Below are 56027 nucleotides of genomic sequence, written 5' to 3'. Positions count from 1 at the left end.
GTTTAATGATCAGCCTCAGTTGATTTTTCAGGGCGGAAGCCATTTCTTTCGGCATATCGCTTTGCATCAGGCGGTTTGTTTCCACCGTATAGGCGTTGGTCAGCGGCGTCGTCAGGGGGATTTTCACCACGTCAATCGGGTACCGGCTTTTCCCCGAGCGCTGGAGAACGTGCCAGCGTCCGTTGGCAAGCTGCTGAATAAAGGCGTCGCGGAACGTGAAGCGCCCGATTTTCAGCACGCTGCCCTGCCCGCGCACGTTGCCCTTACGACGGGAGATACGCATTTGCGCGGCCCCGAGCTTGATGGCGGGCAAGTTGCCCCGGTTGATTTTTAACGTGGCGACCGGTCGGTTCATCGTGGCCTTTTTCAGCTTTGCGCGCTGCATGACCAGCTTTCTCGGCACCTTCGTTTCCTTCGATACCGACGAACTGCTCCGGCTGATGGCCCGCCCCGCCACCCGGTTCACGGCCTGCGCCGAGGCGCGGGGAACGGCGGTCTTACTGATGTTGTTCAGATTACTGATCGCCTGTTCAAGCCCTTTGATGGTCATGTGCTCCCCTTTATTCCAGCCAGATTTGCGGCTTTCCGTTAAACACCTGATGGCGGGTGACGATGTAACTTTCGCCCTGATACATCACCTGATCGTTACGGTGAGGCCGGTAAGCGGCAGAAAAAATCACCACGGACAGGCCATCACCGCTGACCGGCCCCATTTCGGGCAAAAAGTGGCTTTCAACGCCGGTAAGCGCGGCGCCGTTAATCACCACGTCTCGCCCAAAGCGCGCGACGGTGGTGGCATCCATCCGCGCCGCCAGCGCATCGAACGGGTTAGGCATTGATTTTGACTTCAACGACGGTCGAGCCTGCACCGGCCTGTTCCCACGCGATCCCCGCCGCCACGGCATCCGCCGCCGCCAGCTGGATTTCCCCGTCCGCGATATACACTTTTGTCCCCGCCGGAATGGCGTCGGCGGAGACTTTCGGCAGCAGGAATACCCCTTCCGCCATGCCCGTACCGGTTTCATTCGGGGCAATATCCACCAGTGAGACAACGAGCAGGGAACCCAGCACCACGGGGGCGCCGCTCTCAATCACCGCCTGACCGGTATTGGTAATGGAAATGGTCTGCCCTTCCTGCACAAAATTCTTAGCCATAACAAAGCTCCATACGCCCCGCGAAGGGGCGAATTTTAGGTATAAAAAAAGCCCTTACGGGCGTGAAGGTAACGCGGGGAAATGTTACTGGCCGCTGGACTTGACCAGGCCGCGGTAATCCAGCGGCGCCACGCCGGCGTCGATGCGCACTTTCGTCGCGATGCCGTCGGTATTGAAGCCTTCCTGCTGGTCGATGTACGGCAGCTCGACCCCGTTCAGGTAAGCCACCTCGATGGTGTCCATGCCCTGCGCCGCCGCCAGATACCAGGCTTTCGCGCTGTTATCATCGAGGCGTGGCTCACCGATAACCGTCGCAAAGTTCTGGATCGGGTTGATGATGCCGGCGTTCACGTCAGCCCCTTTCACGCTGGCTGATTTGATCGTCTGGTTGGCGACCGTCTCAAGCGCGGTCGGCACCAGCAGGAAGGCTGGGCGAATGTTCAGGGTGCGCCCGGTGGTCGGCTCTTTCTGCACGCGCATCAGCTGGCGAGCCGCATCCAGAGTTGTGACGTCAATGGTGCCGGTTGCCAGGTTTTTGTGATCGCTGCTGAACAACGCCTTGCCGTCGGATAACTTCGGGTTGCCGGTGAGCACGGCGTAGACCAGATCGCCGATGGTGGCCTTCGCCGCGCGCCCCATTTTCATCGGCACGTCGGTCAGCTGGTTCAGATCGTCATTGATGATGGCCTGACGGGTAATGGAGAAGATTTCACCGTAGGTGGCCAGCGCAATGGTTTCGCTATTATCTGCGGTGGTCACGTATTTGTACTCCGCCCCTTCGCGCACCTTACGCAACGACGGGAAGCCGCCCATGCCGACGCGGTGTGCCGTTTTAAAGTCGGAGAGCTGCCCTTTCTTCGTCCAGGCTTCGAAGGTCTCTTCCGACTCTTCCCAGCCCTGCAGCAGGGACTTATTCGCCACGTCCAGCAGGATATTGCCGAAGTCAGAGGTGCTGTGGGTCAGGGAAAGGCCGACCATCTGCATCGGGTTGAACGCCCCCACGCTGACGCCGCGTTCGGTCAGCGACATGCGCGCATATTCGCGCAGCGTCATGCCATTGTAGACGTTGTCGTTTTGGCGGTCCTCATAGCCCGCGCGCGCCATCAGCGCCTGACGGATACCGTCGCCGGTAAAGTTACCGTTCCCTGCGTAGATGTGCGCATTGCCGCCGTTTTTATTCGACGGACTGGCGTCTTTGCCCAGCATGACCAGCAGCTTGTCCTTGGCCTGCTCGACCGTGCAGTCGATGTCTTCGATGCACGTCGCCTGCAATTCCTGATGGCGGCCGCCGAACATCGCGAACAGGTCTTTGATCCCCGTGACGCGCTGTTTCTGTGCCGCAATCACCTGATTACGAATGGTATTTTCATCCAGCGCGGCGGGGGCAGGAACAACCGGGGCAGCGGGCGGACTCTGCGGCGCCGGCGGGTTCTGGGTGGTCGCTTTCGGCTTAGTGATCATGTTTTTCAGTGCGTTTGGCATAGCGTCGAATTCCTCGATACGTTTTGAATTAATGCGGGCCATTGCCTGCACCGCGGTAGAGATCTGGTCGGCAAAACCGTGCTCAAGGCATTCCTGAGCGGTCATCCACGTTTCCTCACCCAGCATCAGGGAAAGTTCGTCGGAGGTTTTACCGGTTTTTTTGGCATAGGACGGGATCAGCACGGCCTCGACCTTATCCAGCAGGTCGGCGTAGTCGCGCATGTCGTTGGCGTCGCCGCCGGTGATCCCCCAGGGTTTGTGGATCATCATCATGGCATTTTCAGGCATGATGATGGGGTTGCCCACCATCGCAATCACCGATGCCATCGAGGCGGCAAGGCCGTCGATATACACGGTTTTGCTGGCCGTATGGCTGTTCAGCAGGTTGTAAATGGCAATGCCGTCAAAGACGTCGCCCCCCGGTGAATGGATATGCAGGTTGATATGGTCGAGGTCGCCCAGCGCTTTCATGCTGCTGGCAAACTGGCGGGCCGTCACGCCCCAGTAACCAATCTCGTCGTAAATATAAATATCGGCGGTCTTATCACCGCTGGCCTTCATGCGGAACCAGCTTTTATCGCCCGCCGAGGCTTTGGGTGACACACTCAGTTTATTTCTTGGATTCTTGCGCACTGGCTTCCCCTTTATCGTTTGCCGGATCCGTGTCGAAGACCAGATCTAACGCTTTATTTTCGTCGACTTCCGCCTTGCGGCGGCGTTTTACATCGCCCGGATTAGCGCCGCGCGCCCGGATCCAGTCACCTTCCGTTGCCGCCCCGCCGCGCAAAAGCACGCGCCACGAATTGGCCTCTTTCATTGGGTCAATCCACGGCATGACCGGTCCGCTGTACACGGCGTTAAACAGCGTCGCCGTGTCCACGTCGGGGGGCACGTTGATCACGCCCGCGGTGATGGCCATCTGCAACCAGCTGCGGTACATCGGGCGGGTCACGGCGGCGATAAACGCATCCTGAAGAATGCCGTACCCTTCAAAGGACTCGACCAGCTCCTGACGCTGGGAGCTGTAGGTACCGTTATAGTTGCGGGAGATGCTGGAAAAGCTGCTGCGGCTGCCGGCGGCCACAGCCCTGAGCTGACCGTTGCGGAACGTCTCAAGGTTAGGATTGGGACGGTCTGATTTAATCATCCCGATCTCTTCACCCGGCGCCAGCTCATCGAAAAGCATGCCGGGTTCGATGTTGAGCTCACGGGGACCTTTGTCATTACCTTCGTCGCCGTATGTCTGGCCGTCGCCTTTTTTCACGTACATGCCCAGCGCGGCGGCAATGCGGGCGGCGGTCAGCTCAGAATCTTCGTACTCCTTCAGCGCACTCAGGCGGATAAGGATGCCGGAGAGCAGGCTATTGCCGCGCACCTGATGAAGACGGCGCATGAATTTCAGGTGCATCATGCCGTCTGCGGCGATTTCTTTGGTGTTACCCAGCGCCACGCCGGAGGTCACCAGATTCTTATACACGACGTACTTTGTCGGGCATCCCCAGCTGTTGAGATAAATACCCTGGCAAATCCCCCTGCCGGTATCGCTCATCTCAAGCGGAATGTAATCCGGCTCCAGCGCCTCGACCCAGAAGGGGATGTTGGCCGTGGGCGTCAGTCCGGGTGCGGTCCCCCGAACCATTTGCCCGAAAACCTCGCCGTCGCGCAGCCAGGTTCGCGCCATCAGACGCTCAAGGACCGGGCGGGTAAACTGCCCGGTAACGTCGGGAGAAATAGACCACTCCGCCCACGCAGCACGTATTTGTTTGGACAGGTCATCGGCCACCAGCCCAGTTTTCAGGATAGGCTGAGGATCAACAACGATGCCCCGCGCGCCGACGATGCGCTCTTCCAGCTTATCCAGCAGGCCGATCACCAGATCGTGATTATTGTCTAGCCAGCGCGCCTGCTCGCGGATCGAACGTCCGGCGAACTGGGTAAGCTGGTTGGCATTGCGGTTTTCGCGCTTCGCCCGGTGCGTGCGCGTCGGTAATGCCGCCTCGTAGGCGTTTATTGCCACGCGTGAACGCAGGCGGGATGCCTTCCAGCCGGGTGAAAAAAGGCCAATTGCGTCATCAATCAGGCTCATCGCGGGAACCTCGCCAGCCGGTACTGCGGTCGCCCGCGCTGTGACGCCAGCAGCGTGCTGAGTCGTCGCTCCCAGACGTTTCGCCCCTTCTGGATTTCGCTCAGGTTCTCCATCGTCATGGACTGCCCGTTGAACGTGATGGATTTCCCCTGCAGAACGGCGCGCTCGGCGGTCATATACTGCTGGATCATGTCTTCAATATCGGCCTGATTCATACCCAGCCTCCTGATGTCGATGGCGCCCAGGCAGAAGGTTTATCCTCTGTCTTGGCGCGGGTTGGTTTCGGTTTTGGATGGTTACTGCGGGCTGGCAGGGCTGGCGGTTCTGACTGCGTGCTCGGTGTGGATTGTTCAATAGGCTGCGCCCACGAAGGCGGTTTTCCCCAGTTTATCCGCTCATATCCTCGCAAAATCACCAGTGCATGGGCATAAACCATCAGGTCGAACGCTTCATTGGCCCCCTTGCCCGGCTTAGTCCACTTCCCGTCAGCGCCCCGTTCTTCATAGGTCAGTTCGTCATAAAACCACTCCCCCAACCAGTCAGGAAAGTGGACGTAGTTAGCCCCCGGCGTATCGCGCTGAAGGGCGTTACTGATCCGGTCTTTGAGCATGTTGGTCTGCAGAAGGTAAAGCGGCACGTCACCGCGGGCCTCCGCCCGGCGGTTTGGTCGGTCGGTATTGTCCGGCAGTGACTTGGTGATCAGCTTGCTGCGGGTGGTGCTGTCCCCTTTGAAGAGATAAACGCGCTTGTGCACGCCATCGCGGCGGCATTGGCGCCAGAACTCATATGCATTGCCGGTGACACCGTCTTCACCGCCGGAGTCGACCGCCATCGCCAGCACGGGCAGAGAAACGTCCGGATTGCTGTTGAGTGGCCACTGCTTATCCAGCACGTCCGTGCGCAGCAAATCCCAGTCTTCCAGATAGCCAGCCGGGTCAATCGGCAAGCTTTCGCCGTTCGGCCCCGTGCGCATCGACTGTTTAATGTTGTATCGGTCAACGACCCAGCGCTCACCGTGGGCGCCATAGCCGATCACCTGCACAACGAACCGCCGGTTGCGTCCGCCCTGTACGTCAACGGTCGCCACCAGAAAACGCACCCCGTCAGGCACGGTGCGCTTGGTCACGGTCGAGGCGCGCGCCATCAGGGTTTCGGATTTGCGCTGCTCAACGCTGGACTGAGGGATATAAGGCAGACCCCAGTCAGTATTGATCACCGCTTTAAGGGTTTCTTCACTTCCGTTCGCCTCGTAGTCCTGCTGAGCGGACAGCAATTTGTAGACCAGCTGCGAAAGCGTTTGGTACGCCGCGGCGGGTCCCTCCATCCAGAATGACGCAATGCGCGATCGTCTGGCCGTTCCCGTGACAGTGCCATGACGGTCAATCTGTTCACCGTCGCGAAGCCAGACACCTTTCTGATTAAGTGCGCGCTTCTGCCCTGCTGTAATTTTTCCCCGGCAATGCGGACACTCTATGAATGCCGCCTCGCTGGCGACCACAGGGTCGGCAATATTCTGATAACCCTGCACTACGTCTTTCGCGGGCTGGAAGTGTTCGCCGCAGTGCGGACAAGGCCAGTACCAGCGTCGGCGATCGCCACGGTTATATAAAGAAAGAATGCCGGTGGTCGGCGGCGCCTCATGCAGTGAACTGCGGCGCCATTTGGTATCACGAATATCGCGACCCGGTGAGCTCTCCACCAGCGTCATGCCCGAAGACATAAATGTCGTCGTACGTTTTGAGGCCAGCGTAAAAGCGTCCCCCTCACCGTCAATATCTTCGGGGAATCGGTCATAGTCCGTCAGTGCAACGCACTTATAATCGGACGAGGACATAATATTAATAGAGGGCCAGCCGATTTTGAGGTAGTTCCCTGCCCGGAATGTCCGGTCGTATACGTTGTTATCATTACGGCGTGGGCTCAGGCGTTTAGCCACTTCAGGGCTGCTGCGAAAGGTCCGGTCAAGGCGCTTTTTGCTGTGCTCACGCGCCTTCTCTTCCGTCATCTGGATAAGCAACATATCCGAAGGGTCACAGACAACGTTGTAAACAATCCAGCCGTCGATCAGACCGATGGTTTTACCTGTTCGGGACGGACCGACGAAGATCACGGCGTCGTACTCGCGGGATGCCAGGCAGTTCATGGGGTCGACAACATACGGTGCCAAATTCGGATCCCAGGGAACGGAGTTTCCCGCCCCCATCGGCACGCGCATATATTGGCTGACCGCATCGGCAACCAGCATGCGCCGCGGTGCGCGAAGAATGCCCGGTACATCCCTCCGGATGCCACGCGCTGAAGCCCGCTTTGCCATCAGTCCTCCTCAGACGTGTCCTCCTCCGGTTCTGCATCAGTGACCTTCTGCGCAATCTGGTCACGCAGATCATCAATAATATTTTGTATACGCATCACGGCGGACGGCGGTAACGCACAATCTCGCTCGAGTACGTCCGGCAACGTTTCCAGCACCTGAACCACGGCTTTCGCCATCACTGAAAACTCTCTTGCCACATCTTCTGCAGGGATGAGCTGCCCCATGCTTTGTTCAAAGGTCAGACGCTCATTCTCGGCTTTCCAGTGCGCCAGCCGGTCGGACGGCGTCATTTCTGCCACGTCGCCAGAAACCGTCGGGATCATCAATTCGGTTAACACATCGGTGACGGAAAATAATTTCAGTTTCGCGTTACTGCCCGGTGCGGGGTCGACGTTTTTCAGGCGCGCCGCGACCGTCTGCCGATGCACACCGGTGATCCCTGCAAGTTGGTTGATGTTCAGTTTGAGCGAGGCGATTTCTTGGTCCATGATGGTGAACACTTTTTAAACGATTCGACATCTTTGCAATTTCGCATACTGCAAAATCAATAACCTGCACAGATGATGATGATGACCCTAGATCGCGAAAACTAGCCGTTTTCCGCGAGTCCGTCGCCCCGTGGCAAGGCCCCCTGTCGGGAGTACCTTTCATTGCTAATAGTTTCATTTGACACTATAATTCAGGACTGGCATTGCATTGTTACCCGAATTGCACACAGGCGCATATTGGTCACCATCAATAGTGACTTTCATAATGAAGCACCTTTTTATTGACATAAAAAAACCGCCCGTAGGCGGCCTATCTCATAATGCTATACGCCCATCAGGCCAGCGTATTTGCATAAGTTCAGAAATTCGAAACTGGACATCTTGGTTAGCATTCTGGGCTTCCTTCCAAATATCAACCTGATTTGCCACATCTCGACAGAAAATATCTATTTGGAGACTCAAACATCCATGAACCGAATTTCTATGAAGTAAACCTCCTCCCCCTGGTGGGGGGGTGAAAATAAACTTCCTTGTCCTGTCCTTGGTTTCGTGATTCATACCAGAATGCAAGCATGAACATCGAAATGAATAGCAGTCAGCACCGTTAAAACGTAAAGCCTCAGGCATTGTCTCAAGGTCATACAAAGGCTTCAGATGATCGTTGAACCATTTCCTATAGCGTGCCCTACTGCCGGCCATCGGGTTTTCTAAAGCTCCACATATATCTGGCATTGATAACGCCATAAACAAAGCCCCATACCAGTTGCTAGCTTGCAAGCTCGCTCTTATAGAATTAGTAAACTGTTCCATTTTAAAACCGATTAACAAGTTTGCTGAAAGCTTATCTTATTTTATAGAACGTTGTTTGACCACTTCCGCAATATAGCCCTGAAGATACTGGATCACTTGGTCGTCTCTGCTGGTAGACTCTCTGAGACTGAGAACAGCTGATCCACCTGCTGGCGTGAGGTCGATTTGTACTGCATCGCCCAGGCTGCCGGTGCCGGAAGTTGTGTCCCGGATGAGCTGGCTGGTGGCAAGGTTTGCTGCCGCGATCCGCACCCGGCGAGTACCAGCAGCGACATCAGCGCGCAAACGGTCATTCTTGGCCTGTTCATCTGCCATTTCCTTCGTGTGCTTAGCATCCAGCGCCGCCAGCGCGGCCTGTGCCGCTTCGGTTCGCTTCTGCTGGTTGGTCAGGTCAATCACTGCCTGATCGCTTTGTTTCTTCAACGCGGCGGTGTGGGCTTCATTGCGTTTGGAAACGTCGGCGTCCCAGCGCAGCCCTTCAATCCACCAGGCCAGCGCGGCGGCCAGCACAATGGCGACTGCCGTTTTCCAGTAAGCCTTCAGCAGAGCAGTAAACAGCGATGTTTCCACTAGGGGATCCTCAGATGCCTAATGCCTTTTTGGCGACAGCATATCGGGCCTGACGATCAGCCAGACCGTTGTCACCGCCGTTAATGCGTTTGGTCAGCCCCACAAAGTCGCCGGAGTCGGCAAAGCTGTTGCAGTTATTGGCCTTCCAGAACCAGCCCGCCGACCGCGCCGCGTATTCCGGCTGATGCAACAGATCTGGACTTCCGATCAAATCAAGACCCAGCGCGCGCCCACAGGCCAGGTAGTTATCGAGGAACGTGATTTGTTTCAGGCCACGACCATGGAATTTATAACCGTCTCCGGCGGCTTTATTACCGAACCTGCCTGCATAGACGAGGTTAGCAATAGCCTTCTGCCTTTCCATGGGCACATACGGCTCACCAATTTGCCGTCCGAGTTGTTGACGTTGAGAGTCTGTGAGCCGTTTTCCGAAGATTTTTAGACCTTCAACGGAATAGTCGAAAGACTCCCACAGCTTCTTAAAGCCACCAGACTCATGCCCAACCTGAGCAATAAATGCCGCCTGACGTGCTGGAGTAGAAATATCGAATTCAGCCATCGTTGATACCAGGTGCGGATACCAGCGCGTGGCTAAGTCGGCGCTAAGTGAAGCCGCCCGGGTAAATTGGTCTTTTGTCATTGCGGAAGTCTCAGGACTTTAATGATTTTCGCCACGTTGCCGCGCGTGACGAATAACGCGATGCAAATAACGACGTTCAGTAAGAAGATGGCTAAGCGCGTACCATCGTAATGATCGAACAGGAAGCGCAGCGGGACATGGCCGTAAATCAGGATCAGCAGGTAGGCCAGCCACGACGCCCAGCGGCGATGTGTGGCCCCATTCTTTCGAAAGAAGCTCAGCCGGATAACCACCAACGTACACACCACCACGTTCAGGATTACCAGCGGGTCATTTATTACCACTTTGCCCCCTCCACCGATCAATCAGTGATGTTGGGTTCTTTGCCCGGTTGCTGGCGAACGTAAGCAGTTGCACCGCCAGTGCGGAGATGATCACCGCTCCCAAGGCATCCAATGGTTTATCAGGGTAACTGAGCCAGACAGCCAGCTTAGCGCCAGCAACACCGGCACCGAGCAGGCCACACATGAATGAAACACCAAAATACGAAATGCGACGCCACGCTGACAGGTCAACGGCTGACGTGACGTAGAACACAGCGCCAGCAAAGGCACCGAACACCACGCCGTAATCCAGACCGGTGAACCAGCCGAAGACACCGACGGTGGCAAGCGCCGCTGAAGCAGCTGAAGCTGAAACCGGCTCGGACATTGATAAACCCCTTATCGCTGTAGGTGTCCTCACAACCGAATTGAGGGCATAAAAAACCGCATAAATGCTTCGGATGATGAATTAAAAAGAAATTTATGATAAATCAGTGCTAACAATACGAAAAATCTTAAAAAAGGAAGAGTCTATGAAAATCACTTGGGTTTTGGGTTTGGTTTTAATGAGTGCAACCCTGACTGGTCATGCAGAAGCCCAAAAAAGCTTTCCAGGTTGGACCTACTCAAATAGCACTGAGGATTCTGATTATTATGTCAAAGATCAATCGGGAAATTTGGAAAATGGCATCAGGTCTATGCTCGTTCAGAACGTTCCCAAGGCTAATAATAATGATAAAACAGTGAACTATAGAAAGTTCACAATTTTGGATAAGGACTGCCAAAACGGCTATGGTGCCGTCACTCTTTATACTCCTTCGGGAGAGTTCGTTGCTAAACTTGATTATGTTAAAGGTGGTAACAGTTTAGCTTCGGGCATGGCGGATATACTTTGTATGGTTAAGTTTGCGAAATAATATGTTCTTATTACGCCTCGCCTGCTCCAGGCTTTACCAGTTCATACTCCTCGACATTCAAATCCAGAAACAACAAAACCCCGCCAAAATGGGGTTTTGAGATTGTCTAAGCTTTGTGACTACGTGACCACTCTTAACACGTTACAACGTTTTTTGCGTACGCATTAGTGGTTTTATGAAAAATATTCTCTATATTAGTGTTACTGAAGAATATTTCACCCCTAACAAAATTTCTAACTAATAGTTTCAAGTTGGGATTATAAGAAAAACATTTATATACAAAGGATTTTTATGTCAACACAGCAAGAAGATATTGCTATCCACCATTTGGTGATGCATGTAATGAACAAAGAGCAACATGGGATCCCAGAGCTTCTTCCCTCTCCTAATGAGAAGGCAGTACGTGAAGCCTCAAGGCGGTTAATTAATGATATTACTGCCAAGTACTCTGGCCGGGCAGGCAAAGGGTATGGGCGCTTTGAAGATGATCGCGATAGCTATCCTATGGGAAACATAGCAAGCGATTACTTTGTCTCTAAAACGCAAGATTTCTATAACATAAGTGTGCGAATGCTAAACCATTTAGGAGACAGAGCAAATAGTGAACAAATGTCTACAGGTGGTTTTGTGCTAATCGCTCATATTGAAATAGCAGAACATCATTACCTTTTAGTAGCATTGCTGACTGCCACACTCGGCTCAATTGTAAAAGACTTCGATGTGGAAGATAGTGAGTATTTGGATATTTCAAAACTACGAGTTGCAGGAAGGATTGACCTAACCTCTTGGCAGGATGAAAAAGAAAGATATATAAGTTTCTTAAAAGGGCAAAATACTGTTTCTGCATATTTTAAAAAATTCCTGGGTTGTAATGACATACTCATTGCAAAAAAAGAAACTGAAAAATTAAGGGATGCACTTAGAGAATTTGTCAGCGAGAATAATATCGAAGGTGACGAAAGGGAAGAATTTTTAAACAACGCTCATAATCAATTACAGACTCTCAGCAAGGCTGGTACGCCTTTTGATATATTAACTTTTGCTAATGAACTCTGGCCTTCAGACCCAGAATTATTACTTGAAAAGTTATCGAATGAAGACCTTCAACTTTCAGATGGCTTTGTGCCAGATGGTAATGTTATTCGGGATCTGGTAAGCTTTAAGGGTAAATCACAACATTGGAGCTTGAAATTTGATAGGGAAGCTCTATTGGATGGGTCAGTAACCTATGATAAAGATCATGATCGCTTAATTTTATCTCAAATACCAGAACCGTTAAGAAAAGAACTACTATCAGAGACAGAAGAAAACGAAGAAGAAGATGAATAGAACCTTTGAGCATCTTGTTACATTATACAAAGATATTGTATTTGATTCAGATGCTTCTGAAGGTCATTTGCTGCTTAACTCTCAAGAAAAATGCGATATCCTAAATGATATCCTCCCTGAAAGCGGAGACTTTGGCGTTTCTCTTGAACAAGGCACTATTGCTTTGGGTGAAACGGTCTTACTCAATGTACGACCGCCTCGTTTCAATCTTGGTAAATTTTACCGAAAGTTTTCCGATTTTTTAGAAAACCCGAAAAACCGAATCAAAGAACCTAAACGATTTTATATTAGTGGCTTGGATTATTATAATAAAGATACTATCGAACCTGCTTCAATAAAAAAATATAAGCTTGTTCTTAAGTTAATAAACTTACTTAAAGAAAGTGCAGCTTATCTCGATGAAATAAATTGCGATCTGGTTTTTTTTGACTCTTCGGTATTGAAGATTCCTGTTATTTATGATGCTCATAATTTAGATTTATTAAACGTAGATATAGTAAACAAACTTTTCTCTATGTTCGCGGAGGACATGCACCGTGAGCAAAAATTAACAATTCTTGGTAATAGTATTAAGTCTCTTTGCGAGAACACACCCAAATCTTCCAGTTTCAACTATTTGCTCAATAACATTTCACAATTGAATGAACACTTTGAAAAAGGATATAAAGTTTTCGTATCTGGTTTTTCATATGAAAAAGTCGTTGATCAGTTAAGGACTGCGAAAGTTGAAGAGATGGGAAAGATCCACAAAACATTTTCAGATATACAGAATCATATTTTAGGCATTCCAGTTGCTACTGTAATAGTCGCAACTCAATTAAAACACACAACAACATTCGACGGTCAAGCTATCATTAATAGTGCAATAATGATCGGATGTATTGTATTTTGCTTCTTAGTGCTACTTGTTTTATGTAATCAGTGGCAGACGCTTAATGCAATCAAAGAAGAACTAAAATATAAGAAAAATCAGATAGATAGAGATTACAATGTGCTATCTGGGGATGTTAAAGGTACCTTTGAAAATTTATTCTCCAGATTAAGGCTGCAAAAGATTGCACTTTTCTCTGTTGGATTGATAATGATTACTGGAGGCGTGTTAACGTCCCTTGCATACTTATATTTCACTGATGCCGCCTTTTCAAAAATGCAGTATTTCATTCATATTTTAAAATTATGGCTATCTTAAGGCGTTGATATTTAATCAACGCCATTGATTAATTCAAATTCATAATATTTCAATCAAGCATGCACATCACACCATGAATAAAACCTTCTGCAGTTTGCATTTTTTTTCTAATCGTACCGTCTGAACACTTACGCCTTTTGGCAATTGTCCTGAGTGAAATATTAAATACATAATGAAGTATTACTAACTCGTATTCTTCTTTTTTATATTTCTTTAACTTAGAGACACACCCATCAATCATAATGCCTTCATCATCGCAGCATTGTAAACGTGACTTAGAAGTTTGTGGCAAAAGCCCTTTAAATCCTGCCGCAATAGGGGAAAAATCAACGCCACTATTATCGCTTGCTGCCCAAGCTCCCCAAAGTTCTAAAGTCTCATGAATATCACGCATTATTCTCTCCACACTTATTTTGTTTTGCCGGTAGCGATAACACCCATCGCCAGCGCGCGGTCTAATGTCGTCAGTAACAGATGTTCCTGTGTACCGTGTTCGTTTTCCCAATCCTGGGTATTCGTATGAAGTGAGTCATGACACCGTCTGCACAGCGGGATCACGAACAGGTCATGCGCTTTTGTTGCCATACCCCCAAAGCCATTGCCGGTAATGTGGTGCGGATCATCAGACCCGTTGCCACAGGCACAACATGGCTGGCGCTTTACCCATTGGGTGTATTTCGTGTTTTCGTACCGGCGGCGTTTCGGGCGCAGCATGAAGGATTCAGGGGTTTCCGGATCAACGGCCAGCGCCAGCACAGGTTTGATGTTGCTCGCCAGCACTTCACGTGGTTCGCGTTCGCCGGGGTTGATATCGGATTCCTTCAGCTGTTCGCCAGGCGGCCGGTATCTCATCCCCAGCGCCTCGCAGATAATTTCCTCCGGCAGATGGGACGCCAGACCGTTACTGATTGCCCACCAGCAAAGCTCCGGCAAAGTCAGTTGGTGTCCGGCAGGTAACCGGGAGCGTGCACGGATCATCTCAGACACAAATTCAGTGGCGTTCGCCCGGGCCGCTGCATCAAGTTTCACGGATCCTTTCCCGTGATATTCGTTGTCATGGGACCAGCACAGGGACACCACGCCACGCCCACGGCGAGACTGAACCAGTTCGTGATGATGGTACTGGCCGCCAAAGTCGGTGCATTGGCAGCAGCGATTGCGCTTAACCCACAATGTCAGGCCATCCCACCCGCCAACCAGGTTGATAATCGGCTCTGATGTAAGAAATATTGCAAGGCGTGGATCACGTGATAACGGCTGAGCCTCTACCGGTACAAGTCCGTCTGCCACGCCCCGCAGGTCAGCCGGCTCATCGGTGATCAACAGGCGTTTCCCGCTGAAATGCTGCAGCAGGTCGCCCGGCGGCCGTAACAGCACGATCCCCAGATCCCGCTGCGGGTATGGTTTCAGTAATGCTCTCACGCTGGGTTCCCCTGTCTCTGTCGCAGATAGCCAGCCCACAACCCGGCAACCCATTCAACACCCTTCGCCGTGAAGCGCGCCTGACGGAATGCATGTTGGCTATTCAGGCTTGTACCGGTTTTCACCTCAAATCGCCCTGCCTCTAAATGATTGGCCTTTGGCGTCAACTGGCCTTCCAGCCGGTAAACAATGTCTTTCTCGAGCAGGAACATCCTGAATTCAGGTTCTTTCGCATGCAGCAATTTGCAGACCGCGCGAAATCCCATAGATCCCTTAGCCATGACGTACTGATCAACGAATTCCACTTTCGGGGCCGCCAGCGCCAGCTGAGATTCAAGTGCCTGTTTTTCATCGGCCAGATCAGCAGCCAGGCGGAGAGCCTCGGGCAATGACTGGGGTAACTGGTTTTTCAATTCCAGCTCCTGCCAGCGGTCAACTACTGCCGCGGTGAACTCGGGCGACAGCCGGGCAACCAGCACCAGCGAATCGCGCTTATTGAACCAGTACTCCTGATATTCTTCCCCGTTCTGTTCGTGTTGATAGGGGGTGTGCTCCAACGGCGCGCTTAAAATACCAGCAACTACTAGCCGTTCTGCCGACCGTTTGACATTGCTGTGCTTACTCTGCACCAGCGCAGCAATCTCACGGCTCGACATCGTTACCACTTTTCCTGACAGCAAACTGTTCGACATACTCACTCCACACGTTAAACCGGCTGCACCCCGGCGGTTTTGAAATCAGTAATCGTTATTTCTGCCTTACCATCTTTGATAACCGGTCCCCACTCGACCAGCATTCGTTTCACCTGGCTGTCGTCTTTCCAGATCCCCGCATGGGTCAGGCCATCAAACAGCGCCTTCTGGAAATTATCTAAATCGCGTTTCGCCCTGGTCGGTGGAAACAGAACCAGATGCACATCCAGTTCAGACAGCAGCGCCGGTGGCCGGCAGCGCAACTGCTGATAAATCGCCGCCAGCGCATTTGACCGGAAGATCCGCCCGCGCTCGCTGATCAACACGCCTTTTCTGGTGGAGCGCCAGTAACCGTTGACGCTTGGCGGGAATGGCAAAATCAGTCTCATAAGCTTCAAACCTCCATCTGCAGTTGCATGTTGAAGCGGTCCCGGATTTCGCAATATTCCAACGTGCCGGTGCTGTTATAGGATTCGATGCGCTCCGCCAACACATATGCGCGGGTTTCTTTTGACTGAGGTGAATACGTCCCTTTCCAAGCACTATCAATTCCGATATTGCGCGCAATGTTGGTACTGTCAGCTGACGCCAGTGGCAGTTTGGTGAAGATGTCCTTATTCAGCATGCGGAGGCCATGCAGTTTAGTAATTGGCCGGCTGTGAGCATCAACTACATGACGAATGATGTCCTTCATACGGGCCACTGCTTTAAGCGGTGATTTCACGTCATACTCACCGCAACTGCCAATGGCTACACGCGGGTACTCATGGCATAGTCGGATAAAACGCTCTTCACTTTCATTCATGTGCCAAACCGGGCACCCGATGAATTTGCCGTGTGGCCACTCAGCCAGCAGGGCATCATTCTCCGCCGCTCCGCCGTCGATAACGTCCGGAATGACCGCGAAATCGAGACCAGGATGATTCTTCCAACGCTCCACGAATCCGTAATAATCGGACCAGTCGATTTTGTTTTTGCCTGCCTTCTTCCAAATTGAGAACGCACCGTTGTCCAACGCGAATGACTGACAGATTTCCGATGCCAAACCAATCTGGCTCGAATTCGCAAAAGAGATAAACGCATGCCCAACTGACCATGCTTTCATTGCGCAGGTATCAGGGGTAATAGGTCCGCCGTGATAGTGGATCATCAGTTCATCTCCCCTGCTTTAAGCAGGCTGCTCAGCACAGAGTCAGCATGTTCCCGCGCAGCGGTGTAATCAGTGGGATGCAGCTCCCCCTCCGGGGAGACTGATTTTAACCAACCGCGATAGGCATCAAGCCAGATTTTCTGGAATTCATTCATCAGCAATCACCTTCACTGAATGGGCGATACGGGCGGCGGCAGTAGTCAGATGGTCAGGATCGAGCTCAATACCAATAAAGCTGAACCCATCGAGAATGGCGGCTTTACCGGTGGAACCGGAACCCATAAACGGATCCAGAACTGTGCCACTAGCGGGGGTAATCAGGCGGCAGAGATAGCGCATCAGTTCGCAGGGTTTAACGGTTGGGTGAGCATTACGTGCGCCAGATGTTCGCCCAGCGCCAGCACGCGGATCATTGAGACCTGCGCTTCCCTCTACGCGGCCGCCGGTCATTTCAGATGCTGTGACCGGCACAAACCGTTCCATTCCTTCATCGCGTTCTGTCTTCGTGACCTTCGCGCAGTAGAAGAATCGGGCGGCTGATCTGATGATCTCTACTCGAGCGGCATGTTCGCGCGGCGCGTTCATATCGCCATAACAAACGCGTGCAGGCCGGGATTTTCCCGTAGTTTTCAGGTCGCCTTGTTGCCCTTTAGCGTCAGGGAATGCAGCTATCACCTCTTCACTACCGTCATGAATGACGTTTGCAGGCCAGCGGCCAAGCTGCCCTGGTTGCCATTCGGCGCAGTCTGGCGCTTTATCATCTCGAACATGCGATAGAAGTGCGCCAGCGCCGCCAGTCAGGGCCTCTTCCGTCGGAACGCGGGAGATATCGATGTGCAGTGCGCCGGTACCGAACTGTTCGACGTTAGTCTCAACATTCCCGATCAGCGGTTTGCGAGCCATGACGATCGGTTCATGCGCGGGCTTAAGTGCGGTACCCATCCCGGCGTTTTCGCCCTGCAGGTTTTTAGACTTCGGAAAGCCACTGCCGTAAATCCACATCAGTTGGTCGCGGATCTCGAAACCGGCGTCTTCAATGTTCACAACGAGACGGTGATAAGTGCGTGAGCCACCGAAGGCCAGAAGATGCCCGCCAGGCTTTAGAACGCGCAGACACTCGGCCCACTGATCAACTGTTGGCACCTGATAATCCCACTTACTCCCCATGAAATTCAGGCCATATGGTGGGTCAGTGACAATCGAATCGACGCTGTTGTCAGCCAGACCGCGCAGGACCTCTTCACAACGACCAACATTCAGCTGATAGCTCATTGCGCCCCCTGCTTGCGAGAGGCCTGATTCAGCAGAACAAGCTTTGCTGAATCACCAGTTGAGAAGAAAGCCTGAAGCATGCCGGTGAAATGGGTATAGGTGACCCAGCCAGTTTGCTTGAAACTTTTCAATCCACTGATTGCATGTAGGGCTTGGTTTTTATCCGCAAAAATAATTGCAGGCCCGAGGAAAAATTTGTGATCAATTGCGGGTGTACTAAGAGCTGACTTAATAGCGCAGTACGCATAGCAGAAGCTGTCAGCACGAAGCATGATGTCTTCATGGGCTTCTTTCGCCTGCATAGCCTGAAGTTCGGTATTTATCTCACTTCGTAATTTCATGCTGCTTTCACTCCCTGCTGGCGCTGGGCGCATTCTTTCCAGATGCGGTTCCAAGTGCTGATCGCGAAATCACTACGCATACCGCGCACGCTTGCCTTACTTGCCTCGGTACAAACCAGTTTTTCCAAATCACTCGGGGCTTTGGCCGCCGCAACGCCACTGATGAACCTGCGGTAAGCTGAATCACGCTCTGAGGTATCAACAGCTACTTCACCGCGATCCCACTTCCCGTTTTTGCGGGCTGGTCGGCCTGCACGATTCCATGCGTTGGCTCCCTCGAGGTAGCCAGGGAACTTTGAAGGCTGGAACAGCGTGGACGGTCGCAGGTACTCGGCCATTTCCAGATCGCCGCCCCACTTGGCATGCATGTAATCAACGGTCAGTTGCTGTTCTTCACGGGTGAAGCCTTCACGCAGTCTGGCGCGGATATTATCCAGAGAGGATTTGCTGACCTGATAGCGTGAGCCGGTGGTCTGGTTCAGGTAATTCAGAACCTGTTTAGCCTGATCAGTAATTTCGACTTCTGCGTCGGTCTGCGCAGCAGGCTGACAAGGGGTTTTAATATCTGATGGATCTTGTTTTGAATTTACTAACGGATCCCCCCCAGATTCTGGCGGGTGAAAACCGGTATTCGTGCTCGATTTTGATGCGTCGGATTTTGACCGGTCAGATTTTGATGCGTCAGATTTTGATGTGTCAGAATCTGACGGTTCAGCAGCAGCACGAAGCTTAGCGATATTCAGCTGGTACATGTTCGATGTGTTGCGGTTTCCCTTTCGGCGCTGGGTGCTGGTGATCCAGCCGTCAGCCTCAAGTTTGCCAAGCGTTGTACGCACAGTGCTTTCACCGGCACCCAGCTGGCGGGCAATCGTAGTGATAGACGGCCAGCACAGGCCCTCGTCAGAACTGAAGTCAGCGAGGCGCGCCATAATGGCCACCGCCGATATTTTTAAACCGGCAGCAGCGCAACCATCCCAGACATATGCGGATAACTTAACGCTCATAGGACCCTCTTAAACTTTCGCCGGAATTGTTCAGTAGGCTGTGCGCACTCATGCGGGTAACCGGCGCGCATGAAGATGACGCGATCCCCTGCTCTGTCGAAGCCCACGACGTGTACCACAACGCCCCGCCAATCCTTGTAGTTCCGGTCCAGCTTCTGGATTTCTTCAGACATGCGCTCACCTTCCGGCTGTGCTCACAGACATAACCTACCCACCACGCAGCGAACTGGTAGTTGCAGGGGATCCAGCGGTTACCTATCATCACTTCATACGAAAGAGAGCCAGCGGCCCCGCCTGTCGCAACACAGCGGATTTGCGGAACGCCAGCTTTTATGAGTAGACTGTTCATGCGTTAATTACTCCACACGATTTGTTAATGCGCCGACGCCTCGGGACTGCACTCCTGAGGCGTCAACCCTTTCATGCAAAGCCACAACTGACTTCACGTACTCATCGCGGGCAGCCAAATGCTTACGATGCAGAGCCATAATTTCGGCCTTTTCGTCCTGGTCAATAACGCCATCATCTGCAATTGACGCATTGATTTGCTGATCAACCTTCCCGCTCTTTGCCGCTACCTTTACCCCTTTGATAAACAGATCAACGTGGTCCAGTTCGTCACGATTGGGGATTTCAACGAAAAAGCCTCCCCGGCGCTGAGCAAAATAATCCGCCAGGTGGTTGGTACCGCTGATGTCTTCCATCGCTTCCAGCTCAACAATTTCGAAGAACCGGCAGCCGTTTTTTTCGTACAGGTTGTTGTTGAACTGCGTTTCAGTCATGCCCAGAGCGCCAGCCATTGCCGAGCGTCCGCCGGGATAGGCTTTGCACATCGCTTTAACTACTGATTTCAGGTCTACCATGTTGTTTTCCCTTTGGTAGTTATATTCAGGCGGCTGGGATCATAGAATTCAATTCAGGCCAAATTCCCTGCCAGTCATCTGGATGCAGATCCTTACGGCTTACAGCACCGTCAGAGTTTGTTTCGATAAGTACTGATAAAGCGGGGCCTAATTTTTGTTTCTTACTGATTGCCTTGCGAAGGTATTCAACGGAGGTGCTGCATTTAGCAGCAAAGTCGCGTTGCTCACCGATGCTCAAGGCATTGAGATAAATTCTTAGCGTGTCCATGTTTCCTCCTGAGTTAGTTACTCAAAGTATACTTACAAGTAAACTTTAATCAATACTCACAGGTCATTTACCTAAGAGTAATTTTTAGTAAGATGAAGTCATGAAAGAAGACAATAATTCCGAAATATACGAATGCCGCCGACTTAAACTAAAAGAGTTGGTAGGGCGATTTGAAACGCAGAGAGCCTTTTCTGAGGCTACTGGTATCGATGTTACAGTTGTGTCTCGAATGCTTTACCCTGAAGGCAAGTCCGGAAAGAGAAATATCGGGGAGAAGGCCGTCAGACAAATAGAAGACGCCTTAAAACTCAGTAGAGGCTGGATGGATGGAATATCAGCTGAGAGCAGTAATGTATCGTTTGCCGGTTTTAATTACACGGCAGGTGTTTACCCCGTTATAAGCTGGGTTAGTGCTGGGGCATGGTCTGAAGCTATTGAGCCTTATCATCGAAAAAGCATCGATCGTTGGCTTGAAACTACAGTTGAATGTTCAGAAAATTCATTTTGGCTTGACGTGAAAGGCGACTCAATGACTGCGCCAGCCGGGCTCAGCATACCTGAAGGAATGGTAATTTTAGTTGATCCAGAGGTCGAAGCGACGAACGGTAAATTGGTTGTTGCAAAGCTTGAATCTGACAATGAAGCTACATTTAAAAAATACGTTGAGGACGCCGGGCGGAAATTTTTGAAGGCTCTTAATCCTCAGTGGCCAATGACAGAAATTAATGGTAATTGCAAAATTATAGGCGTTGTCGTTGACGCTAAAATAGCGAACCTGCCATGACTTATCATTGATTCTAAAGGAATAATCATTGATGGAACTTTTAATTATTGCAGCCGTGCTCGGGCTAATCCCGGCGTTTATTGCTCAAAGTAAAGGAAGGTCTTTCGGGGCATGGTGGCTCTACGGTTTCCTCCTCTTTATCGTTGCGATTATTCATGTCCTGATTATCCCGTCCTTACACAATCCATCTGTAAATTCATCTGAATTACGCGAATGCCCTTTTTGTGCTGAGCCTATAAAGCGCCAGGCTTTGAAGTGCAAACATTGCGGCAGTGAGGTTTCGCCCCTTCCTTCATTGGTTGAAATCCATGGCGATGGGACGAAAATTGCATGGAAAAGGGTTGGAGTTCTTATTCTATCCTTGGCAGTCACTCTGATCATTATCAGGTTCTTTGGTGTAAAGTAAATTTAACCAATTGAATCAAAAGCATATTAACCCCCTCAGTTTCAATCCTTTCATTGTTAGTTACTTTTCTTACCCCTCCACAAACTCAAATAAATTGCCCCACAATTCAAAGATATAGCCATGTCCTGTCATTTTGTTTACTCCAAGGTATTTACTTTAAATTTACTCGTAAGTATATTTACCTCATCAACATCACAACGACCATCGCAATAGCGGGAACCTGTAAGCCATCTTTACAAGTTCAGATGTAAACCAGAAGTTGACGACTGCTTTACAACGGCAAGAACACTGGGGGTTGATGAACTCACTTACCACCAACCCGATCTGACCACAGTCCCAGTGTTCTTCCCGTTGTGGTGAATGCGCAGGCTGATGCGCCTCTGGGGCAGCAAAGTTGAGTAACTGCCGGTTCGCGACCAAACCAGTGCAAACGTAACGTGAATGTCCGAGATGGCATTTAAGCACAAGCCGGATGACAGTCAGCACCGGCCACCGCAACCGCGAGTTGATCCAGCGCGTTATCTGGTCAGTGACCTGCCTGCACTCTCATGGCAGTGACGGCTGGGAAAGACCAGCACACAACAGAGAGAGTTTTGAGAGGGGTAATAGAGAGAGGACTGATTAACTTCGCTCATTGTCTTAATCCTATAGCCGGTGGCGATACCCAAGCCAGGATTACCCAAAACCGGTAGGGCAACGCTTAGGAATGGCCTAATCATCCACCTAAGCGCCCCGCTCAAAGCTCTCTCTGTTGTGGCAAGCATTAGGTGATGGTCGGGTTCCCTACCCGATTGCGGGTTCGACTCCCGCCGCCCAATCAGATCGACGTGGAACCTCGATAATTGCTGTGTGTAGTTGTCTTTCGGCGGTGGCATGACTCTTCAACCATCCAACATCAGGGGGAGCGAAGATAATGTTCTGATCATGACCACCGCCAATTTTTTCGCATACATAGACAAGGGCCGCTGGCACCCACCCAGCACGCCCTGTGCATTACTGGCCGCCCTTGTCTATGTGTGTGAGTTTCCGCCCGGTGCAGTGGGCATAAACAGGAGTGATTAACGTGAAACAACTTTGGTTTAAAAACATCCAGATTTACCGCATGAGCCGCGATATCGCGCTCGATGCAGCAGAAATGCAAAGTCAGATGGCTCAATTCGTCTTCTCGCCGTGCGGCAGCCAGGATATGGCTAAAACAGGATGGGTATCACCAATGGGCAAGTTCGGCGGCGATCAGTTGGTTCACACCGCTGGCCATCAGCTTCTGATCTGCGCTAAGCGTGAAGAGAAAATGCTTCCGGCGCCGGTAATTAAGCAGGAGCTGGCGGGAAAAATTGAGCAATTGGAAGGTGAGCAGCATCGCAAGCTGAAGAAGACCGAGAAAGATTCACTGAAAGACGAAGTGCTGCACAGTCTTATGCCGCGCGCGTTCAGCCGATTAACTCAGACCTTCATGTGGATTGATCTGGATAACCGCCTGATCATGGTCGCCGCGGTCAGCGCCAAGAAAGCAGAAGATATGCTGGCACTCCTACGTAAAAGCCTCGGTTCTCTTCCGGTGGTTCCGCTGACGATGGAAACACCGATCGAACTTACCCTGACAGAATGGGTGCGCAGCGGCCAGACGCCAGCTGGGTTCGCTTTGCAGGATGAAGCTGAGCTGAAAGCGATTCTGGAAGAAGGCGGTACTATCCGCTGTAAGAAGCAGGCTTTGGTCAGCGACGAAATCGGGACACATATCGAAAATGGCAAACTGGTTACCCAGGTGTCGATGGATTGGCAGGAACGCGTCAGCTTCCAGATCAATGACTCCTTCACGCTGAAAAAGCTGAAACCGAGCGACACACTGGCCGATCAGAATGACGACATCGACCGTGAAGATTTCTCCGCGCGCTTTAATGCTGATTTCATTCTGGTGACCAGCGAATATTCCGCGCTGATTTCCAGCCTTATTTCCGCGCTGGGCGGCGAAGCCCAAAGATAATTTAAAAGCCTCTGAATTTTATTAATTGCCGTCACTGGCAAGGGATTCGCTCAACCTAAAACTACGTATGGAGTAATTTTATGACCTGGTTAACCACCTTTTCCGGCCAGCATCTGGATTTCTCAAATCCTAATGTGCTCGCCTTCAATATCGGCGATATCGCGCAGGGACTATCCCACGAATGCCGCTTTGCCGGACAGATTGCCGAATTCTACAGCGTGGCTCAGCACTCTGTTCTGTGCAGCATGATTGTTGAGCCGCAATACCAGCGCGAAGCCCTGTTGCATGATGCCACTGAGGCGTACATGAAGGACATCCCCGCCCCGCTGAAACGCATGCTGCCGGACTATGCCCGCGTCGAGCGCCAGATTGATTCCCTGATCCGCGAGAAGTACGAACTGCCTCGGGAGATGAGCGCCATCGTCAAAACAGCTGATCTGATCATGCTGGCGACCGAACGCCGGGATCTGGAAGTCGATGCAGATAATTTCTGGCCGATTCTGGAAGGCATCAAACCAACCGACATTCTTATCACACCTCTCAACCCAGTACAGGCCAGAGCTTTGTTTATGCGCCGCTGGGAAGAACTGATGTTCTGAACTGGGAGAATTATGAAACTCAGCAAGGTTCAACGTGAAGAATTGCGGGGTATGTTCGGCGGCCGGTGTGCTTATTGCGGCTGTGAGTTGCCTGAAAAAGGCTGGCACGCCGATCACGTCCAGGCAGCATTCAGAAAATGGGAGTTCGGAGAAAGGCGCGCCGACGGGACACGCAAAATTATTTACAGCGGTGAGCACTGGAAGCCTGAAAACGATGTGCAGGAGAATCTTTTCCCGGCATGTGCGCCATGCAACTTATTCAAATCGACGTTTAGTCTGGAAGATTTCAGGGAAAACATCGCCGCACAAGCGGACAGAGCACGACAGTACAGCGTCAATTTCCGCACGGCTGAAAGATTTGGGCAGGTGCAGGTAACTGCTTCACCTATCGTTTTTTGGTTTGAGCAATGCGTACAGAAGGCAGGACATCATGACTAAAAGCACAACAGAAAAGGTACCGGCAAGTTGCGGTTATCAAGGTTACGAATTTGGTGCGCACTATCCCGATAGCGTGTGCATCGATGGCGAGCTGTGGGATGCAGACAGCGGGTTCGAGGGCTATCTCGACAACGGCGGTGACATTCCCTGTCCTCAGTGCTGCCGCGCTGAATGGCTGGCCTATTACCGGTCAGAAATATTCGAAATTGGTGAAGAGCAGGGTTACGAAGGAACGAAGCCCAAAACCGTGAAGCGTGGCGGGTTCCCTGAGGTAGTGCGTGCCGATATCGATGCCATGCGCAAGGCTCGGCGCTGGATTAAGCGCGGCTGGTATCGTGGCAGAAAAGAGCGCCAGAAAGAAGAAGCGGAGTACGCATGATGACTGAGGCAACCCAACATCAGATCGGTCTGATGCAGCATGCACTGGGAATCAACGAGAATCACCGGGAACCATACCGTAATTATTTCCTCGCCAGCAGCGGTCACAGCGACAGTGCCGACCTGGAATCTCTGGTTGCTGCTGGCCTGATGACTTCCCGCGCCGCGCCGTCTTTCTGCGCAGAAAATGATGTCGTTTATCACGTTACGGATGCTGGCCAAGAGATCGCAATTGCAGCACTGCCAGCGCCGAAGAAACGCACCCGGTACGAAGAATATCTGGCTGCTGATTATGGCCACTCGTTTGCTGAGTGGCTGGGTATTGACGTGCCGGAAATTGAATACGGTTCGTGGCATCCAAACGACGGGAAATTCCGAATGGTTTCCCACCGCGCTGCCGGTGAATGGTGTAATACCCAGAAAGAAGCCAAGGCCAGTTACAAACAGGCGCTCAGCGCCAGCAAAGCTTATCGGGAGGCTGTATGACTGATACAACAGATACAGCGGCGCTGCGTGTAGAAATTGCAGAGTTGCGGCTCAAAATAGCTAAGGGTTATGACCGCTTCATTCCTGAAACTAAAATCCACATCAAATTGCTGGAAAGAATTCTCGACCAGCTCGAAGCAGAACGCCAGCGGGCTGCCGGCTCAGAGGAAGAACTGCACAAGGCATTGCATCGAGAGAAAGCAGTGGAGCGAAAATTGCTGGCTGCTCAGGCGGAAATTGCAGAGCTGAAAGGCGGTCAGGTGCCGATGGCAATCGGTGATGACATCATTCGTGACGCTAACCGGTATCGCTTTCTGCGTGATGAGGACGCATGGGGTGAAGACAGCGACAGCTGGGATTGCGACACCCGAACCGGCCTTATCAGTTCAGAGAACTTAATGGGTGGTTTGAGTCCTGACCATTTTGATGATGCGATTGATGCGCGCATGGCAGCGTCTGATATCCCTTTCCTCAATCCAGCCACCGCCCCGCAAAAGCCGGTCGGTCTGCGACAAATCGGTAGCATCGACCACGACGGGGGTGAGTTTGCTGAATACTTCGTTGAGTTTACTGATAGCGCGCAAGTCGGACAGGCTGTCTACGTCATTGACTCAGCAATCGAGGCCGCTGGCGGCATCGTTAAAACAGAAGGTGAACAATGAAAAACTATCTCAGTAATCTGGCAAGTTTGCTCCAAGGCATTGCAGGAGTTATCTCGGACGGCGAGATAGTGCAGAAAGAATGCCCTAAGCATTTAAAATCGACATTACTTGAAGCGTCTCACGCTCTTGACTGCCAATCAGTCAGAGTTGTGTACCCGCCCAAAGGCGAACCTTTGATAATCAACGCCCGAGGCAAGGAACGAAAGCTAACTTTGCGGGAACGTATCGCGATTCGCCTGCTGGGTGGAAGAACAGAGATCAGACCGTGAAGGATGGTGAGTGATATGGCACCGCATTGGCTACAGCAGCGGTTCCAGTACTGGAAATACTGGAGAGGCTTCGAACAGGCCTACTACAAAATTAAGGCAGACAGAAAATCATGAGGTCGCATTTAGTCAGGCGGTTTTTCGTGAAACGAATGCTGAACCTGTGGTTTGTTCCAGTTGAGTTTGCGCCAGCAATGCCACCAGGTGAAAAAATGCCATGGTGGCGAGCTGGGAAATATTACGGCCGTTTTCGGGTCAGTCAGTAAACCGGTGTGCAGCCGGCTATAACTAAACGTGTGGGGTGATTTATGACGAGAACATTAACGTTAGATGCATGGGCTCAGGATGAATTCTCAGATCCAATACCAAGCAGGCCAACCCTGATGAAGTATGCAAAGAGCGGCATGATATCTCCACCACCCTTCAAAGCTGGGCGGTGCTGGCGTGTCGAAGCGTCAGCGCGCTTTATTGGCATGACCGATATGCCCATAGTCAAGAAGGATGATAATCCACGTTTAAAAAGGATTCTCGAAGATGGCTCGTCCACGTAAATACAACGTGAATATTCCCGGTCTCTCCTGCTATACCGACGTCAGAACCAAAAAGGTTTACTGGCGTTATAAGCACCCGGTCACCGGAAAGTTTCACGGCCTAGGCGATAGTGAGGAGGAAGCACGGCAAATAGCGATCGAGGCAAATACCCGCCTGGCCGAACAGAAAATGAAGCACATGTTCACGATCAGGGAAAAAATAAGTGTCCAGTTGGGTATGTCTATAACCGTAACCAATTGGCTCGACCGTTATCTTAAAATACAGGCGGAACGCGTTTCTGATGGCGAAATTAAAAAACAAACACTGAAACACAAATCTGGACCAGTTGAGATCTTTAGGCGTGAATGCGGCCATTTGGAATTGAAGGCAGTAGGCGCGAAAGATATAGCGGCGATTATCGACCAGCACAAAGAAAAAGGTCATAGGAGAATGGCGCAAGTTGTCCGTTCTGTTCTGATGGACGTCTATAAAGAAGCACAGCATGCAGGAGAAGTTGATCCGGGATATAACCCTGCGGCTGCCACCAGGCAAACAAAGAATTCGGTTCAAAGAGAAAGACTAACATTTGAGGAATGGCAGACCATTTATTTAGCTGCTGAAAATGAACAAGTTTACGTACAAAACTCCATGTTACTGGCCATATTAACTGGGCAGCGCCTTGGCGATTTGGCAAAGATGAAGTTCTCTGACGTATGGGATGATCATTTACACATTGAGCAAAGTAAAACCGGTATGAGGCTCGCCCTGCCACTTTCACTTCGCAATGAAAAAGTGGGTGTTACTTTGCGAGAAATTATTACCCGTTGTAGGGATTTGGTGATCAGCCCTTATTTGCTGCATATACACCATGCCAAAGGTAAAGCGAAAAGAGGTGGTGCGGTATCAACAGCATCAATCACAAAGTCATTCGCTAAAGTTCGCGATAATAGCGGCCTGACTTGGTCAGAAGGATCCCCGCCATCATTCCACGAACAACGATCATTATCGGAACGCCTGTATCGATCACAAGGCATCGATACGAAAAAGTTACTGGGTCACAAAAATCAGAAAATGACCGATCTGTACAATGATGATAGAGGAAAGGAGTGGATTACTCTGGCTATCTAAGAAGAACGATTTTTATACAGTATTGCAGAAGAGTTTTGCAGGGGTTTTGCAGGGAGTTGACATGTAGGATTTGGAAAGCGGCAAAGTCGATTCACTTTGCCGTGTAAATTCAGGCGGTTACTAACGCTTACTTATCTCGCATCACTTTTGCCGAATCGCTTTTCCATGTGCTGAACCAGCAGCGAGAGCAGGAAAGTCAGCACCCAGTAAACCAGTGAAATGGTCAGGTAGGGTTCCCAGTAGGTCGCGTAAGCGCCGGACACCGTGCGTGCGGCATACGCCAGATCGGCAAGGCCGATCGCCGAGGCCAGCGAGGAATCTTTCACGATCGCAATGGCGTTATTGCCCAGCGGCGGCAGAATACGGCGGAACGCCTGCGGCAATATCACTTTGCGCATGGTTTTGCCCCAGCCCATGCCCAACGCGCGCGAGGCTTCCATCTGACCGTTATCGATCGACTGAATACCCGCACGGAAGATTTCCGAGACGTAAGCCCCCGCATTGAGGGTAATCGCCACCACGCAGGATAAAAACGCGCCGTAATCGGAACGCAATGCGCGGGCGAAATCCGAAGACATCAGGCCGTTGGCGACTAAAATCCCGTCGCGCGGGTTGATAAACAGCGGCACCAGGGCAAAGTGAACCACCATGATCTGCACAAACAGCGGCGTGCCACGAAAGGCACTGACGTAAATGCGCACCGGCCATTGCACGGCGAAGCGCAGGATGTGTTTCCACGGGCCGTCATCGGCGCGGGCCATCCTGCCGAGGCCAAGCAGCAGCCCCCAGGTGGTGCCTAAAATGACGCAAATAATGGTGCATTTGATGGTCATCAGCGCGCCCTGTACAAACAGCGGCGCATATTCTGAGATTATCTCCCAGCGAAATCCGGTCATACCTGTCCTTGTTCAGGGGCGTTTTGCCGCCCCTGATTAACGTTGTGTTTTATCGAAATATTCAGTTGGCAGGAAGAGTGGGAACGTTCTTGTCGAACCAGGTTTGGTAGATTTTCGCGTAGGTGCCGTCAGCCACGATTTTCTTCAGACCGGCGTTGATTTTACCCAGCAACTCGGTGTTGTCTTTGGCGACCGCAATGCCGAAATACTGGCGTTCAAATTTCGCATCCGGCACCAGTTTCAGCGCTTTTTCAGGATGAGATTTGATGTAGTACTTCACCACGCCCACGTCACCTACCGCCGCGCCGATGCCGTCTTCCGCCAGTTCCTGCAACATCAGCGGCGTGTTATCGAAGCGTTTGATGTCGGTGCTGTTTTTACCCAGCTCATTCGACACCACGATGTCGCCGGTGCTGGAGTTCACCACGCCGACTTTCTGCCCTTTCAGCGCGGCAACGGAATCCACTTTGGAATCTTCAGGCACCACAATGGACTGCTCTGCCGGGAAGTACGGTGCGGAGAAATCCACCATCGCTTTGCGTTTATCGGTGATGGTGATACCGGAAATGATGATGTCACGGTCGCCGGAATTCAGGGTGGCAAAGATGCCTTCCCACGGCGTATTGACCAGTTTGATATCAAAGTTTTCCGCTTTCGCGATGGCCTTGATGATGTCGATATCAAAACCTTCCAGCTGTTTCTGGCTGTTTTCATATTCGAACGGACGGTAAGTTCCGCCGGAACCGACCACATAAGTCGTCTGTGCGGCATAGGCAGATGTGATTAAGGAAGAAAGCAGACACCCGGTGAAAATTAAGGACTTAAGCATAGTCACTCCTGTGTGATTGTTATTTTATGCAATTAATTTGCATAAAAATACACAAATTGACCAAACGGTTCAACCGAAAGTTGCAGGTTATGCGACGAAGGAAACATCCGTTCCGGCAGACTGTTCCGAGTTCCCCGTTTGCGCATTCATCTCTCCTCCCGGATCGGGTATATTGGTACGCAGATCACAAAAATCCCTTAAAGGAAGACGCCGTACTATGAGTTATCGCTTCACTCTGGCCGCTGTTGCGGCCATTTTCGCCCTGACAGGATGCGCAAAATCGAAAACCGCCGAACAGGCACCGGCTTTCGATTTCGGTTCGACGCGGGTGACCGTGACCCACATCCCGACAAAAACGGACGATGGCACCAAACTGTATGTGACCGTCGACGGTAAAGATGCCGGTGCGTTAGGACTGGGCGAAAGTCTGGAAGTTAAGCTGCCGGAAGGCAAACACAAGGTCGGCGGCTATGCCCGTTCGCTGATTGGCCGCGTGACCATTTCACCGGTCGAAGTGGCCACCTCGCCGGATATGATCAGCCATGTGACCTATTCTGTTGCGGATCTCAAACCGACATTCTTAGTTCGCGCGTCAACGCCGGTGCCAAAACCTAAGTCAGAATCGATCCCGGCAGAACCGGTGCCGAGCATGCCGAAGCAAATTGAAGATGTCGCCCCGGCGACGGACGCACAGGCGCAGACGACAACCCCTGCCGCCCCGGTTACCGCACCGCAGGCGACCCCTGAAACGCCAGCCGCGCCGGTCACCACACAGGCCGCAACGCCAGCGGCACCGGTGACAACTCAGCAGACGGCCACACCGGCAGTGACCGAGCTGACGCCAACCCCGTCGTCACAGACCACTCAATCTGCGTCACCGCAGGACGTTAACGTCACCAATCTGACGGAAACCCCGCAGGCATAACCCCTTCCCGTACGTCGTCTTTCTCATGCCCGGTTTATCGCGCCGGGCATGGCAAACCATGGCACTCTTCTGATATTTTCTTTATCCGCCGGTAAGTTAGCTACGATCAGATAAGTTGACACTTATTCCGGGACTTCGTATGTCAGGCTACCTTTCGGGGCTGACCCGCCGCTATCCGTTGCATCTTCAGATCGCCACGCTGTTCACGTTACTGATTGTGGTCATCGGCAGCGTGATCGCCCTTTTCAGCCACAGCCAGCTCACCCGCTTAACTCAGATCAGCGCCGCGCGGCAATATCAGCAAACCGGGGATGCGGTGGCGGCGGAACTGCATAATGTGACGCGCACCATGATGATGTCGGTGAATATTCTGACCGGTATGCCGGTCACCGGCGCGGAAAATCTCAGTCAGAGAATGGCGCAGGTCGGCAAATTTATCGAAATCCTGCGGCAAAATGATTACGCCAGTTCAGTGTATATCGGCTATGCCGGCGGTGATTTTTTTATGCTGCGCCGGATCACTGCCGCCAGCCGCGCCTTTTTCCAGATCCCCGCCAACGCGAAATGGCTGGTTCAGAGCAATCAGTGGCTGGCGGGTAAACCTGAAAAACGCTTTATCTATCTGGATGATAATCAGCACATTATCGGTGAGCGCGTTGTCGACAACGAGCTGTTTGATCCGCGCAGCCGCGACTGGTTTATTCAGGCATCACACTCTCACGGGCTGGTGACTTCCCCTAATTACCTGTTTAAAGGCACCGGCGAGACCGGCTTCACTTACAGCCGTCTGGCGGATAATCAGCAGGCGGTGATCGGGCTGGATGTCTCGCTGGCCCTGCTTTCTCAGTTTCTGAAACAACAGGATTTACCGGCGGGCAGTCAGGCAGAAATCGTCAATTTTGCCAATGAGAGTGTCGCCAGCCAGCCGTTGCGAAAAGGTGACCGGTCGCCGGAATTACAGGCGCTGCTGGCGTCCCGCGGCACGCCAGGCCACGGCGACAGCCGGGTGTTCAGGGTACAAGATGAGGACTGGTTCGGCTCAGTGATCAGCCTCAGCAACAACGGCAACCGCTACCAGTTGCTGATCGCCACGCCTTCCGCCACGCTGACCGCCGGTGCCAATGCGGTCAGAAACAGGGCCACGCTGGTGGCCTTTGTGCTGCTGCTCCTCAGCCTGCCCGTGGTCTGGTTTTTTTCCCTGCGCATTTCCCGCCCGTTGCTGCATTTGCAGCGGGATGCCGAATCCATCAGCAGCCTGATTTTTGATGAGGGAGAAAGCCGCCCCTCCGCCATTGCTGAAGTGGATGATCTGCGCCTCGCGATGGCAAAAATGCGGCGCAGGCTGAAACAGTTTATTTCGATGGGCAGCATTCTTTCGGCCAAAGACAATTTCCCCCGCCAGATGCAGGGATTGCTGGATGAAACCACCGACATCGCCGACATGGACGGCGGCATTATTTTTCTGGCGGATAAGCACGGTGAAACCTTCACGCCGGTGGCGGTTAACCGGGGCAACGCACCGCCGGAGATCGCCGACGTGGCGTCGGTGCGGTTTGATCACCATGATTTACCGGCGTTCTGGAAGGTTCGCGAGGGCACGCCGGTGGCCGGTGTTTTCCGGCATACCGGGGAGATCCCTGCGCCGCTGCGCGACCTGCTTTCCCCTTATCTTCCGCTGCATTATTTCGCGGTGCCGATGCAAACCCACGATAATCACCTGCTCGGGTTCCTGTTGGTATTCAGCGTGAAATCGCTGAGCGAACCGCGCCAGAAGGCCAGGATCCAGCTGGTCGATGCGCTGGTCGGCAGCCTGTCCGTTGCCATCGAAACCCAGTATTTACTCCAGGAACAAAAGAACCTGCTGAACGCCTTTATTGAGCTGATCGCCGGCGCGATCGATGCCAAAAGCCCTTACACCGGCGGCCACTGTCAGCGGGTGCCGGAAATCACCAAAATGCTGGCGCAGGCGGCGGTCGATTCTCAGGAAGGGCCTTTTTCCGCGTTCACGCTGACGGATCACGAATGGGAGGAACTGCATACCGCCTGCTGGTTACATGACTGCGGCAAGATCACCACGCCGGAATTTGTCGTCGATAAAGCCACCAAGCTGGAGCTGATCTACGATCGTATTCATGAGATCCGCATGCGGTTTGAAGTGCTGAAACGGGAAAAAGAGATCGACTGGTTACGTTGTCACGCAACCGGGACGCCGACGGACACCGACAAACAGTCACTTGCCGCCGCACTGGCGCAACTGGATGACGATTTCGCGTTCATCGCGCGCTGTAATATCGGCACGGAGTTTCTTTCTGACGCTGCCCTGCTGCGTATTCAGCATATCGCCGGTTATCAGTGGACCCGCACGCTTGACGACACGGCGGGCGTCTCTGCGGGTGAACTGGCGCGTAAAGGCCGCCGTCCGGCGCAATCACTGCCGGTACAGGAACCGCTGCTGGCCGATAAAGAGGAACATATCATTTATCGCGACAGCAAAAATCACCTGCCGGAAAGCTATCAGTTCAGGCTTCGCGAACCGGTGTATCTCTACAACTACGGCGAGATTTACAACCTGTCGGTCCGACGTGGCACGCTCAATGATGAGGAACGCTATAAAATTAACGAACACATTATGCAGACTATTATCATGCTGAAAAAACTGCCGTTCCCGCGCACCATGGCCAATGTGCCGGTGATTGCCGGAGGTCACCACGAGCGGATGGACGGCAAAGGCTATCCTTATCAGCTCAGCGATCAGCAAATGAGTATCCCGGTGAAAATGATGGCCGTGGCGGATGTGTTTGAAGCCCTGACGGCGGCTGACCGCCCTTATAAACCGGGCAAGCGGCTGTCTGAAGCCCTGAATATCATGACCTCGATGGTGAATGAACAGCATCTGAACCGCGATGTGTTTGTGCTTTTCCTGCAATCAGGGATCTGGCGCGACTACGCCAGCCGTTATCTGCTGGCGGAAAACGTCGATGAGGTGGATGTGGCCGCTCTGCTGCAAAAACTCGTCCCGCAGCAGATGGCCTCGTAACGCTGGCGGGCGGTCAGAACCTGACCACCGCACCCAGCTCAATCACCCGGTTGGGCGGGATATGATAATGCTCCGGCGCACGCAGGGAATTACGCTGCAACACCTGGAACAGTTTTGCGCGCGCCTTCAGGTACCACGGGCGCGGTTCGCCGAGGATAAAGGTGTCACGGGATAAGAAGAATGACGTCTCGTTCATGCTGCTTTTCAGCCCTTCCAGCCCGCAACGGTAAAGGATATCCGTGACATTCGGTTTCTCGCGCCAGCCGTAACTGGCGACCACCCGCCAGAATGCCGGTGAAAGCTGTTCGATGGTGACTCGTCTGACGTTATGCACGTAGGGCACATCCTCAGTGACGATAGTCAGTAACACCACGCGTTCATGCAGAATTTTGTTGTGCTTGAGGTTATGCAACAGCACCAGCGGCACTTCGTATTGCCCGCGGGACATCACCACGGCCGTGCCCGGCACCCGCTGCGGCGGGGCTTTTTCCAGCGACGAAATCAGCGATTCCAGGGCTTCAGGATCCTGACGCAGGCGGCGCAACAGGCGCGACCGCTCGGTTTTCCACGTCAGCATGATCACCAGAATACTCAGGCCGATCGCCACCGGCAGCCAGCCGCCGGAAAACAGTTTGATCAGGTTGGCGGCAAACAGCGGGATGTCTATCAGCAGCATCACCGCCATCGCCAGTCCGCCTGCCCAGGATTTCCAGCCCCAGTTTTTCACCATCACGATGCCGAGCAGCACGGAAGTGATCACCATGGTGCCGGTCACCACGATACCGTACGCCGACGCCAGATTACCCGAGTGTTTAAAGCTGACGATGGCAATCAGTACCGCGAAATACAGCAGCCAGTTCACCACCGGAATGTATATCTGACCGGACTCCACATCCGAGGTATAGATAATGCGCATGGGCGGCAGATAGCCCATGCGCACCGCCTGCCGGGTCAGTGAGAATACGCCGGAAATCACCGCCTGCGAGGCAATCACTGTGGCCAGCGTGGCCAGCACCAGCAGCGGAACCAGCGCCCAGTCAGGTGCCAGCAGGAAAAACGGGTTCTTAATGGCGGCGGGCTGACTGAGTAATAATGCGCCCTGACCGAAATAGTTCATGACCAGCGAAGGCCCGACCAGCGCAAACCAGGCGATGCGGATGGGCTTCTTACCAAAATGTCCCATATCGGCATACAGCGCCTCGCCGCCAGTGACCGAAAGCACCACCATGCCAAGGGCGAAAAACGACACGACTTTGTATTCCACAAAGAAATGCAGCGCCCAGTAAGGATTCATCGCCTGCAACACTTCAGGGTTACGCATGATGCCACCGACGCCCAGCGCGCCAATGGTCACGAACCACAGCACCATCACCGGGGCGAAAATATTGCCCACGATGCCGGTGCCCTTTTTCTGAATGAAAAACAGCAATGTCAGGACGGCAATCGCAAACGGAATAATGAAAGGGTCGAGTGATGGCTCGATAATTTCCAGCCCTTCAATGGCCGAAAGCACCGAGATGGCGGGCGTGATCACGCCGTCGCCGTAGAAAAAACTGCCCCCTACCAGCCCGATAAACATGATAAACGGGATCCAGCGCGGATTCAGATTACGGATCGCCAGCGCCATCAGGGTGAGAATACCGCCTTCTCCGTCGTTGTCAGCCCGCATAACGAAGCTGATGTATTTCACGGAGACGACCAGCATCAGCAGCCAGAAAATCAGCGACAGAAAGCCGAACAGCGCACTTTGTGTCACGGCAATGCCTGCCTGTCCGGTCAGGCATTCACGCAGGGTATATAACGGGCTGGTACCGATGTCGCCATAGACGACGCCGATACACGCCACCGTCACGGTCAGCAGCGATGATTTATTTTTAGTTTGCGTCATGAGTGGCTTCACAATTTCCGGGGCGACAGTGATCGCCCCACAGAAAGAGTATAGTTGCACTCACATGCCATCAGTTCATTGATGACGCTTTTCTGACTCAATCCCGCGTTTATCCACAGCGGTGTGAGAATCATCGCCGCGAAGTTTTGCATTAACGGGAAATATCTGTAACCGGAATACCTGGATTACATTTTTTCATCCGGTCAACTAACTTATACAACCTTTCGTTAGCCTCGATTGTCATTTCCCGGGTCGCGCGTATGGTCTTAGGTGCTACAAAAATCCCTGCTATTTTTATGTCACTCGTCGGCGGTAGTCCCTGATAAGTGTTAATATTCGGTCGGCCAACAAGCAATATCTCATTATGCCATTGGTAATTAGTTTTCTTAAGTATCTTCCCGGGTGGTTGAATTTGATTGTAACCACCAGGCGCCATGATCTCTTTATTTTTGCCTTTACCCTCGAAAATTTTGTCAGCAAGAGAAAACCGATCATAGACTTTGCCGGTACCGGTATTGACACCAGCATGATTAGGGAACCAGATATCATTACTGAACGTCCCCAATATATTTTGCACCGGTACATCGAGAACAAATCCTGCTTCAAAAAACAAGCCTGATTGCGATCTGACCGTAAGCCCGCGCCCCAGACGGAAGCCTCTCAGCACAGCATCCAGGTCAATGAATGAACTTGAAATGACATCCCAGGTTTTAAAAACCTCTCGGGCAGGTCTTGTCAGTAAAGGCGAGGACCCATAGTTTATCGAAATGGTATGAATAAGAAGTTGTCTTTTCTTATTGCGTGCGTCCCATTTTTTTAACGTTTTGACTTTGTCAGCATCAGGTGACTTTAGTTGTTTATTTCCAAACATAATGTAACTCCATTATATGATGACTATTAATAAATATACTTTTAACAATTTCACTCTTTTTACCACCTGATTTTTCACTTGCATAAATCCTTTGTGGTAATATCAAAATCAAATAACCATATGCCCACCAATGACACGTAACTTGTTTGATTTCCTTGTTAATTCCGGGCTACTCACCCTTGGATTTCTATCTGCATCCATACGATGAAATGCCAGTATTTTGTTATCTCCTGACTCCCAATATAAGGCATAGGCTTTTTTATACTGGGGTAATTTACTTTCTGAAAAATAAATCAACAATACAATTCTTGATAAGGTTTCAGCATTATTCAAAGGAAGGCTGTGCTTTTCTCTGGCATAACGATGTAAGTCTTTTACCGACCACGGTGTGAACAAACCCGATGCCTGCTTTTCCATACTGATAGAATAGGCGTTGTCCTCTGTATTTAAAACCAGATGGCTTAACTCGTGAATCACCGTTGCAGCAATATCATCAATATGCATGCGTCCGGTGCGCAGATAAGACAATGCAATATATTTCTTCCGGACACCATTATTGAAGTCTCTGGCATCCGTCGCTTTCACGTATCCGACAGTGCCCCCTCCTGCCTCATACAACTCTTCTGCAACATCAAAATGCTCTGGTGTTAAATTTTCCATCTTCCTTTTAATTTCATTCAGAGAATGAATGAGTTTTTTCACCGTCGCAGAATTATTTTCATTCAACAATTCATTGAGGATCTTTTTGGTTTCCTCTGATAACTTACTCCGCCCCAGGGCCTTCAGGGCAATATGCAACTGTTGCTTAGCATTCGCTATGACAAAGGGTAAGAGTATTCTTAATCTTTCTTCTGCCGGATGCATCATTTCTATCCATAGTGAAAGCACTTGCAAATATGCCTAATTAATTATTTTAACCAGTTCCGCCGCACGGCTTTTTAAAGAATTACCGTCCAAAACAGGAAAATAATCCGCCACGCTTTTTTGGAGGGCCAAGTTTCACAATATCCCATGCTGCGTCAAAATTGCTGTAATACTTTCGTATATGGTCAGTAAAGAATGAGGAGAAATGATCTTCATGTATCTTCAGGAATGAACCGGTATTGGCATCAAAAAAATCATACCACTCATTTTTCTGGGACCAGGCCATGCTATGCGCAGACCCGGTTGAAAAGATACTGATAACACCATACACCTCAGCACTAAAACAGGGCTTAATTATTTGATTTGCCAGTTCATTGGCTAAAACATAACTGGAACCATTATTATAAGCTGCCTGAGAATAAATGAATTCACATCCCCGGATCCCGCCCCAGCTACGAAAAACCCCTTCGGTGACTCTCAGTTGCTTCATCATATATTCCTTGTCGTCACCATTCCACGGCGTGCGAATGATTCTCCGGTCCATTGATTCTTGCCTGGTTAACACCCGGGATTTAATTTTTGTCCTTTCACTATACTTATTAAATCCTCTTTTCTTGATCTTTGAATCAAGCCATGTGAGAGATAGACCAAAACATAGCCCATCCAGACTACCAGAGAAAATATTTCGATTATCGTCAATATATTTACTTTGTGAGAATGCTTTATTTTTCATCGTTAACCCTTAATAAAATTTTATCGTGAAATATAATCATCTAAATTGTAAAAATGAAATTATGGCAATTAAAAATTGCCTGAACTCGATTACTCATTCACCAAACCGTTCACATTCAGTGCGTCGATTCGTTGCGTAAATTGTTTTAAAAGTGCCGGATTCCCTTCCCTGTGATTTTTCTTATTCTCCCGGATCGTCCATAACAATGTTTCTGCGCTGGTCCCATTACGTTGCAGATCCTGACGTATCTGGTATACCGCCGTTTTCAACTCCGACACGGTCATATATTTGCTCTGTTTTTGCTCGGCGTATAGCAGGCGGGCTTCCAGCTCATCCAGATGTTTATTCGCCAGCACATAGCCATCCAGTGCCGGAATATCACCCGCCTTTTCGTCTAATGTGCGCTGCCATCGGGCACTGTATTGATTTCCCGGATAGGCCTTTTCCAGATGGTCAGACAATTGCTCCCCCTGACGCAGCAACGCTTGTGGCGGTTGCGCACTCAGCCATTCGAGAACCGGCGCAGCACGCGCCAGGACCGCCTCTTTTTGCGCCTGCAAATCGGCATCCGGTGCATGATTCCAGGCGTCATTCAACTGATGTTCGCTGTGTTGCAGTGCCAGTAACGGGGCGCTCAGCGTTTCACTGAAACTCAGCGTCTGCGAGTAACACCATAACGCGGCAACTACCGCGCAGAGCGCGATCCCCGCCGCCATTCCCCCCAGCGCCCACCATAACGGACGCAGACGGGTTTCCACCGCCAGCCGGATTTCTGCCGGTTCGGCATCCTGTACGATTTCAGCCACCGGCGCGGGGGCCTTCTTCTCACTCACTGCCGGCGGCGTGTTTTCAGCCGCGACCGGTGCGGCTTTTGTCACGCTGACCTGTGCCGGATACGGCACAGAACGGCAGCGAACCTGCAGGAAATAGTGCAGATTGTTCAGTGAATCGTGGCTGCGCGATTGCAGGTTTTTAGACTGACTGCACAACACGCCGATGCTTCTTTCTACCTGACGCATGTCCGCGCTGTTTTCCGGCCCGTATTCCAGCGTATAGATATGGGTCGCCACATTGGCACTGAACCAGTCGATCAGTTGCTGACGCTGCGAAACGGCAGCCACCGGCGGCCAGCAGCGCTGGCTGTTGTGGGTAAAGGCTGTCGACAGCAGATCGAGCGCCAGCGCCAGCCCCTTCCAGCTCTTCAGCCGCAAATTGATCAGACAAAACCACATGCCGCTTTGCAGGTCATAGCCGTATTCATGGAACAGCTGAAAACACCGTTCTTCCAGCGCATGCCAGTCCAGCCTTGCGGGAAGGGTACCGTTCAGCGGGCTGAGTTCACTGCTCAGCAACAGGAACGCTTTACTGAGCCGTGGATCATGCCCGTTGATTTTCAGCGCCCGCAAATTCACCCGGTTTTTCATGGTCATCCTTTTCCTGTCATTCAGACGGGTTGTTTCGCCGCAGCACGTTTCGCAGCAGGCTGCTTCGTCAGCGTGAGCTGATCTTTACTGACGCCCACCTGCAAATGGATATCCGCTTTGTTTTCCACCGCCAGCAGGCGGTCGGTCAGCAACGGCAGCAGTTCCCGGTTAAGGACCGCGTCAATTTCACGCGCCCCGCTTTGCTCGACCTGACAGCGGCTGGCAATGAACTCCACCACTTTTTCACTGTACGTCAGCGAAGAATTGCCCTCACCGGCACCGGCAAAGCGTTTACACACTTTGTCGATTTTGAGACGGATAATTTTCGCCAGGGTATCGCCCACCACCGGCAGGTAAGGGATCAGTTGCAGACGCCCCATCAGGGCCGGACGGAAGAACTGGTCGAATTCAGGACGCAGCAGTGCGGTCAGCGCGGTCTGATCGGGGTTTCCGGCAGCGCAGGCGGTCATCACCAGATCACTGGCCAGATTGCTGGTCAGGATAATCAGGGTGTTGCGGAAATTGATCAGCTGGCCTTCGGCATCTTCCATCACGCCTTTATCAAAGACCTGATAGAACATCTCCATCACGTCCGGGTGGGCTTTCTCGACTTCATCCAGCAATACCACGCTGTACGGGCGACGGCGCACGGCCTCGGTCAGCACGCCGCCTTGTCCATAGCCGACATATCCCGGCGGTGAACCTTTCAGGCCGGACACGGAATGGGCTTCCTGATATTCGGACATATTGATGGTGATTAAACTTTGCTCGCCACCAAAAAGCAGTTCGGATAAGGCCAGCGCCGTTTCTGTTTTCCCGACACCGGACGGACCGGCCAGCATATAAACCCCGGTGGGTTTAACCGGATCCGCCAGATTGGCGCGCACGATGCGGATTTGCTGTGCAATGGCCGCTAACGCGTGGGACTGGCCGATCACCCGGCTTTCCAGACGCGCGACCAGATCACCGAGCTGTTGCTGCTCTTTTTCCATCATCCGGCCCAGCGGAATACCGGTCCAGCCGGCAATCACATCGGCGACACAGATCGCGTCCACGCAGTCATACACCAGCGCCTGATCTTTATGCATCTCAGCCAGTTGCGAGCGTAAGACGGCAATTTGCGCCACATCGTCAGTGCCGTTAATCTGCGCCACAATGTCCTGCTGCTGATGCCAGACCGGCAGCAGTGTTTCTAAACTCTGCGTGAGTTCGCTTTCGCGCTGATCCAGCCATTTCAGCCTTGTGGCGTTGTCGCCCTCTTTCAGCAGACTTTCCCGCTCGGTATGAATGTTGCTGAGCAGCGCGTTGAGATCTTCGATCTCCTTCGGTTCGTGGCATTGCGAAATCGCCACGCGGGCGCAGGCGGTATCCAGCAGGCTGATGGATTTGTCCGGTAACTGACGGCCGGAAATATAACGGCTGGAGAGGCGCACGGCGGCGACCAGCGCACTTTCGAGGATCTGCACGCCATGATGCTGACTCAGCGCCGGTTTCAGCGAGCGCAGCATCGCCGTAGCGGTTTCTTCGTCCGGCTCTGCCACCTTGATCACCTGAAAACGGCGGGCCAGTGCGGCGTCCTTCTCAAAGTATTTTTTGTATTCCGCCCAGGTAGTGGCGGCTACCACGCGCATCTCGCCGCGCGCCAGCGCCGGTTTCAGCAGGTTCGCGGCATCGTTCTGCCCCGCCTGACCGCCTGCCCCGATCAGCGTATGCGCCTCATCGATAAACAGAATGACCGGCGACGGATAGTCCTTCACTTCGCGCAACAGGGTTTGCAGACGGTTTTCGAATTCACCTTTTACGCTGGCACCGGCCTGCAGCAGCCCCATATCCAGCGACAGAATTTCCATTTTCTGCAGGGCTTCCGGCACGGTTCCGTCGACGATACGCTGCGCCAGCCCTTCCACCAGCGCGGTTTTCCCCACGCCCGGTTCGCCGGTCAGGACCGGATTGTTCTGGCGACGGCGCAGCAACACGTCAATCAGCTGACGGATTTCCTGCTCACGCCCCAGCGCCGGATCCAGCGCCCCGTCGCGGGCCTGTCCGGTCAGGTTGCGGGTAAATTTCATCACCGCAGAATCCGCGTTGTGACTGGCCGCTGCCGGATTAGTCATGACCTGAGCCGGTGCGCAGGCTTCGCGCAACAGGCGGTCGGCGCGATCGGTCTGGCACATCAGCGCCTGCTGTAACGCCGGTGACAGATGCATCTGATTGTCTTTTTCAGCGGCAATCAGACTGCCCAGAAATGCCTGTGCCGGCAGTTGAATGTGTTGCCAGCAGGCACTGGCGTGTAACCAGGATTTCTCCAGATGTTCGACCAGCAATTCGGACAATACCGGGCTGCGCGTATTGCCGCTTCGCAGGTGATTAAGGCTGACTTTCAGCGCATCGACCAGGGCATCGCCACGCAATCCGGCGTTCAGACAAAGTTGCTCAATCAGCGCGGGCTGACGGGTCACCAGGGCGAGCAGCAAATGCTCAATGTCCACTTCGTGATGCGTGCGGCTGACGGCCAGACTGATCGCGGCATCAAGGCATTCGCGCGCCTCAACATTCATTTTCTCTACAATTTTCTTCAGGTAGTTACCCATACATCATCCTGTGTAATTTTTTCTAACGGCGTCCTGTCCGGACGCTCAGAGACATTCCGTGATACGGACAGGCAATTGTGAGAACGCGCTCCTGAGTGCCGTTGGCCGTTGTTTTTCCGCTTTTTTAGTGCCCGTTTCCTGCTGCGCCACGGCGTTGTCATTCAGTGCCTGACGGAGTTCCTGCCATTGATGCCAGTTATCCTGTATCGCATTCTGCGAACCGGCCTGATAACGCACCATGACTTCGCTGATGCCCAGCGCCGCCAGTTGTGCAGCCTCATCCGGGAAATCTTCCGCTTTGAAGCGGTGCTGTCCGTCGGCGATGTCGTGCAGGAAATCCGGCCAGGCCGCGTCGCCAAAGTATTCGTAAGTCAGGTCAAAGCCCGGGAATTTGATCACCAGCGTGGCGCGGCTGCAATGCCCCGGACGCCAGCGGAATGCCGCCTGTTCGCTGAAGTTCATGCTGTTGAGTTTCCACTGTTGCTCATCGCAGAACAGCGTCAGCCCGGTGCCTGTCGGCATCAGCCGCGCGCCGCCCGGAATGGTGGCTGGCAGGCTTTTAAGCGTCAGTTCCAGCGGTTTGGCTTCCAGTGCCGCCATCTGGGCTTCGAGATCGGCCTGTTCCTCTTTCAGGGCGGCCAGCGCATCGTCATCGCGGGTATTTTCACGTTCCGGCATCGCCAGCACGTCATCCGGACGCAGCACGTGGTTCACCATCCGCAGGAATTCCGGCGTCAGGCCGGGCGTATGTCCGTTGAATTCACCGGCCCGGGGTCCACCGTCACCGACAACCAGCACACTTTTCGCCGGTCCGCGGATAAAGTCAGACAGGTATTGCCACGCCTGATCTTGCTGATCGTCGTATTCCAGACGGCTGGCGTTATTTTCCATCGGCCACAGCACCCGGCTCTGCCATTGCTGCTCCAGCCAGCAGGCAGAACGTTGCATGGCCTGCGCCACCAGCCAGTGCGCATCGCTCTGATACAGCGTCCATACCGCGTTGGTGGCAAAATCATCGCGCTCGGCAGACAGGCTTTTACGCAGCACGTTAAAACGGCTGTCCAGCAGTTGCAGCGGATTGCTGTCGCCCGCGGCACCGGTCTGGAACAAGCCGCGCGTCAGCCGGTCGCTGCTTTTCGGCGTGGCGAACACGTCGGAAACCGCCGCATGCACGCTGGCTTTCCACGCATTCCAGTTCTTCACATTCAGATCCGAAAGCACCGGTGTCAGCGTTTTGCTGTCAATTTTCAGCAGTGCTGACATTTTCTTCTGGATGGATTGCTGAATCTTACTGATGCGCGGCACCAGCGCCCCCGGTACCGGCATAGCCTGTAACTGATTTAACCGGCGCAATTCACGCAGCCAGAGCGCGGCATCCTGAGCACGGATGTCGTCCAGTTGCTCACTGACGTAACGGGCAAATTTCATCGACGGGCTGTGGCCCTGATCGAGCGCAATCAGCGCGGTTTGCCACTGTTCACCGCTCAGCACCGGTGCCGGTTGCTGGTTCATCGCCAGCATCATGGTCATCCATTGGGTCTGGCGCAGTGCAGGCCAGCGTTGTTCAAAGGCTGCCAGTTCAGGCATCGGAACCTGTTCATCGCCAGCGCGGCGGATCTCATCCAGCCAGCCCTGAATTTGCGCGGTGCCCTGCTTCGTCCACAGGCCGCTGACCTGCGTTTTGTCCTCAGACAAAGGCAGGAAATCGGTCAGGTTCACCGGCGTCAGCTCCTCTGACGGTGCCAACAGCCATACCATCTGCGGATCACTGTTGACCAGACGCCCCAGTAATTCACGCAGCACCACTAACTGCTTTCTGCCTCCCGGCTGCTGTATCAGGGCGCGCTGCAACACCACATCCTGCTGACGGGATAAAGGCACCGTGGCGCCCGTCATGCTCAGCGCCGCCGGAACCGCTGGCTGGGTGAGCAGTTCACTGACCGGCTGTTTTTCCCACATGGCCTGTTTGGCGATCAGGGTGCGTGCCAGATCCAGGATCAGCGCGCGTTTTTGCTCAGGCACCGCCTCGGTGAACTGTTGCTGGTAGTGATCCGCTGTCTCGCGCAGGTTCACATTGTCACGCGGTGTCATCGCAATAATGCTGGCTTCAAGCTGCTCATGACGGTGATGAAGCACCGGCACAAAGGGTAAATAGTGCAGCGGATGACGGCGCCAGCCTTCGATATTCTCAATCTGCTGAACCTGCGCCGTGGTCTCCATCAGCGCCGGTGTCCCTGCGGTAAGACGGCCGGTGAAATAACCGGCGATCAGCAGATAGGTGATCGCCAGCGCACTGAAGGTCATCGCGCCCCATTTATGCAGATAACGGCGGCCAAACCCGACAGGTTCGACTTCACGCTGACGGCTTAACGTCGGCAATAACCGCGTCATCAGCTCATGGATAAAGAAAGCCTGACGCGACGCGCTGTTTTTGCTGACCGGCTCGGTGGCGGTAAACCAGATCCCGCCCAGTGCCGCAGGCTGAAAGTAAGCGTCCGGCTCACACAATGCCGCCAGATAGCGTTGCAGCGCCGGTTGCAGTTGCGGCAGTTGTTCCGGGAAATCCATCAGCGCCAGCGTATCGGCATCCGGTTCGCCACCGGAAAGCATGCTGACGCGCACTTTATCCAGCCCGTCTTTCACACACCTGAACAGCGGATCCAGCAGGGCCGGATCCTTGCCATCGACGATCGGTGAACTGCGCCAGTAATACCCCAGCGGCTGCTGGCGTTGGGCGGCCGAAAGCTGACGGGTCCAGTGGCTAAAGCCGGGCATGCGGTCACAGCAGGTAATAAACAGGTACACCGGCAGACGGCGTTTGACTTTGCTGACCAGCGGCTCAATCTGCGTGCGGATATGCCGCGCATGCAGATGCAGATCCGCGTCATCTTTTTCCAGCAGTTCGCTGACGGACACGCACACCACAATGCCTGCGGGCGCGGGCAGACGTCCGCACCAGTTCACCAGACGTAACCAGCCGCGCTCAAAGGCCGGAGTTTTATTCAGAAACTGGCTGGAGAGATCGAGAAAACCCGCAGAGCGGAAGAACCACCAGCGTAAGGTACGGGTCGGCACCACCAGCGAACTTTCCGGCTCATTGGAAAATAATGGCAATCCCGCGCCAGCCATCAGCGTCGTTTTACCGCTCCGCCCGCCGGTCAGGACAAACCAGGGGATCGGCTGTTTGCGCCGTCTGATGCGTTTAATGACCGCCGCACCGGTTTTCCAGTGCTCGAATAACACATATTCCAGCCGGGTGAGTTTAAATTTCGCCTTCAGGCCGGAAATATATTTCGCCTGTGCAATACCGGAAACAGAACCCCAGACAAAGCGGATCAGTAACACGGCAATAATAACGATCAGCCACAACGCGAACGCATGCAGCAATGACCGTTCCAGAACCACGGACATGACGACACAGACAATAAGCAGCAGACACAGGAATAACGCCCATGCGGCAAAGGAAACTAATTTTTTAAACATAGTGTGTTATCCGAAAAATATCCCTAAGCCGGCGAGCAGCATTAATAAATAAATAGCCAGCGGCAGGGAAAACAAAAGCCCTTTACGCTGACGCAGTCGCTTCTTCACCGCTTTATTTTTTTCACCGCCACCGGCTTCCTGCTCTACCAGCAAGGCGTCGTTCGGCCACTGACGCCACTCTTCCGGCAGACACTGACGTTCATCATTGATGCGTTGTTGCAAAAGCTGCGCATCCTGAGAGGTGTATTTCCCGTGGAAACCCATCAGCAGACAGAACAGATAAACCATTCTCAGTTGAGTATTATTTTTATCTGTCTCATCGAGCCGTTCGAAAAACGCTTCGCCGCCGACAGAAATATCAAAATAATATTTTTGCAACAGACTGCTGCGCCATTCCTTCACCCACTCCGCGCGGGAACGTAATACGCGCTCATCGACCCACAGCACCACGGCAAAATAAGCATCTTCACATTCAGCGGTTTCATGATGACGTTCTGATTCACGCAACGCCTGCTGTAATAACGTAATGCTTTTTTCACGAAACGCGCTGTAATCCGGATATTCCTGCGGATCAATAAAGAATGCCGTCACATAGCGGAACAGCGGTAAATAACAATTGAGTAAACTCATCATGAGGGCACCACAAATATCACTTGTACCTGAAGGTCTTCCGGCATATCAGGCCAGTAGAAGGAAATACTGCTGTGCTGACGGGCTTTGTTCCACAGTTCGCTGTCCTGTTCGACCAGGAAATAGTGCGAATCGCTGCGGTTAGGCACACCACGCGGAGGCTGCACGCAGCGTGTCACCGGAATACCCGGCAACGCATGCTGGATCAACGGTTCAATCATCTTCGGCGAGGCCAGTTTGATGCCGCCCGGATTTTTGATCTGACGGTTTTCCATCGGCATATTGGCGGAACGTAACAGCAGCAGTACCGTCTCCGCATTTTTGCTCTGCGTACTGTCAAAGCTGCCGGTGAACACGCCCTGAAGATCGTTCTCCAGCGTAATGTAAGTATTGTCTTCAAGTACCAGACTGTTCAGCAGCGTAATCAGCGTCTTACGGGCGCTGTCGAAACAACTCAGCAGTTCATTATGGTTGTAGGCGTGCAGCGGGTTTTCGCCATCGTGCCACTCCCCCAGAAAGGAGCAGCTGTCATTGAACGAAGAGAGATCGCCCACCAGCTGGCACAAAATGTTATAGACCTGCCACGGATGAACCTGACGCGCCTGGCAAAAGTTTTTCAGTTGCGGCAGCACCCGGTTAAGGGAGCGCATCGCCAGCAACTGCGTCACCTGATCGCCACGATCGGCGTCGCTGACCAGCCGCTCTGAGCGTTTGTATTCCTCAAGCTTTCTGGCCCGCGCACTCAGTTCGAAGTAGATGGTGTCGATCATCTTGCCGAGGCTGAACGACCCGAACAAGGTGACGGAAGGCGGCGAGAATGTTGGATCGAGGATCACCCGTTCGTTTTCGTAACGCAGGCGGGTCAGCGGGATGCATTCGCAGTCAACCGCATCGTCTTTTTCCACGTCTGTCAGCAGCCTGACGTTGTAGCAAAGGCGGGCGACCGCAGCGTCCGGCGCATGGTCATAGACATCTTTCATCACCCGCTCTTCGCTGGTATTGATCCAGCGGGTAACGGCGCGGTCGTGCTCTTTTTCCAGCGTGGTGACGTTGCTGTGCAGCGGATCGAAGCGGCGCACCGCCAGCCAGAGGGTCAGCGGCTGATCGCGTTGCTTCCAGATTTCACGAAAGTTGCGTTGCTCTACGCGGCTGTTGCCGGGCTGCGACAGCAGGGTGCCTCCCGGCAAAATGCACCGGATCTGCTCAACGCTGATCACATAGTCGTTCAGCGCTGCGTCGTTAATGCTGACCTCAATCAGCCCGTGATTATAGGGCTGCGCCAGACGCAGATGTTCTGCCAGATTCCATTCGTAATGCAGATCCAGCGACTGAAAGTGCTGCGGTTGCAGGTAAAGTCCGGAATGCCAGTAGATCTGCTGTTGTTCTGGATACATTATTTTTTCTCTCCGGCAGCAGGGACATCTGAGCTGACAATGCTTTCACTGCCTAACGTGACAGAAAGCGTGAGCGGCGTTAAATGCGCCTGCCAGACCGGCTCCCACCAACCTGTGCTTTCAGCGGCCACCGGGACTTCCGCGCTGACCATATGTTTTTTCACCGGGAAGGGATAGTAGCCCGCGACCAGCGCCACATTGCGGGTATCCTGTGCGCGGTCGATATGTACCGTGTTGGTTTGCCCCGGCATCATCACGTAACGATCCACCTGCAAAACACCCCCTTCGCTACCGGCACCGGCAAACAGACTTTTCAGCGTCGCGGGGTTGCCCAGTGTCTTATCCAGCGCAGGTTTGTCTTTGGTTTGCAGCAGCAATACCGTACAGCTGTTGGGCATGTCGTTCAGGCTGTTCAGTCCCGGTTCCGCCCGCAGTTGCAGGGTGATGGCGCCGTTGGCGAAAGGCGCGCTCACCTCGCCGACCGCCTTCTGGCGACCTTCATCGTTATCTGTCGCACAACCTGCCAGCAGCATGACAGCCAGCATCAGCCCTGCCAGTCCCGTTATCCCCCTCATTCTTTGCTATGCCCTTTCAGTACCTTGTTGATATCGCGCATGCTGCTGTCATCCTGCAACATCTCTTCCAGCCATTCGGTCAGTGTCATCGCCGCCCAGCGCGCCGCACGCTCCATCAGAAACGGCACCGGGCTTGACGGCTCGGTCTGACGGAAAAAATGGGCAATCGTCAGCATCTGGCTGATGGCCAGATCCCGCGACATGGTTTGTTTTTTGGTGTTGTTGATCAGCGAACTGACGTCAGTGTCCGGCTCATCCTCATAAGGCGTTAAGACGTTCAGCGTCATGACGTCGTCATAAGCGGGTGCCGCACGGTCAAACAGGCGTTTTACAAATTCCTGCATTTCGGCGATGGCACTGCGCGTCTGCCCCATCGCCAGAGAATCAGCCTGCGGATTCAGCTGGCCGTAAGTGGTTTCCAGCTGATCCAGCACGGTCACCATCTGGTTTAACATCTCGTTCTGCGTGGCGACCTTTTGCGGATCCAGCGTGGCGGCCCAGCGGTTGAACGTCTCCATCGAGAAATCGTCGTCACTGCCCCGTTCGGCGGCACTGTCCGGTTTCATCGTCACGCGGTGTTCATAGGCGAGCACTTTGCGCCAGTGGTCCAGCGTACTTTCCGGCTGACCAAACAGCGGATGACAATGCAGCAGTTGCGCCAGCTGGCGATCCAGACGGTTGATCATGCCATGGCGGATCACCAGGCCGTCCTCATCCTGTTCCGGCCAGCCGTTTTGCCAGTAAGTCTGGATAAACGGCGTCAGAAAACCGACGCCCTCCAGCAGCCCCGCGATGCCGTGTTGCTGGCTCAGGCCTTCGATCAGCCAGCAGGCAACCTGAAAATCTTTGCTTTCCGCCTGCAACACCTTCGTGCTTAAGCGAACGACTTTGCTCCAGTCGGCTTTCCGTAATTCCGTGGCCCATTCGCCCTGCGGCAAATAGTCAGGATCGCTTTCCCGCGCCTCACGGATCTCGTTATAGACCTGCTCATATTCCATATTGCGGCCACCGGGCTGATCGTCACTGATCGGGGCGAGCAAAGACTCAACATTCATTATCATTTCAATACACTCTATGAAATCAGTACGGTCGGACAACCCGCAACAATGGTTCCGCCATGCGCCGTGCTGTCGCCCATGCGCGCTGCGGGTTTACCGCCAATCAGCACTTTCGCGCTGCCCTTGACGACCGTATCCGGTGGCCCGACACACACCGCCATCGATCCCATCGTCGCGGCGGGCATTCCGCCAATCAGCACCGTGGGCGTACCGGGCGTGGTCACCGGCCCCCCAACGTGAGGGATCGGCGGCAGGCCGGGCGTCACCATCGGGCAAACATGCATATCGCCCACACGGGCAGCGGGTTGTCCCATCAGTGGCCTCCCTGCACGGCATGCCATTGCGCCAGTAATGTCTGTGCGCCTGTCAGAGGGGCGTTTTCCGCCGCGATCCCCACGCTGAGTAATTTCAGGGCGCAAAGCAGCATCAGTCGGGACAAATGCGCTTCAGGGTAAACCGCATCAAATTCCGCAGGCGTCATGCTGCCGTCCATCCAGAACACCGCTAAACCGAGTGCGCCAACCGGCGTATCAAAGCCCAGCTGTTCTGCCTGCTGGAAAATACGGAAGCGCCGGGCGTCATCGTGTTCCGCCAGCCACTGCCGGATTTCGCTGGCGCATTGCTGCACCGGCTGCTCTGCAGATCCCGGCTGGTTCAGCGCCTGTTGCAGCGTCCATGCCAGCAGTTTCTCTTGCGGAGAATCTGCAACCACACTGGCCAGTGCGTCTTCCCATTGTTCAGTCATCATCAGTTGCGCGGCGTTTTCAGCCCCGTTTTGTCGCGGGTTATAAGCCGCAAGCGCGTCTGGCGTGAGCAGTTTTGCTTTCATGTGATTTTTCCTCAGCCAATCATCGTCACGCCGCCCTTGATCTGGGTCATACCACTCCCCTGAACAGTGACCATTGCGCCTTTAAGTTCTGCCGTGCCTTTCCCTTCGATTTTGATCGTGGTGCCGCTCAGCGTGATGCCGGAAGGAGAAAGCGTGATTTTGCTGCTGCCGACTTTCAGTTCGATCGACTGGGTGGATTCAATGACGCAGGCTTTGTCCGCTTTCACCGTGCTGCCGCCCCCGCTGATTTTTAACTGATGATTCCCGCTGGTCAGGCTTTCCTGCAGGTTGCCTTTGATGTCCAGGCTGTAATCGCCCTGTTTGAGCGTCAGGCTGTCGTTCCCTTTGGTGAGTTCGGTCGTGCGGTTTTCGCCGATGGTTTGTGTGACATTTTTGGCGATGCTGCCGGTGACATCGTTTTTCACCGTCAGCAGCAGATCTTTTTGCGAGGTGATGATCAGCCGCTCTTCGCCTTTTTTGTCGTCAAAGCGCAGTTCATGCCCTTCTTCAACGTTGCCGTTCACGGAACTGCGCGAGACAAATCCGGCATGGTTTTTCTCTTCAGGCAGACTCAGCGGCGGTTTGTTTTGACCATTGAAGACCGATCCGGTCACCAGCGGATAATCCGGGTTACCGTGCACAAAACTGACCGTGACTTCGCTGTTGACGCGCGGCAGGAACATGGCGCCAAAGCGACCGCCCGCCCACGGCTGGGAAACCCGTACCCAGCAGGAACTGCCATCGTCGTGTTTGTTTTCGCGATCCCACGGGAACTGAATTTTGATGCGGCCATATTCGTCCGTATGGACTTCTTCTGATTTCGGCCCGACCACAATGGCGGTCAGAATACCGGCGATTTCAGGCTGTTTTGTCAGGCACGGCGGACGCCATGACAGGCTGTCTTTCAGCACCGTCAGCGCGTAGCTAAAATCAGGTTGCCCGTCATCAATGCTGCTCGAAGCCTGCATATGCACCGACCTGATGCGGTAATTCCCCTGACAGGACGGATGCCCGCTCAGCTGGAATTTATCGCCGCAACCTAACCACCAGGCGCTGGCTTCGGCATAGAACTGCTGATTATCCGACTCAAGCTGTTCCATTTTCAGGCGCGCGCCGGATTGCAATACGTCACGTTTTTCATGACCGTGCGCATCCACATAACTGACGCCCGGCACGGAATACTCCGCCACCACGGCTTGGGATTCCCCTTCCACACTGGCCGCCTGCACCATATTGAAACCTTTGAGCGTGACAGATGAGGCCGCCAGCGAAGCACTCGCGACCCAGCTCAGGATCCCGACGCCATCACCCCGCCCCTGCAATGGCATAAAGGGTAATTCTGCTGTTTTGCCGGACTGATGACTGGACGGATGATCGGCCAGAACCAGCGTGTGCTGTCCGGCATCGTGCTGGAAGAAGTAATAGATCCCTTCCTGTTCGAGCAAACGACTTATAAAGTCGAAATCGGATTCGCGATACTGAATGCAATATTCACGCGGCTGATACGTGGCGCGCAGGCGCAAATCAATGTGACTGATGTTCTGCTGACGCAGCAGTTTGCACACCAGGTCCGGCACGGTCATGTTCTGGAACACCGCCAGATTACGCCCCAGACGCAGCAACGCCATCCGCGGTTCAAGCGTGCCCGTGAAGGTGCTGATGCCATCGACATTGTTGTCTTCTTCGATGCGGGTCAGCACGCCATGCACGTAACGTTTTTGGTTGCCCCGGCCAATCTCACAGGCCATTTCATGCCCCAGAAAACGCCCCATCTGCGGGGTGACCAGCGAGGTACGGAACTGGATCTGATAACGGAAAGTGTCCGAAAATTGTTCATCGCCCTCGATGTGCATCAGCGTCAGAGCATCCGCGGCATCGCCGACAAACCGGATAAAGCGGTTGTCTTGTCCCAGTGATTTTGCCATTTTTTATTTTCCTTCCCGGCAGACGGGTAAACGAATTTTATGCTGGCCAGCACCCTCGGAATGCCCAAGGCATATATCCAGCCCGAGTTGCCCGCATCCCAGCGGAGTGATGATGTTCGACGTATTTTCGATCAGCAGATCAATATCAAAATCCAGCCCTTGCCCGACGTATTCGCGGATGTGCGACCACAGGTGCGGGTAGTGCTTTCCCTTCGGCAAAAACAAACCGGCGTTTTTCATCGGCACCGGCCCCAGCGTCACCGTAAAATGTGACTGCCGGTCCCAGTAAACGCTGCCGAGCATAGGCGCGGCGGCAAGCGTTTGTGTCGGTTCTCCCAGCCGGCAACACAAGGCCGGATCCATCACCTGCCACCCACCGGTAAAAGGCGTGACTTTCGCTGCCACGGCAAAACGGTGTCGTAACCAGGTTTCAATGTTGAGCATGGAGCGGACGGAATGGGCGAACAAATCCGCAAACTGCTCCTGTTGCAGAGACGGCGTGCTGGTCGCCACGCCGGATAAGGCGCGGATGGCCTGACTCAGCGGCCGCGTGGCGGTGAATTCCGCCATGGCGTAATAATGATATTTCTGCCAGGCGAGATACCGCAGGCTGTGCAGCCGGTGGTTAAACATATCCAGAAAGGCTTTGGCCGTTTTATCGCCGTGGCGGTAATACCGTTCGATCATCCATTCGGTGTAGACCGTCGGTAACGCGCCGAGCGCGCCTGTCAGCCCGTGAGCAGCCACCTCAACCTGCCAGCGCTGCTTATCCAGCGGCGTGACCTGCGTAATGTCGCCTTTCGGCGCATCCAGCGAGAGCGGCGAAATAAAATAAAGCTGCTCTTCGAGAACCTGTTTACTGTCTTTGTCCTGCCCGCGGGTCAGCCTGCGCAACATCAGACGCACCTGCTGGAAAAAGTTATGCGGGCTGAGGATTTTGCTCAAATCCATGACAGTCTTCCCGCCCGGACCGGCCAGATACGTGCGGTTTCTCCCGGTGCGTCAATGCAGGTGACCACCCGGGTGAAACTGTTGACCGGCGCGTACAGCGCCAGAAACGAATCGATAAAGCGGCACAGCAGGAAATACTCCACCTCTTCCGCTGCCTCGCGGGAAAATGTCACGCGGATTTCAATCCCCCGCGCCATAGAACGCGGATCCAGCGGGGCCAGCCGGGTGATCACCGGGCTGGATTCGACATGCTGGATCAGGTTGATCAAGCGGCTGATGCCCGGATTATCGACAAAGTTGTACAGCGCCAGAGATTCTTTCAGCACACGGGCGCCTTCCGGCCCGCTGATCAGCATATGGTTAAGCGAAAGCTGAGAAATTAACCGCCAGCGCGTGGCCTGTTTCACCGGCGGCCTGACCGGCAGCGTCGGGCGCGTCAGCGCAATAATCTTCATGCCCGCAATCGGCAGTTCCGAATCGAAATCACCGTCAGGGTCGCCATTGCGCATGGCGGCCGGAATGTCGCGATTGGTGCAGGTCAGGTTCATGCTGACAATGTCGCAACCGGGCGCCAGGGGCTTCTCTCCCCGGTCAGAAAACGCGATAAACAGCGTGGAAGCGACGCCATGGTTTTGCATGGTTTCACGGCGCATGGATTGCCAGAACAGCCCGGTCTCTCCGTCACTGGCGGAATGGTCTAAACCAAACAACGGATAAATGGGGCGGGACTGCGTTTCGTTGCCCTGTTTGCGCATTGCCGACACGCCGTCAACCGACCAGACGTCCATCGCATCCTGATGGCGGATATCGGGGATCACCGGATATTCCGCCGTTTCGTGATCCGGCGAAATCGGTTCGGCGCGATGGGCGAAGAGATTGACCGCGGGCGTGCAGTTGAGCAGAAACAGATTTTCATTCACCGCACTGGCTATTTTTTCCAGCTGTCGCGCCATCATGCAGCGGTTGAATTTCACTACCAGCGAGAGATCATCCTGACTGCCTGCCACGACGCCCGCAGGCAGCGGCATATCAATAAAATGAAACTTTTGCGGAAAGAAAAAATAGTCCTGCAACAGGCTGTGGGTCGGTGAAACCCGCGAGTCACCCGCGAGTAAACCTTCATTTTCGCCGAAACCGACAGCCCGGAGACTCTCCGGTGGCAGCGTATGGTGTTGCCCCTGCAGGAGAACAGAAAGTGACGCCACTTCGCTGCACAGCAAGGTATAAAGAATGTTCACGATCCGGCTGGCCCCGCTGAGATGCAGCCTCAGGGAATCCGCCGCCAGCGTGGCACCCGGCCACACCGACAACTGTATTTTCAGACTCCAGCTCATGTCATCGGCATCCAGATGCAGGCTGGCTTTATGCAGGCTGACCGGCTGAAGCGTGACCGGATAAGTGGTGCGGAAACGGCAAATCTGACCGTTGACCGGACGCGAATACAAGGCCGTTCCGGCATCAATGTGGTTGCTGGCCGTCAGCGCGCTGATTTTGATATCCGGCTGCATCTGTACAACACACACCGACGGAAAGGGACGCAGAAATTGCGGGGCCAGCACGGTCAGTAATGCATCGGTCACTTCCGGCATATCTTCATCAAGACGTTGCTGGATCTGCGCGGTGACCAGCGCAAAGGATTCAATAATTCGCTCGATATGCGGATCTTCAGACGTGCCTTCTGACATCCCTAAACGGCGGGCGACTTTGGGAAAATGGCGTGCGAACGCCTTTCCCTGCGTTTTGAGGTAAGCGAGTTCATTCTGATAATAAGAAATTAATTTTTTCGCCAACATTTGAATTACTCGTTAGTCACGCAGAGAAAATTGACTGATGACATCGTCCCACATAAGCCGGTAACGGACTTCGCCTGCGAGTGTTTCGGCGTCAATGATGAAGGAACAAAGACTTCCCAGTTCTTCACCTGGCGTGACACAGACGTTTTTTAATCTGGGTTCAAAACGCTGTAATGCGGTTTCAATACGTGATTGCATAATGGCATTGCGCTCAAGACGCGGTGTATCGCTGGCAAAAACATCACTGACGCCATAATTAAGGATCGACGCATTAATTAACGGAATATCGTCAATACGGTAACTTCGGGGGCGGGAAGACAAAAGCAGCAATATTTCATCAATGAGTGTGCTGCTTTTGTCTTCTGCCTCAGAAATATCATTCTGGTCTTTCGGATTATTATCTGATAATTGCTGCAATAAACTTTTCATCCATAAACCTTAATACAGTGCACGCTTGCGGCGTGCACTGTTGTTTTGAAAAATTACAGCTTGGTATTCTCAACCAGGTTCCAGCCCACAGGACCCTGTTTGCTGGTTTTGCCATCTGGCTCAACCATATTGGTTTCGAATGTCATCTGACCAAATACGAAGCTCAGATTTTCACTCGGGATATCGCCTTCAGAATAGGCATTAAAGTTGTAGCTGTTCAGCACACAGTTTTTGTAGGTCAGTTTCAGCGCTTCAACCAGTTTCTCGCCCTGGAACAAGGCCTTAACAATCACGATCTGCTTAACGTTGCTGCCTTGCGCAACCATATTGGATAACTGAGTAGAGGTGGTATCCATTGCTTTTGAGAATGAAATCGCATCAAAGTTAACGCCATCGCTGTTAACCTGACCGCTGGCATTATCAATTTTAGCCGAGCAGTAAACACCGAAATTCATATTCTCAACAGCGATCCAGCCTTCATAACCTTTATTGCTGACAGTACCTTTAATACCTTCAATTTGCATAAAAAGCGATTCAGTAGCCATTTTATATCCTTATTTTAACGATTATATTTATGCACCCGTCGATGCAGGAAGTTCCGCTACCAGGCGCAGCGACATGCTTAGCCCTTCAAGCTGGAAATGCGGTTTTAAATATGCAACGGCGCGATAACTGCCCGGAGAACCTAGTACATCAACAACTTCAACCACAGCCTCACGCAACGGATGGCTTGCTTTAATCGTTGGTCCTACATTATCTGAACCTACAACATATTGGTTGATCCAGTTTTGCAGGAAATTCTGGCATTCAGATTTGGACATAAAGCTGCCCACTTTATCGCGCACGATGGATTTTAAATAATGAGCAAAGCGCGACGTCGTCATAATATATTGCAACTGGCTGGACAATTTAGCGTTTGCATTGGCCAGTTCAGAATCATATTTGCGCGGTTTATTGGTCGATTGCACGGCGAAGAACGCGGCAT

Annotated in this window: 62 protein-coding genes (2 of these 62 cut by a window edge); 16 read left to right on the top strand and 46 right to left on the bottom strand. The window is 52.9% G+C overall.

Features of this window, described 5'->3' with window-relative positions:
- From EDF78_RS00570 to EDF78_RS00510, 13 genes are all read right to left on the bottom strand, one after another.
- On the bottom strand, positions 1-550 hold the 5' portion of the coding sequence (locus EDF78_RS00570; RefSeq protein WP_133822248.1) for a phage tail protein. 5 nt of this gene lie to the left of the window's left edge; the window shows 550 of its 555 coding nt (coding positions 1-550); the start codon lies at positions 548-550; its stop codon lies beyond the left edge, outside the window.
- Between the two features lie 10 nt (positions 551-560).
- The gene (locus EDF78_RS00565; RefSeq protein WP_133822247.1) at positions 561-836 is read right to left on the bottom strand and encodes a DNA breaking-rejoining protein; all 276 of its coding nucleotides are present in this window, start codon (positions 834-836) and stop codon (positions 561-563) included.
- Positions 829-1155: a capsid cement protein gene (locus tag EDF78_RS00560; protein ID WP_133822246.1), complete on the bottom strand. Its 327-nt coding sequence runs from the start codon at positions 1153-1155 to the stop codon at positions 829-831. Before EDF78_RS00560 ends, EDF78_RS00565 begins: the two co-directional genes overlap by 8 nt.
- Before the next feature lie 84 nt (positions 1156-1239).
- The gene (locus tag EDF78_RS00555; protein ID WP_133822547.1) at positions 1240-3198 is read right to left on the bottom strand and encodes a ClpP-like prohead protease/major capsid protein fusion protein; all 1959 of its coding nucleotides are present in this window, start codon (positions 3196-3198) and stop codon (positions 1240-1242) included.
- Between the two features lie 49 nt (positions 3199-3247).
- Positions 3248-4723, bottom strand: a complete 1476-nt coding sequence (locus EDF78_RS00550) for a phage portal protein (RefSeq protein WP_133822245.1) — start codon at positions 4721-4723, stop codon at positions 3248-3250.
- Positions 4720-4938 carry a hypothetical protein gene (locus tag EDF78_RS00545; protein WP_112166080.1) on the bottom strand — a complete coding sequence of 73 codons (219 nt, stop codon included), beginning with the start codon at positions 4936-4938 and terminating at the stop codon, positions 4720-4722. Before EDF78_RS00545 ends, EDF78_RS00550 begins: the two co-directional genes overlap by 4 nt.
- The gene (locus EDF78_RS00540; RefSeq protein WP_133822244.1) at positions 4935-7037 is read right to left on the bottom strand and encodes a phage terminase large subunit family protein; all 2103 of its coding nucleotides are present in this window, start codon (positions 7035-7037) and stop codon (positions 4935-4937) included. The genes EDF78_RS00545 and EDF78_RS00540 overlap by 4 nt, the downstream gene beginning before the upstream one ends.
- The gene (locus EDF78_RS00535; protein WP_112166076.1) at positions 7037-7525 is read right to left on the bottom strand and encodes a DUF1441 family protein; all 489 of its coding nucleotides are present in this window, start codon (positions 7523-7525) and stop codon (positions 7037-7039) included. The genes EDF78_RS00540 and EDF78_RS00535 overlap by 1 nt, the downstream gene beginning before the upstream one ends.
- Positions 7526-7840: 315 nt before the next feature.
- A complete protein-coding gene (locus tag EDF78_RS00530) occupies positions 7841-8335 on the bottom strand; it encodes a hypothetical protein (protein ID WP_133822243.1) in 495 nt (164 codons plus the stop codon).
- A gap of 36 nt (positions 8336-8371) precedes the next feature.
- Positions 8372-8905 carry a lysis system i-spanin subunit Rz gene (locus tag EDF78_RS00525; protein ID WP_133822242.1) on the bottom strand — a complete coding sequence of 178 codons (534 nt, stop codon included), beginning with the start codon at positions 8903-8905 and terminating at the stop codon, positions 8372-8374.
- A 10-nt stretch (positions 8906-8915) separates the two neighbouring features.
- Positions 8916-9545 (bottom strand): glycoside hydrolase family 19 protein, encoded by a 630-nt coding sequence (locus tag EDF78_RS00520; RefSeq protein WP_133822241.1) that lies wholly within the window; start codon positions 9543-9545, stop codon positions 8916-8918.
- Positions 9542-9829: a phage holin family protein gene (locus tag EDF78_RS00515; RefSeq protein ID WP_133822240.1), complete on the bottom strand. Its 288-nt coding sequence runs from the start codon at positions 9827-9829 to the stop codon at positions 9542-9544. Before EDF78_RS00515 ends, EDF78_RS00520 begins: the two co-directional genes overlap by 4 nt.
- Entirely contained in the window at positions 9816-10196 is a 381-nt protein-coding gene (locus EDF78_RS00510; protein WP_131693179.1) for a phage holin family protein, read from the bottom strand. Before EDF78_RS00510 ends, EDF78_RS00515 begins: the two co-directional genes overlap by 14 nt.
- Positions 10197-10341: 145 nt before the next feature.
- On the opposite strand from EDF78_RS00510, the gene EDF78_RS00505 reads away from it, so the two are divergent.
- The 3 genes from EDF78_RS00505 (at position 10342) to EDF78_RS00495 (ending at position 13243) form a co-directional block, all read left to right on the top strand.
- Positions 10342-10725 carry a hypothetical protein gene (locus EDF78_RS00505; RefSeq protein WP_119822322.1) on the top strand — a complete coding sequence of 128 codons (384 nt, stop codon included), beginning with the start codon at positions 10342-10344 and terminating at the stop codon, positions 10723-10725.
- 291 nt (positions 10726-11016) lie between these two features.
- Positions 11017-12054, top strand: coding sequence for a nucleoid-associated protein (locus EDF78_RS00500; protein ID WP_133822239.1), 1038 nt, complete (start codon positions 11017-11019; stop codon positions 12052-12054).
- Complete coding sequence (locus EDF78_RS00495) at positions 12047-13243, top strand: hypothetical protein (protein WP_133822238.1); 1197 nt, start codon at positions 12047-12049, stop codon at positions 13241-13243. Before EDF78_RS00500 ends, EDF78_RS00495 begins: the two co-directional genes overlap by 8 nt.
- A gap of 49 nt (positions 13244-13292) precedes the next feature.
- On the opposite strand, the gene EDF78_RS00490 is transcribed toward EDF78_RS00495, so the two are convergent.
- The 12 genes from EDF78_RS00490 to EDF78_RS00440 all read right to left on the bottom strand — a co-directional run bounded on the left by EDF78_RS00490 (position 13293) and on the right by EDF78_RS00440 (position 20255).
- Positions 13293-13637, bottom strand: coding sequence for an antiterminator Q family protein (locus EDF78_RS00490; protein WP_133822237.1), 345 nt, complete (start codon positions 13635-13637; stop codon positions 13293-13295).
- A 14-nt stretch (positions 13638-13651) separates the two neighbouring features.
- On the bottom strand, positions 13652-14665 hold the full coding sequence (locus EDF78_RS00485; protein WP_133822236.1) for a DUF968 domain-containing protein: 1014 nt from the start codon (positions 14663-14665) through the stop codon (positions 13652-13654).
- Entirely contained in the window at positions 14662-15357 is a 696-nt protein-coding gene (locus EDF78_RS00480) for a DNA-binding protein (protein WP_133822235.1), read from the bottom strand. The genes EDF78_RS00485 and EDF78_RS00480 overlap by 4 nt, the downstream gene beginning before the upstream one ends.
- 14 nt (positions 15358-15371) lie before the next feature.
- Complete coding sequence (locus tag EDF78_RS00475) at positions 15372-15746, bottom strand: RusA family crossover junction endodeoxyribonuclease (protein ID WP_133822234.1); 375 nt, start codon at positions 15744-15746, stop codon at positions 15372-15374.
- A 5-nt stretch (positions 15747-15751) separates the two neighbouring features.
- Entirely contained in the window at positions 15752-16507 is a 756-nt protein-coding gene (locus EDF78_RS00470) for a hypothetical protein (RefSeq protein WP_133822233.1), read from the bottom strand.
- Entirely contained in the window at positions 16507-16662 is a 156-nt protein-coding gene (locus tag EDF78_RS25500; RefSeq protein WP_166654434.1) for a hypothetical protein, read from the bottom strand. The genes EDF78_RS00470 and EDF78_RS25500 overlap by 1 nt, the downstream gene beginning before the upstream one ends.
- Positions 16655-17779 (bottom strand): site-specific DNA-methyltransferase, encoded by a 1125-nt coding sequence (locus tag EDF78_RS00465; RefSeq protein ID WP_133822232.1) that lies wholly within the window; start codon positions 17777-17779, stop codon positions 16655-16657. Before EDF78_RS00465 ends, EDF78_RS25500 begins: the two co-directional genes overlap by 8 nt.
- Complete coding sequence (locus EDF78_RS00460) at positions 17776-18120, bottom strand: hypothetical protein (RefSeq protein WP_133822231.1); 345 nt, start codon at positions 18118-18120, stop codon at positions 17776-17778. The genes EDF78_RS00465 and EDF78_RS00460 overlap by 4 nt, the downstream gene beginning before the upstream one ends.
- The gene (locus EDF78_RS00455) at positions 18117-19124 is read right to left on the bottom strand and encodes a conserved phage C-terminal domain-containing protein (protein ID WP_131693187.1); all 1008 of its coding nucleotides are present in this window, start codon (positions 19122-19124) and stop codon (positions 18117-18119) included. The genes EDF78_RS00460 and EDF78_RS00455 overlap by 4 nt, the downstream gene beginning before the upstream one ends.
- Positions 19121-19297: a DUF4222 domain-containing protein gene (locus EDF78_RS00450; protein ID WP_133822230.1), complete on the bottom strand. Its 177-nt coding sequence runs from the start codon at positions 19295-19297 to the stop codon at positions 19121-19123. Before EDF78_RS00450 ends, EDF78_RS00455 begins: the two co-directional genes overlap by 4 nt.
- 183 nt (positions 19298-19480) lie before the next feature.
- Positions 19481-19987 (bottom strand): YmfL family putative regulatory protein, encoded by a 507-nt coding sequence (locus tag EDF78_RS00445; protein ID WP_133822229.1) that lies wholly within the window; start codon positions 19985-19987, stop codon positions 19481-19483.
- 25 nt (positions 19988-20012) lie between these two features.
- Positions 20013-20255: a YdaS family helix-turn-helix protein gene (locus tag EDF78_RS00440; protein ID WP_133822228.1), complete on the bottom strand. Its 243-nt coding sequence runs from the start codon at positions 20253-20255 to the stop codon at positions 20013-20015.
- A gap of 100 nt (positions 20256-20355) precedes the next feature.
- Here EDF78_RS00440 and EDF78_RS00435 point away from each other — a divergent pair, with 100 nt between their 5' ends.
- From EDF78_RS00435 to EDF78_RS00385, 11 genes are all read left to right on the top strand, one after another.
- Positions 20356-21039: a LexA family transcriptional regulator gene (locus EDF78_RS00435; protein ID WP_133822227.1), complete on the top strand. Its 684-nt coding sequence runs from the start codon at positions 20356-20358 to the stop codon at positions 21037-21039.
- A 31-nt stretch (positions 21040-21070) separates the two neighbouring features.
- A complete protein-coding gene (locus EDF78_RS00430; RefSeq protein ID WP_208294452.1) occupies positions 21071-21445 on the top strand; it encodes a zinc ribbon domain-containing protein in 375 nt (124 codons plus the stop codon).
- A gap of 1063 nt (positions 21446-22508) precedes the next feature.
- Positions 22509-23429 (top strand): recombination-associated protein RdgC, encoded by a 921-nt coding sequence (rdgC, locus tag EDF78_RS00425; protein WP_279586755.1) that lies wholly within the window; start codon positions 22509-22511, stop codon positions 23427-23429.
- A gap of 80 nt (positions 23430-23509) precedes the next feature.
- Positions 23510-24028: an HD family hydrolase gene (locus EDF78_RS00420; RefSeq protein WP_133822226.1), complete on the top strand. Its 519-nt coding sequence runs from the start codon at positions 23510-23512 to the stop codon at positions 24026-24028.
- A gap of 12 nt (positions 24029-24040) precedes the next feature.
- A complete protein-coding gene (locus EDF78_RS00415; protein ID WP_133822225.1) occupies positions 24041-24466 on the top strand; it encodes an HNH endonuclease in 426 nt (141 codons plus the stop codon).
- A complete protein-coding gene (locus tag EDF78_RS00410; RefSeq protein ID WP_133822224.1) occupies positions 24459-24845 on the top strand; it encodes a hypothetical protein in 387 nt (128 codons plus the stop codon). The genes EDF78_RS00415 and EDF78_RS00410 overlap by 8 nt, the downstream gene beginning before the upstream one ends.
- A complete protein-coding gene (locus EDF78_RS00405; protein ID WP_243839400.1) occupies positions 24842-25330 on the top strand; it encodes a hypothetical protein in 489 nt (162 codons plus the stop codon). Before EDF78_RS00410 ends, EDF78_RS00405 begins: the two co-directional genes overlap by 4 nt.
- The gene (locus EDF78_RS00400) at positions 25327-25992 is read left to right on the top strand and encodes a hypothetical protein (protein ID WP_133822223.1); all 666 of its coding nucleotides are present in this window, start codon (positions 25327-25329) and stop codon (positions 25990-25992) included. The genes EDF78_RS00405 and EDF78_RS00400 overlap by 4 nt, the downstream gene beginning before the upstream one ends.
- Positions 25989-26261, top strand: a complete 273-nt coding sequence (locus tag EDF78_RS00395; RefSeq protein ID WP_133822222.1) for a hypothetical protein — start codon at positions 25989-25991, stop codon at positions 26259-26261. The genes EDF78_RS00400 and EDF78_RS00395 overlap by 4 nt, the downstream gene beginning before the upstream one ends.
- Before the next feature lie 305 nt (positions 26262-26566).
- Positions 26567-26809, top strand: coding sequence for an excisionase (locus tag EDF78_RS00390; protein WP_133822221.1), 243 nt, complete (start codon positions 26567-26569; stop codon positions 26807-26809).
- Positions 26793-27917, top strand: coding sequence for a phage integrase Arm DNA-binding domain-containing protein (locus EDF78_RS00385; protein ID WP_133822220.1), 1125 nt, complete (start codon positions 26793-26795; stop codon positions 27915-27917). Before EDF78_RS00390 ends, EDF78_RS00385 begins: the two co-directional genes overlap by 17 nt.
- 131 nt (positions 27918-28048) lie before the next feature.
- On the opposite strand, the gene EDF78_RS00380 is transcribed toward EDF78_RS00385, so the two are convergent.
- Both EDF78_RS00380 and EDF78_RS00375 read right to left on the bottom strand, forming a co-directional pair.
- Positions 28049-28813, bottom strand: coding sequence for an amino acid ABC transporter permease (locus EDF78_RS00380; protein ID WP_133822219.1), 765 nt, complete (start codon positions 28811-28813; stop codon positions 28049-28051).
- 61 nt (positions 28814-28874) lie between these two features.
- On the bottom strand, positions 28875-29642 hold the full coding sequence (locus EDF78_RS00375) for a basic amino acid ABC transporter substrate-binding protein (protein WP_095925676.1): 768 nt from the start codon (positions 29640-29642) through the stop codon (positions 28875-28877).
- 217 nt (positions 29643-29859) lie between these two features.
- Between EDF78_RS00375 and EDF78_RS00370 the strand changes: the two genes are divergently transcribed.
- Both EDF78_RS00370 and EDF78_RS00365 read left to right on the top strand, forming a co-directional pair.
- On the top strand, positions 29860-30567 hold the full coding sequence (locus EDF78_RS00370; RefSeq protein WP_133822218.1) for a hypothetical protein: 708 nt from the start codon (positions 29860-29862) through the stop codon (positions 30565-30567).
- Between the two features lie 139 nt (positions 30568-30706).
- Positions 30707-33604: an HD domain-containing phosphohydrolase gene (locus EDF78_RS00365; protein WP_133822217.1), complete on the top strand. Its 2898-nt coding sequence runs from the start codon at positions 30707-30709 to the stop codon at positions 33602-33604.
- Positions 33605-33617: 13 nt separating this feature from the next.
- Here EDF78_RS00365 and kup read toward each other — a convergent pair whose 3' ends face one another.
- The 19 genes from kup to tssC form a co-directional block, all read right to left on the bottom strand.
- Positions 33618-35492, bottom strand: a complete 1875-nt coding sequence (gene kup, locus EDF78_RS00360) for a low affinity potassium transporter Kup (RefSeq protein ID WP_133822216.1) — start codon at positions 35490-35492, stop codon at positions 33618-33620.
- Between the two features lie 151 nt (positions 35493-35643).
- Positions 35644-36363 carry a hypothetical protein gene (locus EDF78_RS00355; protein WP_095925672.1) on the bottom strand — a complete coding sequence of 240 codons (720 nt, stop codon included), beginning with the start codon at positions 36361-36363 and terminating at the stop codon, positions 35644-35646.
- Between the two features lie 108 nt (positions 36364-36471).
- Complete coding sequence (locus tag EDF78_RS00350) at positions 36472-37230, bottom strand: hypothetical protein (protein ID WP_232770735.1); 759 nt, start codon at positions 37228-37230, stop codon at positions 36472-36474.
- A gap of 79 nt (positions 37231-37309) precedes the next feature.
- A complete protein-coding gene (locus EDF78_RS00345) occupies positions 37310-37960 on the bottom strand; it encodes a YopT-type cysteine protease domain-containing protein (protein ID WP_095925670.1) in 651 nt (216 codons plus the stop codon).
- Positions 37961-38049: 89 nt separating this feature from the next.
- On the bottom strand, positions 38050-39390 hold the full coding sequence (locus tag EDF78_RS00340) for a VasL domain-containing protein (protein ID WP_243839399.1): 1341 nt from the start codon (positions 39388-39390) through the stop codon (positions 38050-38052).
- Positions 39391-39404: 14 nt separating this feature from the next.
- A complete protein-coding gene (gene tssH / locus EDF78_RS00335) occupies positions 39405-41975 on the bottom strand; it encodes a type VI secretion system ATPase TssH (RefSeq protein WP_133822215.1) in 2571 nt (856 codons plus the stop codon).
- 45 nt (positions 41976-42020) lie between these two features.
- Positions 42021-45458 carry a type VI secretion protein IcmF/TssM N-terminal domain-containing protein gene (locus EDF78_RS00330; RefSeq protein WP_133822214.1) on the bottom strand — a complete coding sequence of 1146 codons (3438 nt, stop codon included), beginning with the start codon at positions 45456-45458 and terminating at the stop codon, positions 42021-42023.
- Between the two features lie 6 nt (positions 45459-45464).
- Positions 45465-46091 carry a DotU family type IV/VI secretion system protein gene (locus EDF78_RS00325; protein WP_133822213.1) on the bottom strand — a complete coding sequence of 209 codons (627 nt, stop codon included), beginning with the start codon at positions 46089-46091 and terminating at the stop codon, positions 45465-45467.
- A complete protein-coding gene (gene tssK / locus EDF78_RS00320) occupies positions 46088-47482 on the bottom strand; it encodes a type VI secretion system baseplate subunit TssK (RefSeq protein ID WP_095925666.1) in 1395 nt (464 codons plus the stop codon). The genes EDF78_RS00325 and tssK overlap by 4 nt, the downstream gene beginning before the upstream one ends.
- Complete coding sequence (locus EDF78_RS00315; protein ID WP_095925665.1) at positions 47482-48057, bottom strand: type VI secretion lipoprotein TssJ; 576 nt, start codon at positions 48055-48057, stop codon at positions 47482-47484. Before EDF78_RS00315 ends, tssK begins: the two co-directional genes overlap by 1 nt.
- Positions 48054-49118: a type VI secretion system protein TssA gene (tssA, locus tag EDF78_RS00310; protein ID WP_133822212.1), complete on the bottom strand. Its 1065-nt coding sequence runs from the start codon at positions 49116-49118 to the stop codon at positions 48054-48056. Before tssA ends, EDF78_RS00315 begins: the two co-directional genes overlap by 4 nt.
- Before the next feature lie 11 nt (positions 49119-49129).
- Positions 49130-49429: a PAAR domain-containing protein gene (locus EDF78_RS00305; protein WP_095925663.1), complete on the bottom strand. Its 300-nt coding sequence runs from the start codon at positions 49427-49429 to the stop codon at positions 49130-49132.
- Positions 49429-49944 carry a hypothetical protein gene (locus tag EDF78_RS00300; RefSeq protein ID WP_133822211.1) on the bottom strand — a complete coding sequence of 172 codons (516 nt, stop codon included), beginning with the start codon at positions 49942-49944 and terminating at the stop codon, positions 49429-49431. The genes EDF78_RS00305 and EDF78_RS00300 overlap by 1 nt, the downstream gene beginning before the upstream one ends.
- 11 nt (positions 49945-49955) lie before the next feature.
- Positions 49956-51869 (bottom strand): type VI secretion system tip protein TssI/VgrG, encoded by a 1914-nt coding sequence (tssI, locus tag EDF78_RS00295; RefSeq protein ID WP_095925661.1) that lies wholly within the window; start codon positions 51867-51869, stop codon positions 49956-49958.
- Positions 51870-51872: 3 nt separating this feature from the next.
- Positions 51873-52820 (bottom strand): type VI secretion system baseplate subunit TssG, encoded by a 948-nt coding sequence (tssG, locus tag EDF78_RS00290; protein WP_133822210.1) that lies wholly within the window; start codon positions 52818-52820, stop codon positions 51873-51875.
- Entirely contained in the window at positions 52811-54613 is a 1803-nt protein-coding gene (gene tssF, locus EDF78_RS00285; RefSeq protein WP_095925659.1) for a type VI secretion system baseplate subunit TssF, read from the bottom strand. Before tssF ends, tssG begins: the two co-directional genes overlap by 10 nt.
- A gap of 12 nt (positions 54614-54625) precedes the next feature.
- Positions 54626-55042 carry a GPW/gp25 family protein gene (locus EDF78_RS00280; RefSeq protein WP_131693041.1) on the bottom strand — a complete coding sequence of 139 codons (417 nt, stop codon included), beginning with the start codon at positions 55040-55042 and terminating at the stop codon, positions 54626-54628.
- Positions 55043-55095: 53 nt separating this feature from the next.
- Positions 55096-55587: a type VI secretion system tube protein Hcp gene (locus EDF78_RS00275; protein ID WP_095925657.1), complete on the bottom strand. Its 492-nt coding sequence runs from the start codon at positions 55585-55587 to the stop codon at positions 55096-55098.
- Between the two features lie 27 nt (positions 55588-55614).
- Positions 55615-56027 carry the 3' portion of a type VI secretion system contractile sheath large subunit gene (tssC, locus tag EDF78_RS00270; RefSeq protein ID WP_133822209.1) on the bottom strand. It continues 1069 nt past the right edge of the window, so 413 of the gene's 1482 nt are visible here — the last part of the coding sequence; the start codon falls outside the window, past its right edge; its stop codon occupies positions 55615-55617.

Origin of the sequence: Rahnella sp. BIGb0236 (genome assembly GCF_004364755.1) — a bacterium.
Taxonomy (GTDB): Bacteria; Pseudomonadota; Gammaproteobacteria; order Enterobacterales; family Enterobacteriaceae; genus Rahnella; species Rahnella victoriana.
Note: the sequence above shows the minus strand (reverse complement) of the source record. Positions and strands in the feature narration are given on the sequence as shown.

Coding starts and splice junctions, on each gene's coding strand:
- tssK (WP_095925666.1), bottom strand. CDS start 47,482: ATGTATCCAGAACAACAGCAGATCTACTGGCATTCCGGACTTTACCTG.
- EDF78_RS00400 (WP_133822223.1), top strand. CDS start 25,327: ATGACTGATACAACAGATACAGCGGCGCTGCGTGTAGAAATTGCAGAG.
- EDF78_RS00435 (WP_133822227.1), top strand. CDS start 20,356: ATGAAAGAAGACAATAATTCCGAAATATACGAATGCCGCCGACTTAAA.
- EDF78_RS00455 (WP_131693187.1), bottom strand. CDS start 19,124: ATGAGCGTTAAGTTATCCGCATATGTCTGGGATGGTTGCGCTGCTGCC.
- EDF78_RS00560 (WP_133822246.1), bottom strand. CDS start 1,155: ATGGCTAAGAATTTTGTGCAGGAAGGGCAGACCATTTCCATTACCAAT.
- EDF78_RS00375 (WP_095925676.1), bottom strand. CDS start 29,642: ATGCTTAAGTCCTTAATTTTCACCGGGTGTCTGCTTTCTTCCTTAATC.
- tssA (WP_133822212.1), bottom strand. CDS start 49,118: ATGATAATGAATGTTGAGTCTTTGCTCGCCCCGATCAGTGACGATCAG.
- tssG (WP_133822210.1), bottom strand. CDS start 52,820: ATGGATTTGAGCAAAATCCTCAGCCCGCATAACTTTTTCCAGCAGGTG.
- kup (WP_133822216.1), bottom strand. CDS start 35,492: ATGACGCAAACTAAAAATAAATCATCGCTGCTGACCGTGACGGTGGCG.
- EDF78_RS00325 (WP_133822213.1), bottom strand. CDS start 46,091: ATGATGAGTTTACTCAATTGTTATTTACCGCTGTTCCGCTATGTGACG.
- EDF78_RS00305 (WP_095925663.1), bottom strand. CDS start 49,429: ATGGGACAACCCGCTGCCCGTGTGGGCGATATGCATGTTTGCCCGATG.
- EDF78_RS00345 (WP_095925670.1), bottom strand. CDS start 37,960: ATGAAAAATAAAGCATTCTCACAAAGTAAATATATTGACGATAATCGA.
- tssH (WP_133822215.1), bottom strand. CDS start 41,975: ATGGGTAACTACCTGAAGAAAATTGTAGAGAAAATGAATGTTGAGGCG.
- EDF78_RS00505 (WP_119822322.1), top strand. CDS start 10,342: ATGAAAATCACTTGGGTTTTGGGTTTGGTTTTAATGAGTGCAACCCTG.
- EDF78_RS00480 (WP_133822235.1), bottom strand. CDS start 15,357: ATGTCGAACAGTTTGCTGTCAGGAAAAGTGGTAACGATGTCGAGCCGT.
- EDF78_RS00565 (WP_133822247.1), bottom strand. CDS start 836: ATGCCTAACCCGTTCGATGCGCTGGCGGCGCGGATGGATGCCACCACC.
- EDF78_RS00555 (WP_133822547.1), bottom strand. CDS start 3,198: ATGAAGGCCAGCGGTGATAAGACCGCCGATATTTATATTTACGACGAG.
- tssI (WP_095925661.1), bottom strand. CDS start 51,869: ATGGCAAAATCACTGGGACAAGACAACCGCTTTATCCGGTTTGTCGGC.
- EDF78_RS00520 (WP_133822241.1), bottom strand. CDS start 9,545: ATGACAAAAGACCAATTTACCCGGGCGGCTTCACTTAGCGCCGACTTA.
- EDF78_RS00300 (WP_133822211.1), bottom strand. CDS start 49,944: ATGAAAGCAAAACTGCTCACGCCAGACGCGCTTGCGGCTTATAACCCG.
- EDF78_RS00385 (WP_133822220.1), top strand. CDS start 26,793: ATGGCTCGTCCACGTAAATACAACGTGAATATTCCCGGTCTCTCCTGC.
- EDF78_RS00550 (WP_133822245.1), bottom strand. CDS start 4,723: ATGAGCCTGATTGATGACGCAATTGGCCTTTTTTCACCCGGCTGGAAG.
- tssF (WP_095925659.1), bottom strand. CDS start 54,613: ATGTTGGCGAAAAAATTAATTTCTTATTATCAGAATGAACTCGCTTAC.
- EDF78_RS00365 (WP_133822217.1), top strand. CDS start 30,707: ATGTCAGGCTACCTTTCGGGGCTGACCCGCCGCTATCCGTTGCATCTT.
- EDF78_RS00475 (WP_133822234.1), bottom strand. CDS start 15,746: ATGAGACTGATTTTGCCATTCCCGCCAAGCGTCAACGGTTACTGGCGC.
- EDF78_RS00490 (WP_133822237.1), bottom strand. CDS start 13,637: ATGCGTGATATTCATGAGACTTTAGAACTTTGGGGAGCTTGGGCAGCA.
- EDF78_RS00395 (WP_133822222.1), top strand. CDS start 25,989: ATGAAAAACTATCTCAGTAATCTGGCAAGTTTGCTCCAAGGCATTGCA.
- EDF78_RS00500 (WP_133822239.1), top strand. CDS start 11,017: ATGTCAACACAGCAAGAAGATATTGCTATCCACCATTTGGTGATGCAT.
- EDF78_RS00440 (WP_133822228.1), bottom strand. CDS start 20,255: ATGGACACGCTAAGAATTTATCTCAATGCCTTGAGCATCGGTGAGCAA.
- EDF78_RS00280 (WP_131693041.1), bottom strand. CDS start 55,042: ATGAAAAGTTTATTGCAGCAATTATCAGATAATAATCCGAAAGACCAG.
- EDF78_RS00410 (WP_133822224.1), top strand. CDS start 24,459: ATGACTAAAAGCACAACAGAAAAGGTACCGGCAAGTTGCGGTTATCAA.
- EDF78_RS00510 (WP_131693179.1), bottom strand. CDS start 10,196: ATGTCCGAGCCGGTTTCAGCTTCAGCTGCTTCAGCGGCGCTTGCCACC.
- EDF78_RS00430 (WP_208294452.1), top strand. CDS start 21,071: ATGGAACTTTTAATTATTGCAGCCGTGCTCGGGCTAATCCCGGCGTTT.
- EDF78_RS00355 (WP_095925672.1), bottom strand. CDS start 36,363: ATGTTTGGAAATAAACAACTAAAGTCACCTGATGCTGACAAAGTCAAA.
- EDF78_RS00415 (WP_133822225.1), top strand. CDS start 24,041: ATGAAACTCAGCAAGGTTCAACGTGAAGAATTGCGGGGTATGTTCGGC.
- EDF78_RS00470 (WP_133822233.1), bottom strand. CDS start 16,507: ATGATCCACTATCACGGCGGACCTATTACCCCTGATACCTGCGCAATG.
- EDF78_RS00330 (WP_133822214.1), bottom strand. CDS start 45,458: ATGTTTAAAAAATTAGTTTCCTTTGCCGCATGGGCGTTATTCCTGTGT.
- EDF78_RS00420 (WP_133822226.1), top strand. CDS start 23,510: ATGACCTGGTTAACCACCTTTTCCGGCCAGCATCTGGATTTCTCAAAT.
- EDF78_RS00545 (WP_112166080.1), bottom strand. CDS start 4,938: ATGAATCAGGCCGATATTGAAGACATGATCCAGCAGTATATGACCGCC.
- EDF78_RS00370 (WP_133822218.1), top strand. CDS start 29,860: ATGAGTTATCGCTTCACTCTGGCCGCTGTTGCGGCCATTTTCGCCCTG.
- EDF78_RS00535 (WP_112166076.1), bottom strand. CDS start 7,525: ATGGACCAAGAAATCGCCTCGCTCAAACTGAACATCAACCAACTTGCA.
- EDF78_RS00390 (WP_133822221.1), top strand. CDS start 26,567: ATGACGAGAACATTAACGTTAGATGCATGGGCTCAGGATGAATTCTCA.
- EDF78_RS00405 (WP_243839400.1), top strand. CDS start 24,842: ATGATGACTGAGGCAACCCAACATCAGATCGGTCTGATGCAGCATGCA.
- EDF78_RS00495 (WP_133822238.1), top strand. CDS start 12,047: ATGAATAGAACCTTTGAGCATCTTGTTACATTATACAAAGATATTGTA.
- EDF78_RS00460 (WP_133822231.1), bottom strand. CDS start 18,120: ATGAAATTACGAAGTGAGATAAATACCGAACTTCAGGCTATGCAGGCG.
- EDF78_RS00275 (WP_095925657.1), bottom strand. CDS start 55,587: ATGGCTACTGAATCGCTTTTTATGCAAATTGAAGGTATTAAAGGTACT.
- EDF78_RS00540 (WP_133822244.1), bottom strand. CDS start 7,037: ATGGCAAAGCGGGCTTCAGCGCGTGGCATCCGGAGGGATGTACCGGGC.
- EDF78_RS00450 (WP_133822230.1), bottom strand. CDS start 19,297: ATGTCTGAAGAAATCCAGAAGCTGGACCGGAACTACAAGGATTGGCGG.
- EDF78_RS00315 (WP_095925665.1), bottom strand. CDS start 48,057: ATGAGGGGGATAACGGGACTGGCAGGGCTGATGCTGGCTGTCATGCTG.
- EDF78_RS00530 (WP_133822243.1), bottom strand. CDS start 8,335: ATGGAACAGTTTACTAATTCTATAAGAGCGAGCTTGCAAGCTAGCAAC.
- EDF78_RS00340 (WP_243839399.1), bottom strand. CDS start 39,390: ATGACCATGAAAAACCGGGTGAATTTGCGGGCGCTGAAAATCAACGGG.
- EDF78_RS00380 (WP_133822219.1), bottom strand. CDS start 28,813: ATGACCGGATTTCGCTGGGAGATAATCTCAGAATATGCGCCGCTGTTT.
- EDF78_RS00465 (WP_133822232.1), bottom strand. CDS start 17,779: ATGAGCTATCAGCTGAATGTTGGTCGTTGTGAAGAGGTCCTGCGCGGT.
- EDF78_RS25500 (WP_166654434.1), bottom strand. CDS start 16,662: ATGAATGAATTCCAGAAAATCTGGCTTGATGCCTATCGCGGTTGGTTA.
- EDF78_RS00445 (WP_133822229.1), bottom strand. CDS start 19,987: ATGGTAGACCTGAAATCAGTAGTTAAAGCGATGTGCAAAGCCTATCCC.
- EDF78_RS00350 (WP_232770735.1), bottom strand. CDS start 37,230: ATGATGCATCCGGCAGAAGAAAGATTAAGAATACTCTTACCCTTTGTC.